This window comes from Pseudomonas sp. MYb118 (assembly GCF_040947875.1).
Classification (GTDB): domain Bacteria; phylum Pseudomonadota; class Gammaproteobacteria; order Pseudomonadales; family Pseudomonadaceae; genus Aquipseudomonas.
This window is the reverse complement of sequence record NZ_JBFRXN010000002.1, coordinates 1-57,671: the sequence shown is the minus strand read 5'-3', so window position 1 is coordinate 57,671 and position 57,671 is coordinate 1. Positions and strand designations below refer to the sequence as shown.

Annotated in this window: 46 protein-coding genes and 2 tRNA genes (1 of these 48 running past the window's edge); 34 read left to right on the top strand and 14 right to left on the bottom strand. The window is 62.0% G+C overall.

The annotated features are described in order from the left end of the window. From ABVN20_RS06025 to ABVN20_RS06000, 6 genes are all read left to right on the top strand, one after another. Positions 1–437: the 3' portion of an N-acetyltransferase family protein gene (locus tag ABVN20_RS06025; protein WP_368554615.1), read on the top strand. It extends 46 nt beyond the left edge of the window; the window shows 437 of its 483 coding nt (coding positions 47–483); the start codon falls outside the window, past its left edge; the stop codon is at positions 435–437. Positions 438–605: 168 nt separating this feature from the next. Beyond that, on the top strand, positions 606–1,598 hold the full coding sequence (locus tag ABVN20_RS06020; RefSeq protein ID WP_368554614.1) for a 2-dehydro-3-deoxygalactonokinase: 993 nt from the start codon (positions 606–608) through the stop codon (positions 1,596–1,598). A gap of 19 nt (positions 1,599–1,617) precedes the next feature. Beyond that, positions 1,618–2,238: a 2-dehydro-3-deoxy-6-phosphogalactonate aldolase gene (locus ABVN20_RS06015; RefSeq protein WP_368554613.1), complete on the top strand. Its 621-nt coding sequence runs from the start codon at positions 1,618–1,620 to the stop codon at positions 2,236–2,238. 47 nt (positions 2,239–2,285) lie between these two features. Further along, complete coding sequence (dgoD, locus tag ABVN20_RS06010) at positions 2,286–3,434, top strand: galactonate dehydratase (RefSeq protein WP_368554612.1); 1,149 nt, start codon at positions 2,286–2,288, stop codon at positions 3,432–3,434. Between the two features lie 172 nt (positions 3,435–3,606). Further along, positions 3,607–4,917 (top strand): MFS transporter, encoded by a 1,311-nt coding sequence (locus ABVN20_RS06005; RefSeq protein WP_368554611.1) that lies wholly within the window; start codon positions 3,607–3,609, stop codon positions 4,915–4,917. 60 nt (positions 4,918–4,977) lie between these two features. Beyond that, positions 4,978–5,781 (top strand): IclR family transcriptional regulator, encoded by an 804-nt coding sequence (locus tag ABVN20_RS06000; RefSeq protein ID WP_368554610.1) that lies wholly within the window; start codon positions 4,978–4,980, stop codon positions 5,779–5,781. Here ABVN20_RS06000 and ABVN20_RS05995 read toward each other — a convergent pair. Then, entirely contained in the window at positions 5,778–6,830 is a 1,053-nt protein-coding gene (locus tag ABVN20_RS05995) for an NAD(P)-dependent alcohol dehydrogenase (RefSeq protein ID WP_368554609.1), read from the bottom strand. The genes ABVN20_RS06000 and ABVN20_RS05995 overlap by 4 nt on opposite strands. 189 nt (positions 6,831–7,019) lie before the next feature. Here ABVN20_RS05995 and ABVN20_RS05990 point away from each other — a divergent pair, with 189 nt between their 5' ends. Both ABVN20_RS05990 and ABVN20_RS05985 read left to right on the top strand, forming a co-directional pair. Beyond that, positions 7,020–7,910 (top strand): AraC family transcriptional regulator N-terminal domain-containing protein, encoded by an 891-nt coding sequence (locus ABVN20_RS05990; RefSeq protein WP_368554608.1) that lies wholly within the window; start codon positions 7,020–7,022, stop codon positions 7,908–7,910. Positions 7,911–8,816: 906 nt separating this feature from the next. Next, a complete protein-coding gene (locus ABVN20_RS05985; protein ID WP_368553139.1) occupies positions 8,817–9,734 on the top strand; it encodes an IS110 family transposase in 918 nt (305 codons plus the stop codon). Positions 9,735–9,824: 90 nt separating this feature from the next. On the opposite strand, the gene ABVN20_RS05980 is transcribed toward ABVN20_RS05985, so the two are convergent. Next, a complete protein-coding gene (locus tag ABVN20_RS05980; protein WP_368554607.1) occupies positions 9,825–11,489 on the bottom strand; it encodes an electron transfer flavoprotein-ubiquinone oxidoreductase in 1,665 nt (554 codons plus the stop codon). A gap of 546 nt (positions 11,490–12,035) precedes the next feature. Here ABVN20_RS05980 and ABVN20_RS05975 point away from each other — a divergent pair. The 10 genes from ABVN20_RS05975 to ABVN20_RS05930 all read left to right on the top strand — a co-directional run bounded on the left by ABVN20_RS05975 (position 12,036) and on the right by ABVN20_RS05930 (position 21,662). Further along, positions 12,036–12,785 (top strand): electron transfer flavoprotein subunit beta/FixA family protein, encoded by a 750-nt coding sequence (locus ABVN20_RS05975; RefSeq protein WP_192306085.1) that lies wholly within the window; start codon positions 12,036–12,038, stop codon positions 12,783–12,785. Positions 12,786–12,787: 2 nt separating this feature from the next. Next, entirely contained in the window at positions 12,788–13,717 is a 930-nt protein-coding gene (locus ABVN20_RS05970; RefSeq protein WP_368554606.1) for an electron transfer flavoprotein subunit alpha/FixB family protein, read from the top strand. A gap of 185 nt (positions 13,718–13,902) precedes the next feature. Next, positions 13,903–14,730 carry a substrate-binding periplasmic protein gene (locus ABVN20_RS05965; protein ID WP_368554605.1) on the top strand — a complete coding sequence of 276 codons (828 nt, stop codon included), beginning with the start codon at positions 13,903–13,905 and terminating at the stop codon, positions 14,728–14,730. Positions 14,731–14,739: 9 nt separating this feature from the next. Beyond that, positions 14,740–15,096 (top strand): DUF4398 domain-containing protein, encoded by a 357-nt coding sequence (locus ABVN20_RS05960; protein WP_368554604.1) that lies wholly within the window; start codon positions 14,740–14,742, stop codon positions 15,094–15,096. Beyond that, positions 15,093–15,905 (top strand): OmpA family protein, encoded by an 813-nt coding sequence (locus tag ABVN20_RS05955; protein WP_368554603.1) that lies wholly within the window; start codon positions 15,093–15,095, stop codon positions 15,903–15,905. The genes ABVN20_RS05960 and ABVN20_RS05955 overlap by 4 nt, the downstream gene beginning before the upstream one ends. 211 nt (positions 15,906–16,116) lie before the next feature. Next, complete coding sequence (locus ABVN20_RS05950; protein ID WP_368554602.1) at positions 16,117–17,556, top strand: PLP-dependent aminotransferase family protein; 1,440 nt, start codon at positions 16,117–16,119, stop codon at positions 17,554–17,556. 91 nt (positions 17,557–17,647) lie between these two features. Further along, positions 17,648–18,151: a translation initiation factor 2 gene (locus ABVN20_RS05945; RefSeq protein WP_368554601.1), complete on the top strand. Its 504-nt coding sequence runs from the start codon at positions 17,648–17,650 to the stop codon at positions 18,149–18,151. Between the two features lie 163 nt (positions 18,152–18,314). Further along, on the top strand, positions 18,315–18,569 hold the full coding sequence (locus ABVN20_RS05940; RefSeq protein ID WP_368554600.1) for a YkgJ family cysteine cluster protein: 255 nt from the start codon (positions 18,315–18,317) through the stop codon (positions 18,567–18,569). Between the two features lie 40 nt (positions 18,570–18,609). Next, positions 18,610–19,215, top strand: a complete 606-nt coding sequence (locus tag ABVN20_RS05935) for an START domain-containing protein (RefSeq protein WP_368554599.1) — start codon at positions 18,610–18,612, stop codon at positions 19,213–19,215. 353 nt (positions 19,216–19,568) lie between these two features. After that, positions 19,569–21,662 (top strand): LTA synthase family protein, encoded by a 2,094-nt coding sequence (locus tag ABVN20_RS05930; RefSeq protein ID WP_368554598.1) that lies wholly within the window; start codon positions 19,569–19,571, stop codon positions 21,660–21,662. A 63-nt stretch (positions 21,663–21,725) separates the two neighbouring features. Here ABVN20_RS05930 and ABVN20_RS05925 read toward each other — a convergent pair whose 3' ends face one another. Next, on the bottom strand, positions 21,726–21,884 hold the full coding sequence (locus tag ABVN20_RS05925; protein ID WP_174602692.1) for a DUF3309 family protein: 159 nt from the start codon (positions 21,882–21,884) through the stop codon (positions 21,726–21,728). 278 nt (positions 21,885–22,162) lie between these two features. On the opposite strand from ABVN20_RS05925, the gene ABVN20_RS05920 reads away from it, so the two are divergent. From ABVN20_RS05920 to csrA, 3 genes are all read left to right on the top strand, one after another. Beyond that, positions 22,163–22,978 carry an SDR family oxidoreductase gene (locus ABVN20_RS05920; RefSeq protein WP_368554597.1) on the top strand — a complete coding sequence of 272 codons (816 nt, stop codon included), beginning with the start codon at positions 22,163–22,165 and terminating at the stop codon, positions 22,976–22,978. Between the two features lie 64 nt (positions 22,979–23,042). Further along, positions 23,043–23,375, top strand: a complete 333-nt coding sequence (locus tag ABVN20_RS05915) for a YnfA family protein (RefSeq protein WP_368554596.1) — start codon at positions 23,043–23,045, stop codon at positions 23,373–23,375. Between the two features lie 143 nt (positions 23,376–23,518). Further along, positions 23,519–23,704 carry a carbon storage regulator CsrA gene (gene csrA / locus ABVN20_RS05910; protein WP_368554595.1) on the top strand — a complete coding sequence of 62 codons (186 nt, stop codon included), beginning with the start codon at positions 23,519–23,521 and terminating at the stop codon, positions 23,702–23,704. 4 nt (positions 23,705–23,708) lie between these two features. Here csrA and ABVN20_RS05905 read toward each other — a convergent pair whose 3' ends face one another. The 4 genes from ABVN20_RS05905 to ABVN20_RS05890 form a co-directional block, all read right to left on the bottom strand. Beyond that, positions 23,709–23,936, bottom strand: coding sequence for a YheU family protein (locus tag ABVN20_RS05905; protein ID WP_003199186.1), 228 nt, complete (start codon positions 23,934–23,936; stop codon positions 23,709–23,711). A 190-nt stretch (positions 23,937–24,126) separates the two neighbouring features. Next, positions 24,127–25,317 (bottom strand): osmoprotectant NAGGN system M42 family peptidase, encoded by a 1,191-nt coding sequence (locus ABVN20_RS05900; RefSeq protein WP_368554594.1) that lies wholly within the window; start codon positions 25,315–25,317, stop codon positions 24,127–24,129. Positions 25,318–25,436: 119 nt separating this feature from the next. Next, positions 25,437–27,182, bottom strand: a complete 1,746-nt coding sequence (ngg, locus tag ABVN20_RS05895; protein ID WP_368554593.1) for an N-acetylglutaminylglutamine synthetase — start codon at positions 27,180–27,182, stop codon at positions 25,437–25,439. 3 nt (positions 27,183–27,185) lie between these two features. After that, positions 27,186–28,958 carry an N-acetylglutaminylglutamine amidotransferase gene (locus tag ABVN20_RS05890; RefSeq protein ID WP_368554592.1) on the bottom strand — a complete coding sequence of 591 codons (1,773 nt, stop codon included), beginning with the start codon at positions 28,956–28,958 and terminating at the stop codon, positions 27,186–27,188. A 238-nt stretch (positions 28,959–29,196) separates the two neighbouring features. Here ABVN20_RS05890 and ABVN20_RS05885 point away from each other — a divergent pair, with 238 nt between their 5' ends. Next, a complete protein-coding gene (locus ABVN20_RS05885; RefSeq protein ID WP_368554591.1) occupies positions 29,197–34,014 on the top strand; it encodes an NEL-type E3 ubiquitin ligase domain-containing protein in 4,818 nt (1,605 codons plus the stop codon). A 4-nt stretch (positions 34,015–34,018) separates the two neighbouring features. Here ABVN20_RS05885 and mnmC read toward each other — a convergent pair whose 3' ends face one another. Then, on the bottom strand, positions 34,019–36,001 hold the full coding sequence (gene mnmC / locus ABVN20_RS05880; protein ID WP_368554590.1) for a bifunctional tRNA (5-methylaminomethyl-2-thiouridine)(34)-methyltransferase MnmD/FAD-dependent 5-carboxymethylaminomethyl-2-thiouridine(34) oxidoreductase MnmC: 1,983 nt from the start codon (positions 35,999–36,001) through the stop codon (positions 34,019–34,021). Between the two features lie 615 nt (positions 36,002–36,616). Between mnmC and pap the strand changes: the two genes are divergently transcribed. Further along, positions 36,617–38,128: a polyphosphate:AMP phosphotransferase gene (pap, locus tag ABVN20_RS05875; protein ID WP_368554589.1), complete on the top strand. Its 1,512-nt coding sequence runs from the start codon at positions 36,617–36,619 to the stop codon at positions 38,126–38,128. Positions 38,129–38,230: 102 nt separating this feature from the next. Then, complete coding sequence (locus tag ABVN20_RS05870; protein WP_368554588.1) at positions 38,231–39,415, top strand: acetyl-CoA C-acyltransferase; 1,185 nt, start codon at positions 38,231–38,233, stop codon at positions 39,413–39,415. 113 nt (positions 39,416–39,528) lie between these two features. On the opposite strand, the gene ABVN20_RS05865 is transcribed toward ABVN20_RS05870, so the two are convergent. Continuing rightward, positions 39,529–39,723, bottom strand: a complete 195-nt coding sequence (locus tag ABVN20_RS05865) for a DUF6316 family protein (protein ID WP_368554587.1) — start codon at positions 39,721–39,723, stop codon at positions 39,529–39,531. Positions 39,724–39,928: 205 nt separating this feature from the next. Between ABVN20_RS05865 and ABVN20_RS05860 the strand changes: the two genes are divergently transcribed. Next, on the top strand, positions 39,929–40,888 hold the full coding sequence (locus tag ABVN20_RS05860) for a DMT family transporter (RefSeq protein WP_368554586.1): 960 nt from the start codon (positions 39,929–39,931) through the stop codon (positions 40,886–40,888). 129 nt (positions 40,889–41,017) lie between these two features. Here ABVN20_RS05860 and ABVN20_RS05855 read toward each other — a convergent pair whose 3' ends face one another. After that, positions 41,018–42,412: a class II fumarate hydratase gene (locus tag ABVN20_RS05855; protein WP_368554585.1), complete on the bottom strand. Its 1,395-nt coding sequence runs from the start codon at positions 42,410–42,412 to the stop codon at positions 41,018–41,020. Between the two features lie 192 nt (positions 42,413–42,604). On the opposite strand from ABVN20_RS05855, the gene ABVN20_RS05850 reads away from it, so the two are divergent. The 5 genes from ABVN20_RS05850 to ABVN20_RS05830 all read left to right on the top strand — a co-directional run bounded on the left by ABVN20_RS05850 (position 42,605) and on the right by ABVN20_RS05830 (position 46,932). Continuing rightward, positions 42,605–43,126, top strand: a complete 522-nt coding sequence (locus tag ABVN20_RS05850; protein ID WP_192306129.1) for a DUF2059 domain-containing protein — start codon at positions 42,605–42,607, stop codon at positions 43,124–43,126. Between the two features lie 13 nt (positions 43,127–43,139). Continuing rightward, the gene (locus tag ABVN20_RS05845; protein WP_368554584.1) at positions 43,140–43,439 is read left to right on the top strand and encodes a BolA family protein; all 300 of its coding nucleotides are present in this window, start codon (positions 43,140–43,142) and stop codon (positions 43,437–43,439) included. Positions 43,440–43,538: 99 nt separating this feature from the next. After that, positions 43,539–44,480: a rhodanese-related sulfurtransferase gene (locus ABVN20_RS05840; RefSeq protein ID WP_368554583.1), complete on the top strand. Its 942-nt coding sequence runs from the start codon at positions 43,539–43,541 to the stop codon at positions 44,478–44,480. 3 nt (positions 44,481–44,483) lie between these two features. Next, entirely contained in the window at positions 44,484–45,122 is a 639-nt protein-coding gene (locus tag ABVN20_RS05835; RefSeq protein WP_368554582.1) for a DsbA family protein, read from the top strand. Beyond that, entirely contained in the window at positions 45,115–46,932 is a 1,818-nt protein-coding gene (locus tag ABVN20_RS05830; protein ID WP_368554581.1) for an ABC transporter ATP-binding protein, read from the top strand. Before ABVN20_RS05835 ends, ABVN20_RS05830 begins: the two co-directional genes overlap by 8 nt. A 1-nt stretch (position 46,933) precedes the next feature. Here the strand turns inward: ABVN20_RS05830 and ABVN20_RS05825 are convergent, their stop codons facing one another. Beyond that, complete coding sequence (locus ABVN20_RS05825) at positions 46,934–51,070, bottom strand: hypothetical protein (protein WP_368554580.1); 4,137 nt, start codon at positions 51,068–51,070, stop codon at positions 46,934–46,936. 193 nt (positions 51,071–51,263) lie between these two features. Between ABVN20_RS05825 and ABVN20_RS05820 the strand changes: the two genes are divergently transcribed. Further along, complete coding sequence (locus ABVN20_RS05820; RefSeq protein ID WP_368554579.1) at positions 51,264–53,723, top strand: EAL domain-containing protein; 2,460 nt, start codon at positions 51,264–51,266, stop codon at positions 53,721–53,723. A gap of 46 nt (positions 53,724–53,769) precedes the next feature. Next, positions 53,770–54,564, top strand: a complete 795-nt coding sequence (locus ABVN20_RS05815; protein ID WP_368554578.1) for a TenA family transcriptional regulator — start codon at positions 53,770–53,772, stop codon at positions 54,562–54,564. A 158-nt stretch (positions 54,565–54,722) separates the two neighbouring features. On the opposite strand, the gene sugE is transcribed toward ABVN20_RS05815, so the two are convergent. The 3 genes from sugE to rdgC form a co-directional block, all read right to left on the bottom strand. After that, positions 54,723–55,037, bottom strand: a complete 315-nt coding sequence (sugE, locus tag ABVN20_RS05810; protein WP_368554577.1) for a quaternary ammonium compound efflux SMR transporter SugE — start codon at positions 55,035–55,037, stop codon at positions 54,723–54,725. Between the two features lie 118 nt (positions 55,038–55,155). Next, entirely contained in the window at positions 55,156–56,121 is a 966-nt protein-coding gene (locus tag ABVN20_RS05805) for a bile acid:sodium symporter family protein (protein ID WP_368554576.1), read from the bottom strand. A gap of 170 nt (positions 56,122–56,291) precedes the next feature. Further along, positions 56,292–57,212, bottom strand: a complete 921-nt coding sequence (gene rdgC, locus ABVN20_RS05800) for a recombination-associated protein RdgC (RefSeq protein ID WP_368554575.1) — start codon at positions 57,210–57,212, stop codon at positions 56,292–56,294. A 160-nt stretch (positions 57,213–57,372) separates the two neighbouring features. On the opposite strand from rdgC, the gene ABVN20_RS05795 reads away from it, so the two are divergent. Then, a tRNA-Val gene (locus tag ABVN20_RS05795) sits at positions 57,373–57,448 on the top strand. Between the two features lie 19 nt (positions 57,449–57,467). Then, a tRNA-Asp gene (locus tag ABVN20_RS05790) sits at positions 57,468–57,544 on the top strand. Positions 57,545–57,671 lie beyond the last annotated feature (127 nt).

Below are 57,671 nucleotides of genomic sequence, written 5' to 3'. Positions count from 1 at the left end.
TCCTCGGGTTCATCACCGAACTGGCCGACTACGAACGCGCCCGCCACGAAGTCATCGCCAGCGTCGCCGACATCGAGCGCAGCCTGTTCAGCGAAGGCGCCACGGCCCATGGCCTGATCTGCCTGCGCGACGGCGTACCGATCGGTTTCGCCGTGTTCTTCTTCAGCTATTCGACGTGGCTGGGCAGCAACTGCCTGTACCTCGAAGACCTGTACATCACGCCCGAACAACGCGGCGGCGGTGCCGGCAAGACCCTGCTGCGTCACCTGGCGAAAATCGCCTGCGCCAATGACTGCGGGCGCTTCGAGTGGAGCGTGCTGGAGTGGAACACCCCGGCCATCGACTTCTACAAGTCCCTCGGCGCGCAACCGCAGGAGGAGTGGGTCCGTTATCGGATGGATGGTGCGGTGTTGCGTGAGTTCGCCGAGGGCAAATAAGCGTCGAATGCGCACTGAAGATCGCAGCGTCTGGGGCTTGCCAGGCACTGTGATCTTTTTTTGCCTTTATCCCATAATATGGGATTGATATTTATATATTGAGATTATCCCGCGTGCGGGTTTATAGTCCGGCTCACTCACTGCCCAATAAACAAAACAGGTGAAGCGATGCTGGCGCAATTGATCGCGCTCGATTGGGGGACAACCTCATTACGTGCTTACAAACTTGCTGCGGATGGCCAGGTGCTGGAACAGCGCTCGCTGTCGTGCGGCATCATGCAGTTGCCCGTCACCCCGCGAACCATTGCCGGCGTGATGTGCACCGACGGTTTTGAACTGGCCTTCGATGAGGCCTGTGGCGACTGGCTGGATGCGCAACCCGATTTGCCGGTGATTGCCTGTGGCATGGTCGGCAGTGCCCAGGGGTGGCGCGAAGCGGCCTATCGCGACACCCCGGCCAACGTGGCCAACCTCGGCACTTCCCTGCAAACGGTGCGCAGTGTGCGCGGCGTCGATGTGCACATCGTGCCGGGGGTGATCCAGCGTTCGCGCCTGCCCAATGTGATGCGCGGCGAAGAAACCCAGGTTCTCGGCGTGCTGCAAACCCTGGTGCAAGGCAAGGGCGACGATCTGTTGATCGGCCTGCCGGGCAGCCATTCGAAATGGGTGGAAGTGGCCGATGGCTGCATCGTGCATTTCGACACTTTCATGACCGGTGAAGTCTTCGCCGTCCTCAGCGACCACAGCATCCTGGGGCGCACCCAGCAACGCGGTGCTGCCTTCGATGGCGCCGCGTTCGACCGTGGCGTGCAGGTGGCGCTGTCGACCGAGGGCGAAATCGGCCCGCTGTCGACCCTGTTCAGTGCCCGCAGCCTCGGGTTGACCGGCGAACTGAATGGCACCGCCCAGGCGGACTACCTGTCCGGCCTGCTGATCGGCCATGAGCTGAGCGCGCTGGCCGCCGTGCTGCGCCGCCGGCGCTACACCGTGCATCTGCCGTCGATCATCCTGATCGGCAACGACCAACTCTGCGCGCGTTACAGCCGGGCCCTCGATGCCTGCGGTTTCTCTCGCGTGACCCTGGCCGCACAGGCCACCGAGCGCGGCTTGTGGCAACTGGCGGTCGCTGCTGGTCTCGTTCCTCAACAACCCTCGCGTTAAACCTGACTGGAGGTCTGACATGCTCAAGCAAGCCCTGGCGCAAAACGGTCTGATTGCCATCCTGCGCGGCCTGCGCCCGCAAGAAGCGGCGGCCATTGGCGAAGTCCTGTACGCGGCCGGATTTCGCGTCATCGAAGTGCCGCTCAATTCCCCCGAGCCGTACGAAAGTATCCGCATCCTGCGCAGCACCTTGCCCGCCGATTGCCTGATCGGCGCGGGGACGGTGCTGACTCCGGAACAGGTCGAGCAAGTGAAGGCCGCCGGCGGCCAGGTGATCGTCATGCCGCACAGCGACGCCAAGGTGTTGCGGGCGGCGAAAGCGGCGGGGCTGTTCCTGTCGCCGGGTGTCGCCACGCCGACCGAAGCCTTTGCCGCACTGGCCGAAGGCGCCGATGTGCTGAAGATGTTCCCGGCCGAGCAAATGGGCCCGGCGGTGGTCAAGGCCTGGCTCGCCGTATTGCCGGCCGGCACCATCCTGGCGCCGGTGGGCGGCATCACCCCGGACAACATGCAAGTGTTCATCGACGCTGGCGTCAAAGGTTTCGGCCTCGGTTCCGGGCTGTTCAAACCCGGCATGACGCCAGAAAAAGTGGCGGCCAATGCCAAGGCCTACGTCACGGCCTGGAAGGCCCTTCGCTAAGCATTTCGGGCGCCGCGAGCGCTGCATCTAACAAGAGAGACAATCAGATGAAAATCACCAAACTGACCACCTTCATCGTTCCGCCGCGCTGGTGTTTCCTCAAGGTCGAAACCGACGAGGGCGTGACCGGCTGGGGCGAGCCCGTGGTCGAGGGCCGTGCCCACACCGTGGCGGCGGCCGTTGAGGAATTGTCCGACTACCTGATCGGCAAGGACCCACGCAACATCGAAGACATCTGGACCGTGCTCTACCGTGGCGGCTTCTACCGGGGCGGCGCCATCCACATGAGCGCGCTGGCCGGTATCGACCAGGCGTTGTGGGACATCAAGGGCAAGGCACTGGGCGTTTCGGTCAGCGATCTGCTCGGTGGCCAGGTGCGTGACAAGATTCGCGTGTACTCGTGGATCGGTGGCGACCGCCCGGCGGACACCGCGCGTGCGGCCAAGGAAGCGGTGGCCCGTGGCTTCACCGCGGTGAAGATGAACGGCACCGAAGAACTGCAGTTCCTCGATACCTTCGACAAAGTCGACCTGGCCCTGGCCAACGTTGCCGCGGTACGTGATGCGGTCGGCCCGAACGTCGGCATTGGCGTGGACTTCCACGGCCGGGTGCACAAGCCGATGGCCAAGGTGCTGATGAAGGAGCTGGACCCGTACAAGCTGATGTTCATCGAAGAGCCAGTGCTCAGCGAAAACTACGAAGCGCTCAAGGAACTGGCGCCACTGACCAGCACGCCGATTGCCCTGGGCGAGCGCCTGTTCTCGCGCTGGGACTTCAAGCGGGTGCTCAGCGAAGGTTATGTCGACATCATCCAGCCGGACGCGTCCCACGCCGGCGGGATCACCGAGACGCGCAAGATCGCCAACATGGCCGAAGCCTACGACGTGGCGCTGGCGCTGCATTGTCCGCTGGGCCCGATTGCCCTGGCGGCCTGCCTGCAACTGGACGCGGCCTGCTACAACGCGTTCATCCAGGAGCAGAGCCTGGGCATCCACTACAACGAGAGCAACGACCTGCTCGACTACGTGAAAGACCCACGGGTGTTCGACTACGACCAGGGCATGGTCAAGATCCCCAACGGCCCGGGCCTGGGCATCGAGATCAATGAGGAGTACGTGATCGAACGCGCAGCGGTCGGCCACCGCTGGCGCAACCCGATCTGGCGCCATGCCGATGGCAGTTTTGCCGAGTGGTGAGTTCCATCTGACTCATCCCAATTTTCCCTGTGGGAGCGAGCCTGCTCGCGATGGTTTGTCAGCCGGCATCGTTGTCGAATGACACACCGCTATCGCGAGCAAGCCCGCTCCCACAAGGGGACTGCCGCAGCGCTTCAGCTCGACCTCAATAAAGATAAAAAGAGGCACCCCCATGCAACCGCAAACCCTCACCGGACAGGCGTCACTGGTGACGCCCAGCCGCAAGCGTTTTTTCATCATGGTCCTGCTGTTCATCACCGTGGTGATCAACTACCTGGACCGCAGCAACCTGTCCATCGCCGCGCCGGCACTGACCAGTGACTTGGGCATCGACCCGATCCACGTCGGCCTGATCTTCTCCGCGTTCGGCTGGACCTACGCCGCCATGCAGATCCCCGGCGGCTGGCTGGTCGATCGTGTGCCGCCGCGCATTCTCTACACCGCGGCGCTGCTGCTGTGGTCGATCGCCACGGTGATGCTCGGCTTCGCCGCCAGCTTCATCGCGCTGTTCGTCCTGCGCATGGCGGTCGGTGCCCTGGAAGCCCCGGCGTATCCGATCAACAGCCGCGTGGTCACCACCTGGTTCCCCGAGCGCGAGCGCGCCACAGCCATCGGTTTCTACACCTCCGGGCAATTCGTCGGCCTGGCGTTCCTGACCCCGGTCCTGGCCTGGCTGCAGCATGAGTTCGGCTGGCACATGGTGTTCGTCACCACCGGCGCGGTGGGCATCCTGTGGGCGGCGATCTGGTACGCGGTGTATCGCGAACCGCGGGATTTCAAGGGCGCCAATCAGGCGGAAATCGACCTGATCCGCGAAGGCGGCGGGTTGGTGGACATTCAGAACGAACAAGCCAAGGTCAAGGCCAAGTTCAGCTGGAGCGACCTGGGCATCGTGCTGACCAAGCGCAAACTCTGGGGCATCTACCTCGGCCAGTTCTGCCTCAACTCGACGTTGTGGTTTTTCCTGACGTGGTTCCCGACCTACCTGGTGAAGTACCGCGGCATGGACTTCATCAAGTCCGGCTTGCTCGCCTCGTTGCCGTTTCTCGCGGCCTTCGTCGGCGTGTTGTGCTCGGGGTTCTTCTCCGACTTCCTGATCCGTCGCGGCTACACCGTGGGTTTTGCCCGCAAGTTGCCGATCATTGGCGGCCTGCTGATTTCGACTTCGATCATCGGCGCCAACTTCGTCGAGTCGACGCCGCTGGTGATCGCTTTCCTCGCGCTGGCCTTCTTCGGCAACGGCCTGGCGTCGATCACCTGGTCGCTGGTGTCGACCCTGGCACCGGCGCGTCTGCTGGGATTGACCGGTGGCGTGTTCAACTTCATCGGCAACCTGTCGGCGATTGCCACGCCGATCGTCATCGGTTTCCTCGCCAGCGGTGATTCCTTCGCGCCTGCCATTACCTATATCTCGGTTCTGGCGTTGGTCGGGGCGTTGTCCTACATCCTGCTGGTGGGCAAGGTCGAACGCATCAAGTTGTAGTCGCAGCCCTCGGGCGACCATAATGCCGCCCGTTCTCTCGCTCAACGCTAAAGGCTGGATATGCAGGAAGACGCTGCCAAAAACACCCGGGACGCTGCACCCACCGGTACCCAGACTCTGCTTCGTGGCCTGGGTGTGGTGCAGGCCGTGGCCAGTGGCGCCCGCGATCTCAAGGAAATCGCCCGGCTGATCGGCACGACGCGCAGCACCACGCATCGCCTGGCCAGTTGCCTGGTAGACGAGCGTTACCTGCGCGTGGTGCCGCAGATCGGCTACCTGTTGGGGCCGAAGTTGATCGAGCTGGGTTTCCAGGCGCGCGAGGAACTGCCGCTGGTGACCCTGGCCGGGCCTTACCTGGACGAGCTTTCGGCGCTGACCGGCGACACCGTGCACCTGGCGATTCGTGAAGGCGACGAGGTCCTGTATCTGCACAAGAATCCGGGGCGCAATGGTCCGGAAATGCGTTCGCGGGTCGGCCATCGCATGCCGTTGGCACGCACCGGCATCGGCAAGGCGCTGATGCTGGATGACGCCGAGGAAGAATGGCAGCGGCTGTACGAAGTCAGCTTGCCGGCAGGTGGGAAAAATCAGTTCTGGCCGCAACACCCGGAGCAATCCTGGGCGCAGTTCCGCCAGCGCATGGTCGAGTACGTCGCCGGTGGCTACGCCTTCGACCTGGAAGACAACGAACCGTCGATCCGCTGTGTCGCCGCACCGGTGCGCGATGCCAGCAAGCGCATCGTCGCCGGCATCAGCATTGCCAGTACCGTGCCGTACATGCCCCTGGAAAAAATGGCCGAGCTGATTCCCCTGATCAAAGGGGTCACAGCCCGGCTGTCGGCGGAGCTTGGCCTGAAGGTTTAAACCTTCAGGGTGGCCATGTCGATGACGAAGCGGTACTTCACGTCACCGGCGATCATGCGGGCGTAGGCCTCGTTGATCTGGCGGATGTCGAGCATTTCGATGTCGCAGCTGATGTTGTGTTCGGCGCAGAAATCCAGCACTTCCTGGGTTTCTGCGATGCCGCCGATCAGGGAGCCGGCCAGCACGCGGCGGCTCATCACCAGTTTTCCGGCGTGGACCGGCGGGTCCACCGGCTCGATCAGCCCCACCAGGATGTGCACACCGTCGAAACGCAGGGTGTCGAGGTACGGGTTGAGGTCGTGCTGCACCGGAATGGTGTCCAGCAGGAAGTCGAACCGGCCGGCGGCCGCTTGCATCTGCTGCGCATCGGTGGGCACGATCACGTGGTCGGCGCCCTGGCGGCGGGCTTCTTCAGCCTTGCTCGCCGAGCGGGTGAACAGCGTCACCTCGGCGCCCATGGCCTTGGCGAACTTGATGCCCATGTGCCCCAGGCCACCCATGCCGAGGATGCCGACCTTGTCGCCCGGCTTGACCCCGTAGTGCTTGAGCGGCGAGTAGGTGGTGATGCCGGCGCAGAGGATTGGCGCGGCGCTGGCCGGATCGAGTTTTTCCGGAATGCGCACGACGAAATGCTCGCTGACCACGATGCTGTCGGAGTAACCGCCCATGGTGTTGCTGCCATCGACCCGGTCCGGGGTGGCGTAGGTCATGGTCGGGCCTTCGAGGCAATATTGCTCGAGGTCGGCCTGGCAGGCGGAGCACTGACGGCAGGAGTCGACCATACAGCCGACGCCGACCAGGTCGCCGACCTTGTGCCGGGTGACATTCGCACCGACAGCGGTAACTTTGCCGACGATCTCGTGGCCGGGCATCAGCGGGTAAACGGCGATGCCCCACTCGTTGCGGGCCTGGTGGATGTCGGAATGGCAGACGCCGCAATACAGAATGTCGATGGCCACATCGTCAGCCCTTGGGCTGCGTCGTTCGAATTTCATCGGGGCGAGGGGAGTGGTGGCCGACTGGGCGGCGTAGCCGATGGCGGTGTACATGGTGAACCTCGCAAAAGCAGTGACAATTGAGGCGGCGCATTCTGGGCGCCGCGCCCATTGCCAGCCATGGCGATTCCTACGGGTGTCATGCCTATTCCTCCGGCATGTACCCCGGATGGGTCGCATTGGCCGTCAGACCTGCGATCATGTTTGCATCCCTTTTTCCGTGACTTTTTTTGAAGAATGCCGATGTTGTTGACCCGTCACCTTGATGCCAATGCCACCCTGGTTGGCTTGATCGAACCACTGGCCACACGCGAGGGGTTCGTGCCCACTGCGTTGCCGGGCGTGCAGGTGTTGCGCGCCAGTTGCGATGTGGCCCGTGGTCCGCAGATCTACGAACCGAGCCTGGTGATCATTGCCCAGGGCAGCAAACTGGCGTATCTGGGCCCGCGCACGATGGAGTACGGCGCCGGTCACTACCTGATCCAGGCGTTGCCGGTGCCTTTTGAGTGCGAGACCTTCTCCGCCCCTGACGGGCCGATGCTCGGCGTGTCCATCGCCATCGACCGGGTGGTGCTCGGTGAACTGGTGCTGGCCATGGGGCTGGCGCCCGGGCGGACCGTGGCGGCGCAGACGCCCGAATCCATGACCTCGGCGGTGCTCGACGATGGCATGCGCGGCTGTGTCGAGCGGCTGTTGCGCTGCCTGCACGATCCGCTGGAGTGCCGGATCATGGGACCGGCGCGCATGCGCGAGTTGCTGTACGTCGCCTTGCGCGGGCCGCAGGCCGATGTGCTACGCGCCCTGGTCGAACAACAGGGACAATTCGCCCGGATCGCCGCGTCGCTCAATCATCTGCACGGGCACTTCACCGAACCGTTGAACGTCGAGACCCTGGCCAACTGCGCGAACATGAGCGCCTCGACCTTCCATGCGCACTTCAAGCGCAGCACGCTATTGTCGCCGGTGCAGTACCTGAAACGCCTGCGCCTGCTCAAGGCCCAGGCATTACTGGTCACCGAAGGCCTGGGCGTGGCACAGGTCGCGCACCGCGTGGGATACCAAAGCACATCCCAATTCAGCCGCGAATACAAACGCTACTTCGAACGCAACCCCGGCGATGAGCGCGCAGCGTGAGAAGGAAATCGTATCCCCGAATTCCCGCATTCCCGGATTCCCTGTAGGAGCGAGCTTGCTCGCGATGGAGCCCAAGACAACGCTGGATATCAGACAGCCAGCGTCATCGTTAACGACCATCGCGAGCAGGCTCGCTCCCACAAAAGATCAAGATCAAAAGCCGAGCACGCCCCCCTGTAGGAGCGAGCTTGCTCGCGATGGTAGCCCAGACACCGCAGTCATTCAGACCGCCCGCGTCACCGTTAACGACCATCGCGAGCAAGCCCGCTCCCACAGAAAGCAAAACCACGATCCCACAGGCGCCACAGATTGCCCCGTCGGAAGGCCGAGTGGAGGTTCTGCGCAGTGGGCAACCCGGCAAGGATGCCGGGTTAGCCGCCCTCGGCCAAGGATGGCCGATGGCGGCGGGCCCACGGAGCAGGACCGGAGCGAGGGAACCCGGAGCGCCAGCGAAGGGCCGTACGTCAGGGGCCGGGCGTTTTGGTGACTTTGGCGCGACAAAGTAACCCGCCGTAAGGGCGGAACCTTAGGCGGCCGTGACCGCAGCAATGGATATGTACACCGTTAGGCCGCCATCGCGAGCAAGCTCGCTCCTACAGGGCCCCAAAGTCACCCGCCGTAAGGGCGGAACCTTAAGCCGCCGCACCCGCAGAAATGGATATGTACACCGTAAGACCGCCATCGCGAGCAAGCCCGCTTGTGTCTTGATCAGGGAATAAAATCAGAGGTGAGAGGGGTGGATGGCAAGCTGTGAGTCCGCGGTGCTTGAAGCACGTGGGGGAGCCGAGCTGCCATCCACCTTTCCACTCTGGCCCATAAGCCCGAACAGTTAGACGAGCGCCACTCGAATCACAAGCGTGGGCAAAGCCAGAGCACTCTCACTTCTGAGTGTAAGAGGGTTTTGTCATGATTTCCTGGGTTGGCATCAATATCTCCAAATCAAAGCTCGTTGTCTGGGTTCAACCACAGAACGACGGCTTTGATGTTCCAAACAGTTCTGAAGGCTTCGTTGAGCTGATCCAGCGCTTGAACCGTTACGAAGTTGGCCGGGTTCTGCTGGAAGCTACGGGCGGTTATGAGCGCCAGAGCATGGTCGCCTTGCAAAACGCGCACTTCAACGTGCTGAGGATCAATCCCCGGCGAGCCAGAGCCTTTGCTGTGGCAATGGGCAAAAATGCCAAGACCGATCCGATCGACGCCGCTGTCCTGGCCGCGTTCGCCGAAGCTCTGCATGCTCCCTGCGACCCAGTAATCTCGCCCCAGCGAGAGGCTCTACGCGAGCTGATTCAGCTACGCGAACACTTGGTTCAGCAACGAGACGACAACAAGCGTCGGCTTCAACAAGCCCAGTTGCCAGCAGTTGTCGGCATGATCGAAGAACACATTCGCTATTTGCAGGTACAGATCAGGCAACTCGGCAAAGCCATCAACCAAAGCATGCGCGACCTGGATGCAGAGAAAACCGAGCGGCTGATTGCTGTTAAAGGCATCGGCACAGTGGCTGCCGCCAGTTTGCTGGTTTACTTGCCCGAACTTGGTGAGCTGAATCGCCGGGAGATCGCGGCGTTGGCCGGCATCGCGCCGTACAACGATGACAGCGGCAATCACAGCGGGAAGCGCCAGATTTACGGGGGACGAGCTCGGGTCCGACGTGCGCTCTACATGTCCTGCTGGGTCGTAATCCGCCACCAGGCAGACTTCAAAACACGCTACGAGGCTTTACGCGAGCGAGGCAAGAGCGCAAAAGTCGCGCTCATCGCCTGCATGCGAATACTGCTGATCAGACTCAACGCCATGCTGCGAGACGGCACGGAGTGGCGGTGATGAGCGGTATGGGTAAGACAGTTGCTCCCACAGGATTGCGGGTAACAAAAAGACCCCCGTGCAGGGAGCCTTTTTGTTCGAGCGATCGGCTTACATGTTCGGGTAAGTCGGGCCGCCAGCACCTTCCGGTGTTACCCAGGTAATATTCTGTGCAGGATCCTTGATGTCGCAAGTCTTGCAATGAACACAGTTCTGGGCATTGATCTGGAAGCGCTTCTCACCATCTTCCTGAGTCACCACCTCATACACACCCGCCGGGCAATACCGCTGGGCCGGCTCGTCATACAGCGGCAGGTTCTTGGTCAGCGGAATGCTCGGGTCGGTCAGTTTCAAGTGGCAAGGCTGTTCTTCTTCGTGGTTGGTCCCCGAGATGAACACCGAGCTCAACTTGTCGAAGCTGAGTTTGCCGTCCGGTTTTGGATAGTCGATCTTCTTGCTGTCGGCCGCGAGCTTGAGGCACGCATAGTCCGGCTTGTTGTCGTGCAGGGTAAACGGCATTTTGCCGCCGAAGATGTTCTGGTCCAGCCAGTTGAAACCACCACCGACGATGGCGCCCCACTTGTGGATCGCCGCGCCGAAATTGCGGCTGGCGAACAGTTCGTCGTGCAGCCAGCTGTTCTTGAACGCCTCGACGTACGAAGTCAGTTCCTCGGTGCCGTCCTTGTCGGCGAACAGCGCGTCAGCCACCGATTCCGCCGCGAGCATGCCGGACTTCATCGCGGTGTGACTGCCCTTGATCTTGGCGAAGTTCAGGGTGCCGAGGTCGCAACCGATCAGCGCGCCGCCCTTGAACACCATCTTCGGCAACGAATTCAGGCCACCTTTGCAGATGGCGCGTGCGCCGTAGCTGATGCGCTTGCCGCCTTCCAGGTATTGCTTGAGCACTGGGTGATGCTTGAGGCGCTGGAACTCGTCGAACGGCGACAGGTAAGGGTTGCTGTAGGACAGGTCGACGATCAGGCCGACGAACACCTGGTTGTTTTCCAGGTGGTAGAGGAACGAGCCACCGGTGTTTTCGGTGCCCATGATGTCCATCGGCCAACCGGCGGTGTGGACCACCAGGCCAGGCTGGTGCTTGGCCGGGTCGATTTCCCAGATTTCCTTGAGGCCGATGCCGTAGTGCTGGGCGTCGGCTTCGGTGTCGAGGTCGAAGCGCTTGATCAGTTGCTTGCCGATGTGGCCGCGGCAGCCTTCGGCGAACAGCGTGTATTTGCCACGCAGTTCCATGCCTGGGGTGTACAGGCCTTCTTTCGGATGACCTTCGCGATCGACGCCGAGGTCACCGGTGATGATCCCGCGCACTACGCCGTTCTCGTCGAACAGCGCTTCCTGGGCAGCGAAGCCCGGGTAGATTTCCACGCCCAGGTTCTCGGCCTGCTGGGCCAGCCAGCGGCACAGGTTGCCCAGGGAAATGATGTAGTTGCCTTCGTTGTGCATGGTCTTGGGCACAAAGAAGTCAGGAATTTTCTGCGCGCTGTCGGCGTTCTTCAGGACATAAATGTCGTCGCGGGTGACCGGCGTGTTCAGCGGGGCGCCGAGTTCTTTCCAGTCCGGGAACAATTCGTTCAGGGCGCGTGGTTCGAACACGGCACCGGACAGGATATGAGCACCCACTTCAGAGCCTTTTTCGACCACGCAGACGCTGATTTCCTTACCGGCTTCAGCGGCCTTCTGCTTCAGACGGCAGGCAGCGGAAAGACCAGCGGGGCCGGCACCGACGATGACGACGTCGAATTCCATGTATTCGCGTTCCACAGGTTTTCTCCTACTCAGGGCTCAACGGTTTTTTTCTATTTGGAGTTTGGTGTCGCATCCATGAATCCCTGCACAAGCCAAGGAAGCGGACAATCGATGAGCCACCTTTCTCTCTGGGTGGCGCATTATATCTACACCACTCTTATCGTCCAATACAAACGTTTGTTTGAAATGGCTCAAAGCCAGAGAAATCAAAGTCACGCGGCTTATGAACGGCTATTTTGCCGTATTGACCGGAATAGGTGTTCCGGTCAAGATACGGTCGGTTTTGCGCTCGCCGTAGGCTGACTGGTGGTTTCAAGAGCACCTCTAAAGACAGGGCGATGGCGGTAGAAGGTGATGGGCTGCGTGGGTGAACCGCACAGTTTACACGTCATGAAATGCAATGACCGATCAGTCACCACTGACGAACGGTCATCGGCAACGTGAACGAGGGTCACTTGACACACAGGCCGGCGTTTTTGGAGGTGCCCTTGCGCCCGATGAGCATCAACCGCCAGGTTCGCCTAGGCGACTTTCTTTTCACCGGAGAGTAACGAGGAATCCATGAAGGTTCTTGTAGCTGTCAAACGCGTTGTGGATTACAACGTCAAGGTCCGCGTCAAGGCGGACAATTCCGGCGTCGACCTCGCCAACGTGAAGATGTCGATGAACCCTTTCTGCGAAATCGCAGTGGAAGAAGCCGTACGCCTGAAAGAGAAGGGCGTTGCGACTGAAATCGTCGTCGTCTCCGTCGGCCCGTCCACCGCTCAGGAGCAACTGCGCACCGCGCTGGCCCTGGGTGCCGACCGTGCCATCCTCGTCGAATCCGCTGAAGATCTGACTTCCCTGGCCGTTGCCAAGCTGCTGAAGGCCGTTGTCGACAAGGAGCAGCCGCAGCTGGTGATCCTGGGCAAACAAGCCATCGACAGCGACAACAACCAGACTGGCCAGATGCTGGCTGCACTGAGCGGCTACGGTCAGGGCACCTTCGCTTCGAAAGTCGAAGTGTCCGGCGACAGCGTTGCCGTGACCCGCGAAATCGACGGCGGCGCACAGACCGTTTCGCTGAAACTGCCAGCCATCGTCACCACCGACCTGCGTTTGAACGAGCCGCGCTACGCGTCCCTGCCAAACATCATGAAAGCCAAGAAGAAGCCTCTCGAGACGCTGACTCCGGACGCTTTGGGCGTTTCCACCGCGTCCACCAACAAGACCGTGAAAGTCGAAGCGCCTGCGGCACGCAGCGCGGGTATCAAGGTCAAGTCGGTGGCTGAACTGGTCGAGAAACTGAAAAACGAAGCGAAGGTGATCTGACCATGACTATCTTGGTAATCGCTGAACACGACAACAAGGCGCTGGCCCCGGCCACGCTGAACACCGTTGCTGCCGCTGCCAAAATCGGTGGCGACATCCACGTACTGGTCGCCGGCCAGGGCGCGGGTGCCGTGGCTGAAGCCGCTGCGAAAATCGCTGGCGTGAGCAAGGTCCTGAACGCTGACAACGCGGCCTACGCGCATCAGCTGCCGGAAAACGTAGCTCCGCTGGTTGCCGAACTGGGCAAGAGCTACAGCCACATCCTGGCTGCCGCGACCTCCAACGGTAAAAACATCCTGCCGCGCGTTGCTGCTGCGCTGGATGTCGACCAGATCTCCGAGATCATCTCGGTGGAAAGCGCCGACACCTTCAAGCGTCCGATCTACGCCGGTAACGCCATCGCGACCGTGCAATCGACCGCTGCGATCAAGGTGATCACCGTGCGTGCCACCGGTTTCGACCCGGTTGCCGCTGAAGGTGGTTCGGCTGCCGTTGAAGCCGTGGGTGCTGCGCACGACAAAGGCATCTCCAGCTTCGTTGGCGAAGAACTGGCCAAGTCCGATCGTCCGGAACTGACCGCTGCCAAGATCGTCGTTTCCGGCGGCCGTGGCATGCAGAACGGTGACAACTTCAAACACCTGTACGCCCTGGCCGACAAGCTGGGCGCTGCCGTCGGTGCTTCGCGCGCCGCGGTCGACGCAGGTTTCGTACCCAACGACATGCAGGTCGGCCAGACCGGCAAGATCGTTGCGCCACAGCTGTACGTTGCGGTCGGTATCTCCGGCGCGATCCAGCACCTGGCCGGCATGAAAGACTCCAAGGTGATCGTTGCGATCAACAAGGACGAAGAAGCGCCGATCTTCCAGGTGGCCGATTACGGCCTGGTGGCTGACCTGTTCGAAGCCATCCCAGAGTTCGAGAAGCTGGTCTAATCCAGCTGCTTGACCTATAAAGAGCCCGACCTTTTGGTCGGGCTTTTTTTTGCTTTCGATTTTTTCTGCCCTCCCTGTAGGAGCGAGCTTGCTCGCGATGGCGGTGGTTCAGTCGACTCCTACGTGTCTGACCCACCGCTAATCGCGAGCAAGCTCGCTCCTACAGGGGGAACTACGGGAGGTGTATGAATCTGCGTCTGATACTGAGTGCACTGGGGCTGGCGCTGTTGCCGGGCCTGTCCGTCGCCGCCGGCAAGTGCGAGCGCCTGGTGGTCACCGGCAGTCCGGATGCGCCGCCGTACCTGTGGCAGGACCCGCAAAACCCCAGGCACCTGATCGGCGCCAGTGCCGATCTGCTGCAGCAGGTGGCGGGGGAGCTGGGGATCAAGGTCGAATTGCTCTACGCCGGCAAACGCGCCCAGGCCCTGGAAGAAGTGCGCAGCGGGCGCATGGACATGCTGGCGGATGCGTCATTGACGGTCAGTGAGCTGGAAACCCTCGACTACATCCATCCATCGCTGCTGCAGAATGACTACCTCGTCTGGACGCGCAAAGACTCGCCGCTGGTCTACAACGACGTGCAGGACCTGCAGGGTCATCCCGGCGCCTTGTCGGAAAAGTCGCGGATAACCTCGGCATTCGGCCTGTTCGCGGAGCAGCAACTGACGCTCGTGCGTACGGCGAACCTGACCCAGGCGTTGCAGAAATTGCTGCTGGGGGAGGTGGAATATGTGCTCGCCGGACGTTACTCGGGCATGGCGGCCGCGCAGACATTGGGCATGGCCAACGATCTGGTGGCGCGTGCGCAACCGGTGGACAAACCCGGACTGTTCCTCGCCGTTTCCCACAATTCGGCCTGTAACGATCCGTGGTTGCGCGGACAGCTGGCCAAAAAGATGACAGAATTGCCCGCGTCCGGACTGACCGAGGCCGCGCTGCTGCGCAACATCGAGCGTTGGAAAACCCAGCTCTCGCAACCGCCGCAGCCCCCCGTCAGTGCCCCAACACAGTAGGGATTTTTAGTGAGTATTCGACCTCTTTTCGCTGCCCTGGCCGTTCTGGCCCTGGCGGGGTGTGCAGCCGATCCGGCACCCAATGAACAGTTCCGCCTGACCGAGCAGGCACTGGTACAAGCCAAGGCCGTGGGCGCCAGCGCCGACGAAGTGCCGGAAATGAAACTGGCCGAAGACAAGTTCAGTCGCGCCCAGGGCGATATGGCCGATCAGTCCTACAAACATGCGCGCATGCGTGCGGAACAGGCTGAACTGGATGCACGCCTGGCCGAAGCCAAAGTGCTGACCCTCAAGAGCGAGGAGCAGTTGAAGGTGCTCGATACCCGCATTACCCGACTGCGCAAGCAAGTGGGGGACGCCCAATGAACTTCAAGTCCAAGGTCGTCGGGGCCCTGATGATTGCCGGTTGCGTGAGCCTGGCTGGCTGCGCCGGCCAGCGTAGCGAGTCCGCCTTGCAGGACGCCGGCGCCGATTTCCAGAAGGTCAAGGAAGATGCCAACGTATTGCGCATCGCCCCCAAGGACGTGATTCGCGCCGGTGAGTCGCTGGCGCGCGCCGATCGGCTGTCCAGCTACTGGGGCAGTGGTTCGGACGTGGTGCATTACGCCTACCTGAGTCGCCGCTACAGCGAAATCGCCCGCGAGCACACCAACCTGGTGCTCAACGAGGAGCGCGCGGCAAAACTCGAACTGGAACGCCAGCGCCTGCAACTGGCCCTGCGCGAGTCCAAGTTGCTCAGCGTGCAGCAGCAGGGCAAGTGGCTCGAGGAACAGATTGTCGCGCTCGCCACCACCCAGACCGACCGTGGCCTGGTGATGACCCTGGGCGATATGCTGTTCGACACCGGTGAAGCGGAACTCAAAAGCTCTGCCAACCGCGTGGTGCTGAAAATCGTCCAGTTCCTGCAACTCAACCCCAAGCGCGTCGTGCGTATCGAGGGGTATACCGACAGTACCGGCGGCAAGCAGGAAAACCTCAAGCTGTCCCGTGACCGCGCACAGTCGGTGGCGGATGTGCTGATGGACCTGGGTATCGACGACAAACGCATTCAGGTCGAAGGTTATGGCGACGAATACCCGGTGGACGTGAACGCATCCGAACGCGGCCGTGCGCAGAACCGTCGGGTGGAAATCGTCTTCTCCGATGAAAAAGGCCAGCTCGGCGCCGCCCGCTGAGGACGGCGTCACTGGAAAACCCGGCCTGCCCGACAGCGCCGGGTTTTTTTGTGCCTGCGAACCGCCGCACGTTCTTCATGAAAACAGTACAGTTTTTGCTGACACTGCACTGTACTGTCGACTATTGTGGCAACTGTCCCAGTACACTTCTAAACTGTTCCGGTATTGTTTCACACAAGAATAAAATGCCCGTGAAATCGAGTGCTGCGTCATGACTAACCTCCTGCTCTATCAACGTATTGCTCAACAACTGGCAGAAGACATCCGCCGCGGTGTCTATCAACCCGGTGAGCGCGTGCCTTCGGTGCGCAAGATGAGCTCGCAGCTCAACGTCAGCCATGCCACCGTGTTGCAGGCCTACGCCAATCTCGAGGATCAGGGGCTGATCCGCGCCCGGCCGCAGTCGGGTTATTACGTGCACCAGACACCCGCCCTGACGGCGCCGACGCCGGACATCGCCAGGGTTGAGCGCCCAGGCCTGGTCACTCGCAGCAGCATCATCCAGCAGGTATTGGTCGAATCCCGCCGTGAAGGGGTCTTTCCTCTGGGCGCGGCGGTGCCGAGCGTCGACTATCTGCCGGTGCGTGCGCTGCATCAGCAACTGGCCAAGGTCACCCGATTTCATAGCCCGCGGGCATTCAGCTACATGTTCAGCCCCGGTTTCGAACCCCTGCGCCGCCAGGTGGCGATTCGCATGCGCGATGCCGGCGTGGTGGTCGATCCCTCCGAAGTGGTGATCACCCACGGCTGTGTCGATGCCCTGCAGATGTCCTTGCGAGTGCTGACCCGGCCGGGCGACCTGATCGCCGCCGAGTCGCCGACTTACTACGGCTTGTTGCAACTGGCCGACCTGCTGGGCCTGAAAGTCATCGAGATCCCCAGCGATCCCGCCACCGGCATGAGCCTGGAAGCGCTGCAACTGGCGGCCAACCAGTGGTCGATCAAGGCGCTGGTGCTGACCACGCGCCTGGGCAATCCGCTGGGTGGCACCATGCCCGAAGAACGGCAGAAGCAACTGCTGCGCCTGGCCTCGGATTTCGATATCCAGGTGGTCGAGGACGATATCTACGGCGAGCTGATGTTCGAGCAGGGCCGCACCAAGGCGCTCAAGGCCTACGACCGGCTGGACCGGGTGATCTACTGTTCGAGCTTTTCCAAAACGCTGTCGCCGGGTGTGCGCATTGGCTGGATGATCGCCGGCAAGTACCAGCAGGAAATCCAGCGCTTGCAGACGTTCAGCACCCATTCGGCCTGCAGCGTCACGCAGATGGGCATTGCCGCCTATCTGGAAAATGGCGGTTACGACCGGCATCTGCGGTTCATCCGTCAGGAATACCGCAAGAACCTCAGCGCCTTCCAGCTCGCGGTCCAGCAGTACTTCCCTGAAGGCACGCAGATGACCCGGCCTACGGGCGGTTTCATTCTATGGGTGAGCCTGCCGGGCAGGGTCAACACCCAGGAACTGCACGTGCGAGCCTTGCAACAAGGCATCAGTATCGCGCCGGGGCTGATCTTCAGTAACACCGAGCAATTCAATCACTGCATCCGGCTCAACTGTGGCACGCCATGGAACCGCGAGGCCGAACGGGCCTTGATGACCCTGGGCATGCTGGCCACGCAGTTGTGCCAGGAGACGGCCGCAGGTTTTTGATACAAGTCGCCCTTGAGCGAGCTTGTCTTGTCGGGCCCAACGAGCGAGCATATGGCACCTCGCCGATAGTGCCGTGAGCTCCGTTGGGTCCATGAAATCAATTTTTCCCTCTGTCTGTCTGTCGATCTGCCTGATGGTTAGCCTGCAGGTGGAAAGCGCTGTGGCGGCTGCCGTCCAGGAAAAACCCACGGCGAGCACGACCTCGAAGAAGGCGGCACCCGTCAAGAAGGCAGCACCGGTCAAAAAAGCGGCCCCGGCCAAGAAAGCCACGCCCGCCGGGAAGACCACGGCCAAGGTGAAAAAACGCCCGCCCATCGCCACCAAGTCCAAACCCGCCAGTGAAATCGTGAAAACCCCGCTGCCATCGGCGAACCTGGACCTGAGCCTGCCCCAGGACATGGTCGAGGAGCTTGAACCCGTCGGCGTCGTAACCGCGCCCAAACGCGCAGCCGTGCTGCCGCAGATGTTTGGCGAAAAGGCTTCCCCCTTTCAGCTCAACGGGCGCCTGATCAGCAACGAAATGCAACTGCAACTGCGTAACGAAGAGCGCCGGGAAGTGGACGGCGCTGCGCTGGAATTCGAATTCAAGCGCTGATTTCCCATCCTTTGTGACCCTTGGGCCAGACGTTTTGTCGGAGACTGGTCAGTCACGCTCGATTGCGCGTAAAAACCCGTGGCCAGTAATTTAAAACAACTGTTTTAGTGGTTATCCTGTGCCGGTCCATTAACACATCACCCGTCGTGAGGAGCCCGTCGTCATGAAATGCCGTGAAGGCTGTGGCGCCTGCTGCATTGCCCCTTCCATCAGTTCGCCGATTCCTGGTATGCCCAATGGCAAAGCCGCCGGAGAACGTTGCGCGCAGCTGTCTGTCGAAAACCTGTGCAATATTTTCGGTCAACCGGAACGTCCCGCCGTGTGTTCGGGCTTCAAGGCCGATGTCGAAGTCTGCGGCGGCAGCAGTGAAGAGGCGATCAGGCTGTTGGGCTGGTGGGAGCAAATGACGGCCGCGTGATGTGTTTACGAACGGGACTTCAACAATAAGGAATAAGACTATGGGTTCGCTGCATCGAATGGCTGTGCTGGGTGGGTTGACGCTGGTGCTGGCAGCCACTGCCGCACAGGCCGAAGACTGGAAGGTGGCCAAGAACGAGGACGGCATCAAGGTGTCCTTGAGCGAAGTGCCCGGCTCCGACTACAAGTCTTATCAGGGCGTCACCCTGATGAAGACCACCGTGGCCAAGTTGCGTGCCCTGCAGGATGACGTGGCTGGCGCCTGCACCTGGATTCACGAGTGCAAACTGCAAAAATTGCTCAAGCACGAAGGCGATCAGAGCTGGACCTACACCCAGTTCAATACCCCGTGGCCGGTGACCCCGCGTGATTCGGTGCTGCACGTCACCACCACCGAAGGCGCCGATGGCAGCCTGACGCGCAAACTCGAAGGCGTGCCCAAGTACATCCCCGAAGAAAAGGGCTTCGTGCGCGTGGCCAAGGTCGACGGCTTCTGGAAGTTCGTGCCCAAGGGCGATCAGGTCGAGGTGACCTATCAGGTGCACACCGAGCCAGGCGGCAGCGTGCCGTCGATGGTGGCCAACAAGTTCGTGGTGGATGCGCCGTTCAATACCTTGAAAGCGCTGAAGGCCAGGGCGGAGAAATAACAAACGCCCCATTCAGATCGTTCATTTTACTGTAGGAGCGAGCTTGCTCGCGATTCGGTGGGTCAGGGAGCAATTATGCAAGCTGATACACCGGATCGCGAGCAAGCTCGCTCCTACAGAAAGCAGGAAAGTGGCACTTTATTTTGTTTCTACATATGCGTTGAACGAAATTTTCACAAAGCCTCCAAGACAATTCGCCCGCGCCAACAGTGCCGTCAGTAATCAATGGCAATGCCACGACTGATCGTGCAACATCTGCCCACCGCGCAAACCCCGGGGCCAATCATTGGCCGACAGAGGGCAGGGCGCAGCTGTCTACATGCAACTTCAACTTCCAAGGGTCCTAAAACGACATGGCAATCCCGGACGCCCTGAATCAGCAGCGAGCTTCTAGTCGCCTGCTGCAACCGACCGTCAAATCGCACCTGGCCTACACACTGCTGTGCGCCCTGGTCATGATGATCATGTTCAGCCTGCTGCGCCTGGCGCTGCTGGTCTATAACAGCGAGATGATCCTCGACACCCCGGCGTCGACCTTTGTCGAAGCGTTCGCCAACGGCCTGCGTTTCGACCTGCGCCTGGTGGTGTACCTCAGCATTCCGCTGGTGCTGGCCCTGTTCAGCGCGCGGGCCATGGCCGCGCGCGGGTTCTTCCGCCTCTGGCTGACCGTCGCGTCGAGCATCGCGTTGTTCCTCGGCCTGATGGAAATGGACTTCTATCGTGAGTTCCACCAGCGTCTCAACGGCCTGGTGTTCCAGTATGTGAAGGAAGACCCGAAAACCGTGATGAGCATGCTCTGGTACGGTTTCCCGGTGGTTCGCTACCTGCTGGCCTGGGCCGTGGGCACCTTGATCCTGACCCTGGCATTCAAGGGCGCCGACCGCGCGACCCGTCCGCGCGGCCCGTTCAGCGGCGGCAGCATCGGTGCGCGTCAGGTCGCCCCGTGGTATGCCCGTATCGCCGTGTTCGTGGTGTGCCTGCTGATCTGCGTGGTCGCGGCTCGCGGCACCCTGCGACAGGGCCCGCCGCTGCGCTGGGGTGACGTCTACACCACCGACTCGAACTTCGCCAACCAGTTGGGCCTCAACGGCACGCTGTCGCTGATCGCTGCTGCCAAGAGCCGCTTCTCGGAAGATCGCGACAACATCTGGAAAGCAACCATCGAGCAACCGGTGGCCCAGCAAACCGTGCGCGACATGCTGCTGACGCCGAACGACAAGCTGGTCGATGCCGACACCGCCGCCGTTCGCCGTAACTATTCGCCGAATGCCGACAAGACCCTGCCGATCAAGAACGTCGTGGTCATCCTGATGGAAAGCTTCGCCGGTCACTCGGTGGGCGCATTGGGTCGTCCGGGCAACATCACGCCGTACTTCGACAAGCTGACCAAAGAAGGCCTGTTGTTCGACCGCTTCTTCTCCAACGGCACGCACACCCACCAGGGTATGTTCGCCACCATGGCCTGCTTCCCGAACCTGCCCGGTTTCGAGTACCTGATGCAGACCCCGGAAGGCAGCCACAAGCTGTCCGGCCTGCCGCAACTGCTCAGTGCCCGTGACTACGACGACGTGTATGTCTACAACGGTGATTTTGCCTGGGACAACCAGTCGGGCTTCTTCAGCAACCAGGGCATGACCAACTTCATCGGGCGTAACGACTTCGTCAACCCGGTGTTCTCCGACCCGACCTGGGGCGTGTCCGACCAGGACATGTTCAACCGCGGCCTGGAAGAGTTGAAGGCCCGTGACGGCAAGGACAAGAAGCCGTTCTATGCCTTGCTGCAAACCCTGTCCAACCACACGCCGTATGCCTTGCCGACGCCGTTGCCGGTCGAGCGCGTGACCGACCGTGGCAGCCTCAACGAGCATTTGACCGCCATGCGTTACTCCGACTGGGCGCTGGGTCAGTTCTTCGAGAAGGCACGCAAGGAACCGTACTTCAACGAAACGCTGTTCGTGATCGTCGGCGACCATGGTTTCGGCAACGAACAGCAGATCACCGAAATGGACCTGGGCCGCTTCAACGTACCGATGCTGCTGATCGGGCCGGGCGTGCAGGACAAGTTCGGCCAGGTTGACCACACCGTGGGTACGCAGATCGACATCGTGCCGACCATCATGGGTCGTATCGGTGGCGACGTGCTCCATCAGTGCTGGGGCCGTGACTTGCTGAACCTGCCGGAAGGCGACAAGGGCTTCGGTGTGATCAAGCCGTCGGGCAGTGACCAGACCGTTGCCTTGCTCACCGCAGACCGTGTGCTGGTACTGCCCAAGGAAATGTCGCCCAAGCTGTATCGCTACGAACTGGGCACCAATCCCAAAGGTGAGTTGATCCCGGCGTCGGACGACGAGGCGGCCCTGCGGCAGAAACTCGAGTCGTTCATCCAGACGGCGACCAAGAGCCTGATCGACAACACCGCCGGTGTGGTTCACGGCGTGCCGGAGTAAGTTTCTGGTGCAATAAAAAAGAGGCCCTTACATAAGGGCCTCTTTTTTTTGCCTGTTATTACTTCATATCTTGCCGAGCAATAGCAGGATCAGCAGCACCACCAACACCACGCCAATGATACCGGACGGGCCATAACCCCAACTTCTGGAGTGAGGGAAGACCGGCAGACCGCCTACCAGCAGAAGGATCAGAATAATGATTAAGATTGTGCCCATGTCTATTTCCTTGTGGGAAGTATTCTGGAGTTACCTGGCGTTAATCAGTCAGCTGGACTGCAATAAACCCAAGCTGCTTACAAAATCCGACTCTCGCGGTTGAAAGAAAATTCCAAGTTTTTTTAATGTTTTTCGAAGGCCCGCTTATTTCGTTTTAACCGGCAAGTTGTCGTGCCCGTGTCCGCAGTTTGTTCGGGCCATTCAGCAATCTGATGGAGCGTGGGTTAGCCGGGGTCCTTCGCTACACTCAGGCATCTTCCTCGGGAACAACAAGGCTGTTTGCTATGCAAAATCGCATGATGATCACTGGCGCGGGCTCGGGCCTGGGTCGCGAAATCGCGCTGCGCTGGGCGCGTGAAGGCTGGCGACTGGCCTTGTCGGATGTCAGCGAACCCGGCTTGCAGGAAACCCTGAAACTCGTTCGCGAAGCTGGCGGCGACGGCTTCATCCAGCGCTGCGACGTACGCGATTACAGCCAACTGACCGCCTTTGCCCAGGCCTGTGAAGTGAAGTTCGGTGGCATCGACATCATCGTCAATAACGCCGGTGTCGCCTCCGGCGGCTTCTTCAGCGAATTGTCCCTGGAAGACTGGGACTGGCAGATCGCGATCAACCTCATGGGTGTGGTCAAGGGCTGCAAGGCCTTCCTGCCGCTGCTGGAGCAGAGCAAGGGCAAGATCATCAACATCGCCTCGATGGCCGCCTTGATGCAGGGCCCGGCCATGAGCAACTACAACGTGGCCAAGGCCGGTGTCGTAGCGTTGTCCGAGAGCCTGCTGGTGGAACTGGCGCAGCAGGAAATCGGCGTGCACGTGGTGTGCCCGTCCTTCTTCCAGACCAACCTGCTGGACTCGTTCCGTGGCCCGACGCCGGCGATGAAAGCCCAGGTCGGCAAGTTGCTGGAAAGCTCGCCCATCTCGGCCGCGGACATCGCCGATTACATCCACCGGCAAGTGGCGGCCGGCGAATTCATGATTCTGCCCCATGAACAGGGCCGCATGGCCTGGGCCATCAAGCAGAAAAACCCGCAACTGCTCTACGATGAGATGACTGCCATGGCCGACAAAATGCGCGCCAAGGCCAGACAAACCAACGGTTGACCTTGCTCCATCACGGCGTCGTCGTTAGGGTGGCCGCCATCGGTCACCTTACGAGACACCTGGCATGCTCAATTACCTGTGGTTCTTTCTCGCCGCGCTGTTTGAAATCGCCGGCTGCTTTGCCTTCTGGATGTGGTTGCGTCAGGGCAAGAGCGCCTGGTGGGTGGTGCCGGCGCTGCTCAGCCTGACCCTCTTCGCGCTGCTGCTGACCCGCGTCGAAGCCGCCTACGCCGGGCGCGCCTACGCCGCCTACGGTGGCATCTACATCATCGCTTCGATTGGCTGGCTGGCGGTGGTCGAGCGGATTCGTCCGCTGGGCTCCGACTGGATCGGCGTCGCGCTGTGCGTGATCGGGGCGAGCGTCATCCTGTTTGGTCCGCGTTTTTCCGCGTCCTGACGCTTCGTCCGGGTTTGTCGGATGTTTCCTAGAGAGGCATTCGTCCGGCGCTGTAGGGCGAGACTGTTTTGCTCCCGCTGCATTGAAGGCCCGCCACGCAGCGGGCATCTTCAGGGTTCGATAACCCCTGGAGGACGAATGCCATGCTTGTACTCAGCCGCGTTGTGGGAGAAATGATCTCCATCGGTGACACCATTTCCGTGCGCATTATGGCCGTCAACGGCAACAACGTGCGCTTCGGCATCGAAGCGCCCAAAAGCATCCCGGTACACCGCGCCGAGGTTCACCAGCGTATCCAGGCCAAACTGGCGAAAGCCGAGGAGGCTTGAAGTCTCAGTCGAACAGGTGCTTGGGTACGTCGTGCTTGAGCATCAATTGGCACTGCTCGCTTTCCGGGTCGAAGACGATCAGCGCCTGACCCTTGGTCAACGCCTGGCGCACCCGCAACACGCGGGTTTCCAGCGGCGTGTCGTCGCCATTGTCGGTACCGTCGCGGGTCACGAAATCTTCGATCAGGCGGGTCAGGGTGTCGACTTCGAGTTGGTCGTGGGGGATCAGCATGGGCACCTCGGGTTGGCAGTGGTGCGATGCTACGGTGAATGGCCGGTGGCGGCTAGCTTCAGGTGATGGGGTGGATGTGCCGCCCCCATCGCGAGCAGGCTCGCTCCCACAGTGATCTGTGGTGTTCACAAAACCTGTGGGAGCGAGCCTGCTCGCGATGGCGGTAGATCAGGCAACCAAAAATTTCAGATCAACCCTCCGACCGCTGCCCCACCAGGCTATCCACCGACGGCACCCGCGTATCGCTTTCCATCTGGGTGTCATGTTCGATCTGATGACTGAAGCGGTCCAGCGAGCCCTTGGCCGGCTGGGCATCGCTGGCGAACACCGGTGGGCTGAGGATGTAGGCACCCAGCAGACGGCTCAAGGCCGCCAGGCTGTCGATGTGCGTACGCTCGTAGCCGTGGGTGGCGTCGCAGCCGAAGGCGAGCAGGGCGGTGCGGATGTCATGGCCGGCGGTGACGGCCGAGTGGGCGTCGCTGAAGTAGTAGCGGAACAGGTCGCGGCGCACCGGCAACTCGTTGTCGCTGGCCAGGCGCAGCAAATGGCGGGACAAATGGTAATCGTAAGGCCCACCGGAATCCTGCATCGCCACGCTGACCGCGTGCTCGCTGGAATGCTGGCCCGTTGCGACCGGCGCGATGTCGATGCCGACGAATTCGCTGACGTCCCACGGCAGTGCCGCCGCCGCGCCGCTGCCGGTTTCCTCGGTGATGGTGAACAGCGGATGGCAGTCGATCATCGGTTCTTCGCCGCTGTCGACGATGGCCTTGAGCGCGGCCAGCAACGCCGCCACACCCGCCTTGTCATCCAGGTGACGGGCGCTGATGTGGCCGCTTTCGGTGAACTCGGGCAGCGGGTCGAAGGCGACGAAATCACCGACGCTGATGCCCAGCGAATCACAATCGGCGCGGGTGGCGTAGTAGGCGTCCAGGCGCAGTTCGATGTGGTCCCAGCTGATCGGCATTTCGTCGATGGCGGTGTTGAACGCATGCCCGGACGCCATCAGCGGCAACACGCTGCCGCGGATCACGCCGTTGTCGGTGAACAGGCTGACGCGGCTGCCTTCGGCAAAGCGGCTCGACCAGCAACCCACCGGTGCCAGGGTCAGGCGCCCGTTGTCCTTCACCGCGCGCACGGCGGCGCCGATGGTGTCCAGGTGAGCGGAGACGGCGCGGTCGGGGCTGTTTTTCTTGCCCTTGACCGTAGCGCGGATGGTGCCACGGCGGGTCATTTCAAAAGGGATGCCCAGTTCCTCCAGACGCTCGGCGACGTAGCGCACGATGGTGTCGGTGAAGCCGGTCGGGCTCGGGATGGCGAGCATTTCCAGCAGGACTTTTTGCAGGTAGTTGAGATCCGGTTCGGGGATTTTGCTGGTCATGGAAACTCCTCATTCGGTGTCTGGGCTGACGCTATCGCGAGCAAGCTCGCTCCTACAGGAGCGGGCTTGTCGAATCGTCGCACCGCCGCGATGGCGCCAGCTCAGACAACACCTGTTTTTCAGACCACCGCCTGACTATGCGGAAACAGCAAATCGACAAACCGCTCAGCCACCGGCTGCGGTTCGTGATTGGCCAGGCCTGCACGTTCATTGGCTTCGATAAACACATACTCCGGCTGATCCGCCGCCGGCACCATCAGGTCGAGGCCGACCATGGGGATGTCCAGCGCCCGGGCTGCGCGCACGGCGGCGTCGATCAGCGTCGGGTGCAGGATTGCGGTGACGTCCTCGAGAATGCCGCCGGTGTGCAGGTTCGCCGTACGCCGGACGAACAGATGCTCGCCCGCCGGCAGGATGCTGCTGTACTCGTAACCCGCCGCTTGCAGGGTGCGTTCGGTTTCGTGGTCCAGCGGGATCTTGCTCTCGCCGCTGGTGGCGGCCTGGCGCCGTCGGCTCTGGGCTTCGATCAACGAGCGGATGCTATGCTGGCCATCACCGACCACCTCCGCCGGCCGGCGAATCGCCGCAGCCACCACTTCAAAACCGATCACCAGGATGCGCAGGTCCAGCCCTTCGTGGAAGCTTTCGAGCAACACGCGGGTGTCGAACTGACGCGCCGATTCGATGGCCTGCTGCACGTCTTCAATGCTGCACAAGTCCACCGCCACGCCCTGGCCCTGTTCGCCGTCCAGCGGCTTGACCACCACGCGCTGGTGTTCGTCGAGAAACGCCAGGTTGTCGTCGGCGTTCCCCGCCAGCTGCTGCGCGGGCAGGTTCAGCCCGGCGTTCTTCAGCACTTTGTGGGTCAGGCTCTTGTCCTGGCACAAGGTCATGCTGATGGCGCTGGTCAGGTCGCTCAGGGATTCGCGACAGCGCACGCGCCGACCGCCATGGACCAGAGTAAAGAGGCCGGCCTCGGCGTCATCGACCTGCACTTCGATACCGCGCCGATGGGCCTCGTCGACGATGATCCGGGCGTAGGGGTTGAACTCGGCTTCCGGTCCGGGACCGAGGAACAGCGGCTGGTTGATGCCGTTCTTGCGTTTGATGGCGAAGGTCGGAAGGTTGCGAAAGCCCAGTTTGGCGTAGAGATTTTTCGCCAGGCGATTGTCGTGCAACACCGACAGGTCCAGGTAACTCAAGCCCCGGCTCATGAAGTGCTCGATCAGATGCCGCACCAGTACCTCACCCACCCCGGGCCGTGAACAGTGCGGGTCGACGGCCAGGCACCAGAGGCTGCTGCCGTGCTCCGGATCGTTGTAGGCCTTGCGGTGGTTGAGGCCCATGACGCTGCCGATGACCGCGCCGCTGTCCTCGTCCTCCGCCAGCCAGTACACCGGCCCGCCCAGGTGATGCGGAGTCAGCAGGGTGGCGTCGATCGGCAACATGCCGCGCGCCAGGTACAACTGGTTGATGGCCTGCCAGTCCGCCTCGCTTTGTGCGCGGCGAATGCGGAAGCCGCGAAACACCCGGGTGGCCTGGCGATAATCGCTGAACCACAGGCGCAGGGTGTCCGACGGGTCGAGGAACAACTGCGCCGGTTCCAGCCCGAGGATCTGCTGCGGTGCGGCCACGTACAGGGCGATGTCGCGCTCGCCGGTCTGTTCGTTGAGCAGCTCCCGGGCCAGGCTCGCCGGGTCCGGGAAGGTGTGGCCGATCAGCAGCCGGCCCCAGCCGCAATGCACGGCGATGGGGCTGGCGGCCAGCTCGCTGCCGTCCTCGGCCAAGCGGGCCTGCAAGCGTTCGTAGGAAGGCGCCTGACCGCGCAACAGGCGTTGGCTGTACGCCGTGGCGTGAGGTTTCATCAGTCAGATTCCTTGTTCGCTGAGCCACAGGTTCAGGGCCGCCAGTTGCCATAGCTTGGAGCCGCGCAACGGGGTCAACTGGCCTTGCGGGTCGGTCAGCAGGCGGTCGAGCATGGCCGGGTTGAACAGGCCGCGATCCTGGCTCGGGTCCAGCAGCAGGTCGCGCACCCAGTTCAGGGTGTTGCCCTGCAAATGCTTGAGCCCCGGCACCGGGAAGTAACCTTTCTTGCGGTCGATGACTTCGCTGGGAATCACCAGGCGCGCCGCTTCCTTGAGCACATGCTTGCCGCCGTCGGGCAGCTTGAACTGGCCCGGCACCCGCGCCGACAGTTCCACCAGGCGGTAGTCGAGGAACGGCGTGCGCGCCTCCAGGCCCCAGGCCATGGTCATGTTGTCGACACGTTTGACCGGGTCATCCACCAGCATCACGGTGCTGTCCAGGCGTAGGGCCTTGTCCACCGCCGCGTCGGCGCCCGGTTGTGCGAAATGTTCTTTGACGAAGTCGCCGGCAGCGTCATGCGCGGTCAGCCATTTCGGCTGCACGGTGGCGCTGTAGTCCTCGTAGCTGCGGTCGAAGAATGCTTCGCGATAGGCCGCATAAGGATCGGCCGCACCGTCCACCTGCGGGTACCAGTGATAACCGGCGAACAGCTCGTCCGCGCCCTGGCCGCTCTGCACCACTTTGCAATGCTTGGCCACTTCACGGGACAGCAGGTAGAAGGCGATGCAGTCATGGCTGACCATCGGTTCGCTCATGGCGCGGAACGCCGCGGGCAGTTGCTCGATGATCTCTTTTTCGTCGATGCGCAGTTGATGGTGGCGGGTGCCGAAATGCTCGGCGATCAGGTCGGAATACTGGAATTCGTCGCCACGTTCGCCACCGGCATCCTGGAAACCGATGGAGAAGGTCGACAGGTTCTCCACGCCGACTTCGCGCAACAACCCCACCAGCATGCTCGAATCGACACCGCCGGACAGCAGCACGCCGACATCCACCGCCGCTCGCTGGCGGATGGCCACGGCTTCGCGGGTGCTGTCGAGCACGCGGTCGCGCCAGTCTTCCAGGGTCAGGTTCAGCTCGTCGGCGCGTGGGCCGTAGGGCAGGGTCCACCAGGTTTTCTGCTCGGTGCGACCGTCGGCCTCGACGCGCATCCAGGTGGCCGGTGGCAGCTTTTCAACGCCCGCCAGCAAGGTGCGTGGCGCCGGGACCACCGCATGGAAGTTCAGGTAGTGATTGAGCGCCACCGGGTCGAGCATCGGGTTGATGTCGCCACCCTTGAGCAGCGCTGGTAACGCCGAGGCAAAGCGCAGGCGTTGGCCGGTGCGCGACAGGTACAGCGGTTTCACGCCTAGACGGTCACGGGCGATGAACAGGCGCTTGGCATCACGTTCCCAGATGGCGAAGGCGAACATGCCGTTGAGCTTGGGCAGCAGCGCCTCGCCCCAGGCGTGGTAGCCCTTGAGCAGCACTTCGGTGTCGCCGCCGGAGTAGAACGCGTAACCGAGGCTTTCAAGCTCCGCGCGTAGTTCCGGGAAGTTATAGATCGCGCCGTTGAAGGCCAGGGACAGGCCCAGTTGGTTGTCGATCATCGGCTGTGCCGAGCCGTCCGACAGGTCCATGATTTTCAGGCGACGATGGCCCAGGGCAATCGGGCCCTGGCTGTGAAAGCCCCACGCGTCGGGGCCGCGAGGGGCCAGGTGATGGGTGATTCGTTCAACGGCTGCAAGGTCCGCAGGTTGATGATCAAAGCGTAACTCGCCAGCTAATCCACACATAAAATCCTTACCGGTTTTTCCGTTGGGGAGGGTCAAGCGCTACCCGCGCAAACGGCGGGTACTCAGAAACTGACCTGTGTGGAATTCAGGAGTTTTAGACCGATAAGTAATAAGCAGTGGTTGCCGAACCGACGGTGCTGGCGGATTCGCAAGGAAAAAGGGCGGTAATTAATGCTGCCGGATAGCGTGGCAAGGGGCCTTAGGCTGGGCCCTCACACACGCAATAAGGACATTGCTTATGTTGCCCGACGCAAAAACGATTGCCGCCTCGACCTTTACCGATGCTCACCGCCTGGCGGCGCTGGTGGAACACACTGGTGACCTGGACAAGGTACAGGTGCTGCAAAAGTCCCTTCCGCACTGGCTGGTCAATGCCGACCTTGCTGTGGTTCAGGCCCTGAGTGCTGCGCTCAAGCAGTCGTACCTGACCCATGCCAGGGCATCGCAGGTCCTGGCCAGGCTCAAACCATTGGATGAGTTCTGCAGGCACGCGCTGACCACGACGCTCAAGAACCGGTGGAAGCTCGATGTCGATGTCGAGCGAGACACGCTGCAGGTGGTCAAAAAGGAGTTTTCCGGCAGCGGCTTGTTGCCGCTGGGTTACGACGGCCAGGTCACCACCAGCGCCTGTAGCCTGCTGCATGCAGCCATGCTCAATTTCACCAGCGAGGAGGCCGACCCGGCGGGTTTTCTCGCGGAGTCCACCGTCCGAATCGCCGGCAAGGATCGGTCAGGCCCGGACATCAGTCCCGCCAAATTTGCTGCGCTGTGTCGCGAACTGGACCTGGGCGAGCATTACCAGCGCCACATCAAACAGGTACTGGCGGTCCCTGATCCGGCCACCCGCGCGGCACCGATCGGTCCGATTCCCGGTTCGGTGGACGTGCGTCGCTTGAAGTTACTGGACATGCAGGTGGCCGCGCACATGGCCGTGCTGAAAAAAGACATCAGCGATACGGCCTACAGGATGTTGCTCAAGGCCATCGAACAGGATCTGCCTGCGTCCAAGGCCAAAGGCCTGCAATACGAAGGCGCGCCAGTGCTCTGGCAAGGCCTTGTGATTCATGACGTCAATCTGCACGGCGTGCTGGTGTTCAGCAAGGCGTTCATCGACACCGATCCCAAGGCCCGTTGTGTGGTTTACATGCCCAACAACCCGCGCAGGCCGTTGTATGAATATGCCTCACTGGAGGATCTGAAGACTTACCTGACGCTTCACTTGAAGAGTGACAGCTTTCGCAAGCGGTTCGCCCGGCAATATCTGGCGGGCCACGATGCCGTGGATTTCTTCAGCCGATTCGACAAGGACAAGGTGTTGGGCAAGTTGATCGCCCTGCGCGGCGACTCCTGCCCAGGGGATTTCCTGTACAGCGACTTCGTCACCAAGGCCGAGGAAGACGCGCGAATCCTTGCGGTGCCCACTCGGGTGGTCGACGAGCAGCAACGGGAGAAAATTCTCCAGGCCCTGCTGGGTATAGGCATGGTGCTGCTCAACGCGGCGGCGCTATTCGTTCCCGTATTGGGGGAGGTGATGCTGGCCGCGGCAGTCGTCGAAATGGCCAGCGAAGTGTACGAAGGCGTGGAAGACTGGACGCAAGGCGAGCGCAGCGAAGCGCTGGAGCATCTGCTCAACGTGGTCGAAGGTGTCGTGCAGATGGCGGCGTTCGCGGCGGGGGGCAAGGTTGTCGGCAAGGTATTAGGTAAAGGTGTAAAGGAACAGGCGAACTGGTTCGAGAACTTCGAGGCGGTAAATGCGGCCGATGGCAAGGCCAAATTGTGGAAGCCCGATCTCACGCCCTACCGACAGTCCACCGCGCTGCCGTCAGACCTGCGCCCCGATTCCCAAGGCGTATATGCCGACGGTGACGCCCATTCGATTGTCATGGATGGCGCCACCTACCGAGTCTCGCGCAATACAGGCGGCAGTGCCTGGCAGATCGAGCATCCCACCCGTACCAATGCCTTCAAGCCCGCGCTTGAACAAACCCTCGATGGTGGCTGGCGTCATGCCTACGAACATGCCCATGAATGGCCCGAGGCCGGGTACGCGCTGGGACGAACCAACCCGCGTCTGGCCGAGCACAGCAGCGATCTGACAGCGTTAGCGGAGATCACCGGGATGACGCCCGGTCGACTGCATCAGCTGCACGAAAGCCGACTGAAACTGCCGCAGCGCGTGAACGACTGTGCCGAACGCTTCAAAATCGACAGTAGGATCACCGGGCTGATCACGGCCATGGAACGAGGTGAAACCACCAACACCCCATATGCACAGGAGCAGTTGCAGGTGTTGCCCATGCTGCCCGGCTGGCCGGAGAAACGCTTCATCGAAGTCCTGGATGAACGCGACGTGGTCACCGCGCGTTTCCCGAGAAGCGCGCCGACCAACGATGAAATCAATTGCGTCCACGTGACCCAGGCGCAGCGTGATGCGGGGCAGGTACTGGATACCGTGATCAAGGGACTTTACCCCAAAGAAGTGGAAGCCCTGACCGGCACATCCAGCGCTGAGGCAAAACCTGAGTTGCTCGCAAAAAAGATTGCCAGTTACCTCAAGGACAATCGTCAGCCGCTGTTCGGTCGACTGTACGAGGACTACGACGGCATCACCAGTGGTGACCTTGCCTTGTTGCGCGAGCATACCCCCGACCTGCCGAGCCGCGTGGCGCAGGAAGTGTTGGACGGTGCGTCGGGCAGGGACCGACATTTCCTCGCCGATCGCAAGATACTGGGCTCGGACCTCGCCCGGGAGGTGCGTGGGGCACAATCTGCCATCCGCCAGGACCGCGCACTTGCTGGGCTACATCGCCCATACCTGGCCAATGCCGACAGCGAAAAACTGACCCTGGGGCTGATGGATCGTGTGCAGGGTTGGGACGATGACTTTCGTCTGGAGGTGCGCCAGGGATCGCAGACCGGCAATCTGCTGAACAGCGTCGGTGAAGCGGATGCACGGTCCAGAGGGGTCATCGTCAAGACCGCCAGCGGATATCAAGTCACCCAGAGCAACGGCAACGTGTCTTCCACGGCCGCCAGCGATACGTTGACCCAAGCCATTCTCGATGCATTGCCGGCCGGCCAGCGTTCCCGGATGGGCCTCACCGGCAACGATAGTGTGGACGTCGCGACGCTTCGATCACGGCTGGGCAAGGCCGGCAGCGGCGACTCGCAACATACGGCGCGGCTGTTGCGAGGCGAGGGCGATAAAACGGCCAGGCGCCTGTTTTCCTGCGTGCAGGCAGCGCCACCTGCGCAGAGTCGGCACCCCCGGAGCCTGGTGCGTAAAGTCCGCAAAATCTATCCGTTGTACACCGACACCCAGGCCTCGGCCTTTCTCGACAAAGCAGGCGAAACGCCAATGGTGCAGATGAGCCGAATGCGCGAACTCCAGCAGCAACTGGAGGCATTTCGCAAGACGCTGTACGCCTGGCGCGACGACATCGCGCAAATGGCCAAGCTGCCAGGAAAGCTCAACGACCTCCGTATCAGTCGACGCCAGGTGGCCCATGCCTTGGAAAACTGTTGGCGCCGGGTTGCACCACCGCGCTGGCCCGCCAACCAGCCCTACACCACACTGGCGTTGGAATCTAATCCGGTGGGCCCGTTACCGGCGCTCGCCGAGCAGGATGTCGCCCATGTCCGCACCCTGAAAATCAAAAACATGGAGGCCAGCGATGACGTGGCGTATTTCCTCAAATCGTTCAAGAAACTGACCCGGCTGGAGCTGGACGGCAACAAGATCACCCGCTTGCCGGAAGCGCTGTCGCTGATGCCCGACCTGCAGCATTTGAGCCTGAACGACAACCAATTGATGTTGACCGAACATACGCTGCGCAAACTGGCAAACATGCGGGGCCTGCACACGCTGTCGCTAGCAGGCAATCGGTTGGGGGCGACCCTGGATGTGCGCAAGATGCTCGATCTGCAAGGCCTTTTTCTCGGCCACACCCATACCACCGAATTGCCGTTGGGGCTTGAGCGCCTGCCGTATCTGGACATGGTGGACCTGCGCGGCAACGAAATTCGCAAGTTGCCCGACTGGCTGTTCGATACGTCGCGACGATTGGCCCGTACCATCAATTTGCGCCATAACCCGTTGTCCAGTGAGAGCTCGGCAAAGCTCAAGGCTTACCGCGACAAGACCGGCGAAGGTATGGGGTTTCACGAAAACGATGTGGCGGTGATCAACGAGCAAATGGCCCGGGACCTGTGGATGCCCAGGTCCACCGAGCACACCTTTGTCCGCCGCAACCACACGTGGCTGGCGCTGAAGAACCAACCGGCGTCCGATGGTTTTTTCCGCTTGCTGGCGGAAGTCGGCAGCACCGCTGACAGTCGCTACGTGCGTGAAGACATGATGCGCCGGGTATGGAATGTGTTCGAAGCGACCGGCCGTGATGCGGCCTTGCGCGACCAGTTACTGGCGATGGCGGTGAAGTCCAACTGCGCTGACTCGGCGGCAACCATTTTCAGTAACCTTGAAGTGGCCGTGGAAATCGACCAGGTGGTGCACCAGTCCGCCAATGCCCATGATCGAGCTGCGCGCCTGATCAAACTGGGCCGAGCACTGTTCAGCCTTGATTATCTGGACGGGATTGCCCGGGAGAAGGTCAAGGCTGATCCGACCCTCGATCCGGTCGAGGTGGGGCTGGCTTATCGCACCGGGCTGGCGCAGCGACTTGATCTGATCGGCCAGCCCCGGCACATGCGTTACGCCTCGCTGGGCGGGGTGAAGTCTGCTGATCTGGACGCGGCCTACACTCGGGTGATCAACGGGCAGCTGTCATCGCAATTGCAGGAGTATCTGGATGGGCGCGGGTTCTGGAGTGACTTCATGCGCGAGCACCATGGCAAGCAGTTCGCCGACCTTGTCGAGCCTTTCCACGCACGCATGCAAACCGCCTTCGACGACCAGGACAAGCTGGGTGCAGGTTACCGCGCGCAGGCTGACGGCATCATGGAGGAGATGCAGCAGGCTGAACGCGACCTGATGAAACGCCTGACACAGGCGGCCATCACTGCCGAAGAAGCGAAAACCTGCTTCGCCCTCGATTGACGCCTCAAGCCTTGCCGCGAATCAACCGGCGCAAGGCGAAGCGGTTAGGGTGACAGGCCTCGGCCACGGCGCGGGGCAGGGGCAGCGGCTCATTCTCGATCCACGCGGCGAGCAATTCGCCGGACAGCGGTGCGGTGACCAGGCCTCGGGAGCCGTGGCCGCTGTTGACGTACAGACCCTCCAACCACGGGCAGGGCACGTCCGGCACTTGCCGGGCGTCCTTGCCCAGGGCGCTGTAGACCTCGGCGAAGGCGTCGGCGTCGGCCAGCGGCCCGACGATCGGCAGGTAATCGGGGCTGGTACAGCGGAATGCGGCGCGACCCTGCAGCGCCTCCGGTTGCAGGGTGTCGGCGTGCAGGCGGGTCACCAGATCGGGCGAGATCTCTTCGAGCATCTTCAGATTGCCGGCGTGTTCTGCGGCGGTCGGTTCCAGGTCCAGGCTGTTGAAGTCAAAACTGGCGCCCAGGGTGTGTTCGCCCTGGCGTACCGGGGCGACGTAACCTTCGGCGCAGACCACGGTGCTCAGGGCCTGGCTCTCAGCGGTCTGCGGCAGTCGGGTGATCTGGCCACGGATGCGTTTGAGAGGCAGGTGGCTGCTGTAGGGGAATCGTTGCACTTCGGCAGCGCCGGCCAGTACCACCACGGGCGCTTCGGCCAACAGTTGCTCACCGTCGAAGGCTTGCCACTGCCCTCGCTCGCGACGCAGTTGCAGCACGTCGTGATGGGCCAGCACTTGAATCTGCGGATGGGCCGCTTGCCATTGGCACAAGGCCGGTGGATGCGCCCAGCCGCCCTCGGGGAAAAACAGCCCGCCGCTGGGCAGGCCGATGCCGGCGCGGGCCTCGGCCTGGTCTTTATCCAGGGTGTGCAGCAAGTCGTGGGGAAACGCCTGCGCGAGTTGCGCCTGGCGTTCGGCTTCCTTGGCGTTGAACGCCAGTTGCAGCACGCCGCAACCATCCCAGTCGAGGCCGCGGTGCAGGTGTTCGAGCACCCGCCGGGTGTAGCCGAAACCGCTGAGAATCAACTGGGACAGCGCCGTGCCGTGGGCCGACAGCTTGAGGTAGAGCACGCCCTGGGGATTGCCCGAAGCTTCCCGGGCCAGGGCATCGCGGCGCTCCAGCACAGTGACCCGCCAGCCCCGTGACGCCAGGCTCGCGGCCGTCGAACAGCCGGCCATGCCACCGCCGATCACCAGGGCGCGACGTTCGCCGGCAACCGGTTGGGGGCGGGCAAACCAGGGCTTGGCCACGGCGGGCGCCGGCACTTCCTGCGGCCAGCCGAGGAAAGCGCCACGCAGGATTTCCCACTTGTGGCCGATGCCGGGGGTGCGCTTCATCTTGAAGCCCGCCGCGTTCAGCAGGCGACGAACCCAGCCGGTGCTGGTGAAGGTGCTGATGGTCGAGTCGGGCGCGGCCAGCCGGGCCAGTTCGACGAACAGTTCGGCGGTCCACATGTCCGGGTTTTTCGCCGGGGCGAAACCGTCGAGGAACCAGGCGTCGACCTGGGCGTCCAGTTGCGCCAGCTGATCCAGCGCATCGCCGATCAACAGGGTCAGGGTCACGCGCCCTTCGGCCAGCACCAGGCGCTGGAAGCCCGGATGAATCGCCACGTACTGCGCGAGCAACTGATCGGCGAACGGCTTGAGTTCCGGCCACAACGCCAGCGCCCGGTGCAGGTCGGCGGCGCTCAGCGGGTATTTCTCGACGCTGACAAAGTGCAGGCGCGCCCCGGCCACCGCCTGTTGTTCGAACAGTTGCCAGGCACAGAGGAAATTCAGACCGGTGCCAAAACCGGTCTCGCCAATCACCAGCCGCCCACCGTCCGGCAACGCGGCAAAACGCTCGCGCAGGGCGTTCTGTTCGAGGAACACGTAGCGGGTTTCATCCAGCCCCGACAGGTCGGAGAAATACACATCATCGAACACCCGCGAACGCGGGAGCCCTTGGTCATCCCAGTCGAGCTGGGCGTGGGGCAGAACAGGTTTCATGGCAGGCTCGGTCACGGCTAGGGGGCCATTCTAGCTGATCGAAGAGGTTGATCCATGATCCAGGGCAACCCGATTCCCTGCACACCACCTCACCCCTGTGGGAGCGAGCCTGCTCGCGATGGTCGTCAACGCTAACACTGCCTGCCTGACACCCTGCGGTGTCCTGGCGCTCATCGCGAGCAGGCTCGCTCCCACAGGATTTTCACCGCCCTCTGTAGGAGCGAGCTTGCTCGCGATGGTCGTGAACGATAACGCTGGCTGCCTGACACCCCGCGGTGTCCTGGCGTCCATCGCGAGCATGCTCGCTCCCACAGCATTTTCACCGCCCCCTGTAGGAGCGAGCTTGCTCGCGATGGAGGTCAACGCTAACACTGGCTGCCTGATACCCCGCGGTGTCCTGGCGTTCATCGCGAGCAAGCTCGCTCCTACAGGATTTTCACTGCCCTTTGTGGGAGCGGGCTTGCCCGCGATGGTCGTGAACGATGACGCTGGCTGCCTGACACTCCGCGGTGTTTTGGCATTTATCGCGAGCAAGCTCGCTCCTACAGTTGACCGAGGTCCTGATAGCTACGGGTTTTTCCGCTAGGCTTGTGCAATCTTCAATGGGAGCGGTCCATGTTCGAATCTGCCGAAATCGGTCACGTCATCGACAAAGAAACCTACGACGCCGAAGTGCCGGTGCTGCGCGAAGCCCTGCTCGAGGCGCAGTTCGAACTTCAGCAGCAGAAGCGCTTCCCGGTGATCATCCTGATCAACGGCATCGAAGGCGCCGGCAAGGGCGAGACGGTGAAGTTGCTCAACGAATGGATGGACCCGCGCCTGATCGAGGTGCGCACCTTCGACCAGCAGACCGATGAAGAACTGGCGCGCCCACCGGCCTGGCGCTACTGGCGGATGCTGCCGGCCAAGGGGCGCATGGGCATCTTTTTCGGTAACTGGTACAGCCAGATGTTGCAGGGCCGGGTCCATGGCGAGTTCAAGGACCCGCGACTCGACCAGGCGATCAACGGCGCCGAGCGCCTGGAGAAAATGCTCTGCGACGAAGGCGCGCTGATCTTCAAGTTCTGGTTCCACCTGTCCAAGAAGCAGATGAAGGCGCGGCTCAAGTCGCTGGCGGACGATCCGCTGCACAGCTGGCGCATCAGCCCGCTGGACTGGCAGCAATCGGAGACCTACGACAAGTTCGTCAAATACGGCGAACGCATTCTGCGCCGCACCAGTCGCGACTACGCACCCTGGCACGTGATCGCCGGCATGGACCCGCGCTACCGCAGCCTGGCGGTGGGCAAGATCCTGCTCAAGGGCCTGCAAAGCGCCCTGCAACGCCCCGACATTCACCCGGACAAAGTCAGCGCCGCCCCCTTCGCCAGCAGCGTCGACCAGGTGAGCCTGCTCGACAGCCTCGACCTGACCCGCCGCTTGGAAAAGGACGATTACGAAGAGCAGTTGATCACCGAACAGGCGCGACTCTCCGGCCTGATGCGTGACAAGCGCATGCGTCGCCACGCGCTGGTGGCGGTGTTCGAAGGCAACGATGCGGCAGGCAAGGGCGGTGCGATCCGCCGGGTGGCGGCGGCGCTCGATCCGCGTCAGTACAGCATCGTGCCCATCGCCGCGCCCAATGAAGAGGAACGCCAGCATCCGTACCTGTGGCGCTTCTGGCGGCAGATCCCGGCGCGCAACAAATTCACCGTGTTCGACCGCTCCTGGTATGGCCGGGTGCTGGTGGAACGCATCGAAGGGTTTTGCAGCCCGGCCGACTGGCTGCGCGCCTACGGCGAAATCAACGACTTCGAAGAGCAGCTCGCCGATGCCGGCGTGGTGGTGGTCAAGTTCTGGCTGGCCATCGACAAGGACACGCAAATGGAGCGTTTCGAGGAGCGCGAGCACACCCCGTTCAAGCGCTTCAAGATCACCGAGGACGACTGGCGCAATCGCGAGAAGTGGGACGACTACCGCGCAGCCGTGGGCGATATGGTCGATCGTACCAGCACCGAGATTTCCAACTGGACCCTGGTGGAAGCCAACGACAAGCGCTGGGCTCGGGTCAAGGTGTTGCGCACCCTCAACGAAGCCCTGGAAGCGGCGTTCGAAAGGTCTGACAGACACGGGAAAAAAGACAAGTAACCCGATGGTCACGCATACGCCGGGTGAATGATTGTCGCGGGCGAAGAGGGGCTGGACTTATGCTCGGTCCACTCTCAACCGACAACAACAATGAGGTATGCCATGCGTGAAGTGGTGATCGTCGACAGCGTACGGACCGGCCTGGCCAAGTCCTTTCGCGGCAAGTTCAACCAGACCCGTCCGGACGACATGGCGGCCCATTGCGTCAATGCCCTGCTGACGCGCAACGGCATCGACCCGGCCAGTGTCGAGGATTGCATCGTCGGCGCCGGCTCCAACGAAGGCGCCCAAGGCTACAACATCGGGCGCAACGTCGCCGTGCTGTCGCGCCTGGGCACCGGCACCGCCGGCATGACCCTCAACCGCTTCTGCTCCTCGGGGTTGCAGGCGATCGCCATCGCCGCCAACCAGATCGCCTCGGGCTGCAGCGACATCATCGTTGCCGGTGGCGTCGAGTCCATCAGCCTGACGATGAAAAGCGTCAACACCGACAACCTGATCAACCCGCTGCTCAAGGAGCAGGTGCCGGGCATCTACTTCCCCATGGGCCAGACCGCCGAAGTGGTCGCCCGTCGCTACAGCGTCAGCCGCGAAGCCCAGGATCTGTATGCCCTGCAAAGCCAGCAGCGCACCGCCCAGGCGCAGGCCGCCGGCCTGTTCGATGACGAAATCGTGCCAATGGCGGTGAAGTACCGCGTGGAGGACAAGAACACCGGTGCAGTGCAGATCCTCGACGGCGTGGTCGATCGTGACGACTGCAATCGCCCGGACACCACTCTGGAAAGCCTGGCCGGCTTGAAACCGGTGTTCGCCGAAGACGGTTCGGTCACGGCGGGCAACTCCTCGCAGTTGTCCGACGGTGCCTCGATGACCCTAGTGATGAGCCTGGAAAAGGCTCTGGCGCTGGGTTTGAAGCCCAAGGCGTTCTTCCGCGGTTTCACCGTGGCCGGTTGCGAACCCGACGAAATGGGCATCGGCCCGGTGTTCTCGGTGCCCAAACTGCTCAAGGCCAAGGGCTTGCAGATCGCCGACATCGACCTGTGGGAACTCAACGAAGCGTTCGCCTCGCAATGCCTGTACAGCCGCGACCGGCTGGGCATCGACAACGAGAAGTACAACGTCAACGGCGGCTCGATCTCCATCGGCCACCCGTTCGGCATGACCGGCTCGCGTCAGGTCGGGCACCTGGTGCGCGAGTTGCAGCGGCGCAACCTGCGTTACGGCATCGTCACCATGTGCGTGGGGGGCGGGATGGGGGCCAGTGGGTTATTCGAGGCGGTGCGTTGAGATTGTGGTGATTGTTAGATAGCTATCGCGAGCAAGCTCGCTCCTACATGGGATCTGTGTCGTTCACATATCCCCTGTAGGAGCGAGCTTGCTCGCGATAGGGGCGCCCCGGTCTAAGACCGGGCACCTGAACCCTGCATCCGCCCAATATAAGCCTCGATCTCCTGCACAGCCTTCTCCATGCTGTCGAACGGCCCTTCAAGGGTGTTTTCCCGGGTGCTGAAGTACAACTCCCCGTTGACCCGACTGACCCGGTCGCTGCGAAAGTGCATGGCAGGGGCGTTGTCCTGGGCGCGCATGCCGTACATGGCGGTCTCCTGATGAAGGTGGTTTGGCTCACTCAAGCTTATGCATGAACGGCTTGCGGCGCCTGGCGAGTCGATCAACGGCTATCGCCAATAAATCGTTGCGACCCGCACAGTTTTATTTGCGCCGGGGCGCCAACTGTCTCTGTGTGCCACGTGCCGCTGCGCCTAGAATGACCATTCCTGCCATCTGGCTCCTGAGGTACGCATGCACATTTCATCCGGTCGCTGGGTTTACGGTCTGTTCCTGGCCCTGTTGACCGCGCTGTTGTGGGGAATCCTGCCGATCAAGCTCAAACAGGTCCTGCAAGTGATGGACCCGGTGACCGTCACCTGGTTTCGCCTGATGGTCTCCGGCAGTTGCCTGTTCATTTACCTGGCGGCCACCCGGCGCCTGCCCAGTCGCAAGGTGCTCGGCCCGCGTGGCGGCTGGCTGGTGCTGATGGCGGTGTGTGGCCTGGTGGGTAACTACGTGCTGTACCTGATGGGCCTCAACCTGCTGAGCCCCGGCACCGCGCAACTGGTGGTGCAGATGGGGCCGATCATGCTGCTGATCGCCAGCGTGTTTGTGTTCAAGGAACGTTTCAGCCTCGGCCAGGGCATTGGCCTGATGGTGTTGCTGCTGGGCTTCGGCTTGTTTTTCAACCAGCGCCTGACTGAATTGCTGACCTCGCTGAGCGACTACACCGCTGGTGTGCTCCTGGTGCTGCTGGCGTCCACGGTCTGGACGTTCTACGCCTTGGGCCAGAAGCAGTTGCTCACGGTGTGGAATTCGTTGCAGGTGATGATGGTGATCTACCTGTTCTGCGGGCTGCTGCTGACGCCGTGGGTGCATCCGCTGGAAGCGCTGCAACTCAATCCGCTGCAAGGCTGGTTGCTGCTGGCCTGCTGCATGAACACGCTGATTGCCTACGGCGCCTTTGCCGAAGCGCTGGCCCATTGGGAAGCCTCGCGGGTGAGTGCGACGCTGGCGATCACGCCGCTGGTGACATTTGGTGCGGTGGCCATTGCGGCCTGGGTCTGGCCTGAGTTCGTGCATGCCGAGACGATCAACGGCCTGGCGTATGGCGGGGCGGTGCTGGTGGTGCTGGGTTCGGCGCTGGTGGCGTTGGGGCCGTCGTTGATTGCCGGGCTGCGGGCGCGGCGGGCGAGGGTGGCGGCTGGTTAGACCGCGTTATCGTTCATCGCGAGCAGGCTCGCTCCCACAGTATTTTCAGTGCATTCACCATGTGTATGAACACCACTGAACCCTGTGGGAGCGAGCCTGCTCGCGATGGTGTAACAGGCGCCGAGAAACTCAGCCCTTGGCCCCAGCCTCCAGCATATTCTCCGGCCGCACCCAGGCATCGAACTCTTCATCGGTCAGATACCCCAGCTGCAACGCCGCTTCGCGCAGGGTCAGCCCTTCGGCATAGGCCTTCTTGGCGATTTCTGCCGACTTGTCATAGCCGATATGCGGGTTGAGCGCCGTCACCAGCATCAAGCCCCGCTCCAGGTGTTCGGCCATTTTCTCGGCATCCGGCTCAAGGCCCGCGATGCAATGCTGCTGGAAGTTGCTGCAACCATCGCCCAGCAGTCGGATCGACTGCAGCAGGTTATGGATGATCACCGGTTTGAACACGTTCAGTTGCAGGTGACCCTGGCTCGCCGCGAAACCGATGGCGACGTCGTTGCCCAGCACCTGGCACGCCAGCATCGACAGCGCTTCGCACTGGGTCGGGTTGACCTTGCCGGGCATGATCGAGCTGCCCGGTTCGTTGGCCGGCAGTTTCACCTCGGCAAAACCGGCACGCGGGCCCGAGCCCAGCAGGCGCAGGTCGTTGGCGATTTTCATCAGGGTCACGGCGAGGGTCTTCAGCGCGCCGGACAAGGTGGTCAGTGGCTCGTGACCCGCCAGCGCGGCGAACTTGTTCGGTGCGGTGACGAACGGCAGGCCGGACAGCGCCGCGAGTTCGGCGGCGACGGCTTCGGCGAACCCGTGCGGCGAGTTCAGGCCGGTGCCGACCGCGGTGCCGCCCTGGGCCAGTTCACACACCGCCGGCAGCGCGCTGCGGATCGCCCGCTCGGCGTAGTCCAGTTGCGCGATGAACCCCGAGAGTTCCTGGCCAAAGGTGATGGGCGTGGCATCCATCATGTGGGTACGCCCGGTCTTGACCAGCTTCATGTGGCGCGCGGACAACTCCGCCAGCCCGCCCGACAGTTCGCTGATCGCCGGCAGCAACTGGTGTTGCACGGCCTGGGCGGCCGCGATGTGCATGGCGGTGGGGAAGCAGTCGTTGGAGCTCTGCGAGCGGTTGACGTGATCGTTGGGGTGCACCGGCGACTTGCCGCCACGGGGGTTGCCGGCCAGTTCGTTGGCGCGCCCGGCGATCACTTCGTTGACGTTCATGTTGCTCTGGGTGCCACTGCCGGTCTGCCAGACCACCAGCGGAAACTGGTCGTCGTGGTTGCCATCGAGCACTTCGTCGGCAGCCTGTTCGATCAGGCGGGCGATGTCGGCGGGCAGGTCGCCGTTGCGGTCGTTGACCCGCGCCGCGGCTTTCTTGATCAGCGCCAGTGCGTGCAGCACCGCCAGCGGCATGCGTTCGTCGCCGATGGCGAAGTTGATCAGCGAGCGTTGCGTCTGAGCGCCCCAGTAGGCTTCATCCGGGACTTCAACCTGGCCAAGGCTGTCGGTTTCGATACGGCTCATCGTGCACACTCCTGTAGGTCCAATTGCGCAATTTAGGCCGTGCATGCCGGCCGTGGTTCCATCGGTCTGGTTTTCGACCATTCAACCCCTCTAAATCAAGCGCGGCAAGGGTTGGGGTTGAGTGACACACTTTTTTAGGCGCAGAATGGTCGCCCTTGGGGTTATACCTCGCCTGCTAGAAAAGGAAACTCGATGACTCGTCTTCGTGCCATCTGTACCGCGGTTGCACTGGTTTGCGCCAGCGGCCCTGTCTTTGCCGATACCGCCAGCCACAACGCCAGTGCCGAGGCTTTCCTGACCCTGGCACATGCCGATAAGTTGGGCACTCCGGTGTACATGCAAGTGCAGCAGATGTTCGCTCAGCGCTTCGCCCAGACCAAGGCGCCCGAGTCGAAGAAAGCCTTGCTGGAAACCTACCAGGCCAAGGCCAACGCCGCGCTGGACCAGGCCATTGGCTGGAATAAGCTCAAGCCCGACATGGTCAAGCTCTATACCACCAACTTCAGCGAGTCCGAGCTGAAGGATCTGGTCGCGTTCTACCAGTCGCCACTGGGCAAGAAAGTCCTGGAAAAAATGCCGCAACTGACCCAGCAATCGGCCCAGATGACCCAGGCCAAGCTGGAAAGCGCGGTGCCGGTGGTCAACAAGCTGCTGGCAGACATGACCGCCGAGCTTGAGCCGAAGGCTGCCGCTCCTGCCAAGAAAAAGCCTTGAGCGGAGCCCCGGTATGACCATGCAACAACGCATTGAATCGACGCTGGCGCTGCTCCAGCCTGAGCACCTGCAAGTGCTGGATGAAAGCCACATGCACAGCCGTGGGACACAAACCCACTACAAGGCGGTGGTGGTCAGCCAGCAGTTCGAAGGGCTCAACCGCGTCAAGCGCCACCAGAAGGTCTACGGCACGCTCGGCGAGCTGATGGGCGAGTTCCATGCGTTGGCGCTGCACACCTACACCCCGCAGGAATGGGCAGAGATCGGCGCGGCCCCGGCTTCGCCGACCTGTGCCGGCGGCAGCAAGCATTAACCACAGGTTTTTTGCTAGAATCCGCAACGCGCCCACCAGGGCGCGTTTTTTTTGAATCCGGTTCACCCCTTACGAGGGTAGCCACCTGGAGAATCACCCATGACACAACCGATTGTCGTGGCGGCACTGTATAAGTTCGTCACCCTGGAAAACTACGTCGACCTGCGCGAGCCGCTGCTGCAGGCCATGGTCGACAACGGCATCAAGGGCACCCTGCTGATCGCCGAAGAAGGCATCAACGGCACCGTTTCCGGGAGCCGCGAAGGCATTGATGGCCTGCTGGCCTGGCTCAAGAATGATCCGCGCATGGTCGATATCGACCACAAGGAATCGTACTGCGACGAGCAGCCGTTCTATCGCACCAAGGTCAAGCTGAAAAAAGAAATCGTCACTTTGGGTGTCGAAGGCGTGGACCCGAACAAGAAGGTCGGCACCTACGTCGAGCCGCAGGACTGGAACGCGCTGATCAGCGACCCCGAAGTTCTGCTGATTGATACCCGCAACGACTACGAAGTGTCGATCGGCACCTTCGAAGGCGCTATCGACCCGAAGACCACCAGTTTTCGCGAATTTCCCGACTACATCAAAGCCAACTTCGACCCGGCCGTGCACAAGAAGGTCGCGATGTTCTGCACCGGTGGCATCCGCTGCGAGAAGGCTTCGAGCTACATGCTCAGCGAGGGTTTCGACGAGGTCTATCACCTCAAGGGCGGCATCCTGAAGTACCTCGAAGAAGTGCCGCAGGAAGAAACCAAGTGGCAGGGCGACTGCTTCGTGTTCGACAACCGCGTGACCGTGCGTCATGACCTCAGCGAAGGTGACTACGATCAATGCCACGCCTGCCGGACTCCGGTTAGTGTCGAAGACCGCGCATCCGAGCATTATGTGGCCGGTATCAGTTGCCCGCATTGCTGGGATACCCTGAGCGAGAAGACCCGTCGCAGCGCGATCGACCGGCAGAAGCAGATCGAACTGGCCAAGGCCCGCAACCTGCCGCACCCGATCGGCTACAACTACAAGCAAACCCCTTCCGAGGCTTGATCCATGTCTGCACGCCGCCTGCTGTATGTAATGGACCCGATGTGTTCCTGGTGCTGGGGTTTCGCGCCAGTGGCCAATGCGTTGGTGGAGCAGGCGCAGGCAGCGGGTGTGGATGTGCACCTGGTGGTCGGCGGTTTGCGCACCGGCAGCGGTTCGGCGCTGGAGCCGAGCACCCGGCGCTACATCCTTGAGCATTGGCAGGCGGTGACCGAGGCCACCGGCCAACCGTTCAAGACCGAGGGCGCGCTGCCCGAAGGTTTTGTCTACGACACCGAGCCTGCCTGCCGCGCGCTGGTCACCGCGCGCAGCCTGGCACCGGATTGCGCGTGGAAACTGCTGGGCCTGATCCAGAACGCGTTTTATGTGCAAGGTCGCGACGTCACCCACGCCAGCGTACTGGTGGAGCTGGCCGAGCAGGCCGGCGTGCCGCGCATCGAGTTCGCGGCGGCCTTCGACCGCGCCGACATGCACACCGCAACGGCGGCGGATTTCACCTGGGTGCAGGACCTCGGCATCGCCGGGTTCCCCACCTTGCTGGCCGAGCGTGATGGCCAGTTGGCCCTGCTGACCAACGGCTATCAGCCGTTGAACGTGCTGTCACCGTTGCTCGGGCGCTGGCTGGAGCGTGCTGCCTGTGCCTGACCTGCAGGACGAATCACCTGTTCGCAAGCGTGCCGATCGACTGAGCTGGGCGGAAATCCGCCGCCTGGCCCTGCAACATAAAAAAGCCCTGTGGATCGCCAATGGCGTCGCCGTCCTGGCGACCCTGTGCAGCGTGCCGATTCCCCTGTTGTTGCCGTTGCTGGTGGATGAAGTGCTGCTGGGCCACGGCGATTCGGCGCTGAAGGTGATGAACCACGTGCTGCCGGGCCCTTGGCAGAAAGCGGCGGGGTACATCGGCCTGATGCTGCTGGTGACCTTGTTGCTGCGTTGTTCGGCGCTGCTGTTCAACGTGGTGCAGGCCAAGTTGTTCGCGGCGCTGGCCAAGGACATCGTCTACCGCATTCGCACGCGCCTGATCGAGCGGCTCAAGCGCATCTCCCTCGGTGAATACGAAAGCCTGGGCAGTGGCACGGTGACCACGCACCTGGTGACCGACCTCGACACCCTGGACAAATTCGTCGGCGAAACCCTCAGCCGTTTCCTGGTGGCCATGCTGACGCTGGTCGGCACCGCGAGCATCCTGATCTGGATGCACTGGAAGCTGGCGCTGTTGATCATGCTGTTCAACCCGCTGGTGATCTACGCCACGGTGCTGTTGGGCAAGCGGGTCAAACACCTGAAGAAACTCGAGAACGACAGCACCTCGCGTTTCACCCAGGCGCTGACCGAAACCCTTGATGCCATCCAGGAAGTGCGCGCCGGCAACCGCCAGGGCTTCTTCCTCGGGCGCCTCGGCCAGCGGGCGCGCGAGGTGCGCGACTACGCCGTGAACTCGCAGTGGAAAACCGACGCCTCGAACCGCGCCAGTGGCCTGTTGTTCCAGTTCGGCATCGACATTTTCCGCGCCGCGGCCATGCTCACCGTGCTGTTTTCCGACCTGTCCATCGGCCAGATGCTCGCGGTGTTCAGCTACCTGTGGTTCATGATCGGGCCAGTGGAGCAACTGCTCAACCTGCAATACGCCTATTACGCGGCCGGCGGTGCGCTGTCGCGGATCAACGAATTGCTGGCCAGGGCCGATGAACCGGAGTATCCGGGCGGCGTCGATCCGTTCAACGGTCGCGATACCGTGGGCATTGAAGTGCAGGGCCTGAGCTTCGGTTATGGCGACGAACTGGTGCTGAACCAGATGAACCTGTCGATCGCCCCTGGGGAAAAGGTCGCGATCGTCGGTGCCAGCGGCGGCGGCAAGAGCACCCTGGTGCAGTTGCTGCTGGGCTTGTACACGCCGCTGGCCGGGACGATCCGTTTCGGCGGTTCGACCCAGCAGGAGATCGGCCTGGAAACCGTGCGGGAAAACGTTGCGGTGGTCCTGCAACACCCGGCGCTGTTCAACGACACCGTGCGCGCCAACCTGACCATGGGCCGCGAACGCAGTGACGAAGCTTGCTGGCAGGCCCTGGAAATTGCCCAGTTGCACGCCACCATCCGCGAACTGCCCAATGGCCTGGACAGCGTCGTCGGGCGTTCCGGCGTGCGTTTGTCCGGCGGTCAACGCCAGCGCCTGGCGATCGCGCGCATGGTCTTGGCCGAGCCCAAGGTGGTGATCCTCGACGAGGCCACCTCGGCGCTGGATGCCGCCACCGAATACAACCTGCACCAGGCGCTGGCGCGCTTTCTCAGCCAGCGCACCACGCTGATCATCGCCCACCGTCTGTCGGCAGTGAAGCAAGCCGACCGGGTGCTGGTGTTCGACGGCGGGCGGATTGCCGAAGATGGCGACCATCAGCAACTGATTGCCGATGGCGGTTTGTACGCCAAGCTTTACGGGCATTTGCAGCAGTTGTAAGTCATTTCCACAGCACTTGCAGGGCGTCGCTGGCGCCGTCGTAACCGAACTCCTTGATCACCACCGCGCAACTGCTGCACGGTGGCATGGTCGTGGCCACATCGACCGTGGCCAGCAAATTGTTCTGCGGATACTTCTCCCTGAGGGTGCGGATCAGCTTGGCTTCGCTGTCCAGGGAGGTCGGCCGGCGGGTCATCTCCGGTTTGTAGCGCTCGATGTCCTTGATGGTGTGCGGAATGGCCAGCAGCTTGCCGTCGCTGGAAACATCCAACGAGGTGCGGGCGAACGCCTGGCCGTGGTCGACATTGAAGTACCTCGTGCCGTTGACGATGACCCCGTCGGCGGGAAACGGCGGCTTGAACAGCGGCAGCTCTGCGGTCAGGCCCAAAGCCCCGGAAACGCTGACATAGACCTCGCGCTTGCCGTCGGCCGTGACGACGTCGGCAAACGCAATGTTCCTCGGATTGTGCGCTTGCAGTTCGGGCGGCAGCAGTTTTTGAAAGGCCTGCATGGCCTTGTTGATTTTCAGATCACTGCCTTGCTCGATGGCGATGGTCTTCTCGGTAAACAGGGTGTCGAAGATTTCTGCGGTTCTCTGGCGCAAGGTGTCCGAGGCATGACGGCTGCGCGACCAGGACGTCGCGCCGCTCGCCAGTTGGGTGACGATCATGCGGGTGGAGTGGTCGAACAGCACGGCTTCGCCAGGGCTGGTATCGACCTTGAGCCACTTGAGGCCTTCGGGCGGGTGCGCATGGCCACCAATCGGAATGGCGATCTCGTCCATGGTTTTCATCGCCCGTTCCACGGCGCTGGCGCCATGTATCCTGGCCATGTTATTGGCGTTCAGGGAGCCGGTGTAAACGGTCTTCAACTCGTCTGCCAGGCCGGCGGGCAGGCTGTGTGCCGTGTGCAGGGTCAGCGGGTCGGTGAAGGTCTGCCCCGGCAGGCGTTCGGCGACGTAGAAGTCCCCTGGCCCCAGGCGGGTAAAGACATAGTGCTTCGAATCATCGAGGGCGGGGACGATGATTGCGCCCGTCTCGAACGTATCGAACCGGTTCCTGTAGGGGATTTGCACCTTGAGCCTGGTGTAGATGCCTTTCTGGAACAGCACGCTGGCCTCGAGTTTCTTGTAGTTACCCAGGGCTTTGAACAACAGCGGCCGGGTGGGGAAGGCCGGGGTGTAGACCATGTCGCCAAACCATTCGGCGAAACCCTTGTCGGGGTCATGGCTGCCCAGGCTCGGCGTCACCGCTGCGGTGCCGGTGACATAACGGGTTTTGCAGACGGCATCCGCGGCCTCCATGCGTGGCCGCCGACAGGGCATGGCCTGGAAAGGGCTGGGGTCGTCGATCAGGTCGGCACGGCGCAGTTGCCCGGCGTCCAGGCGATAGGGGAAGTCGTCGATCAGCAGCGTGACGCTGCCATCGACCTCGAACAGCTCACGGACGGCAGCCTGTGTCGGGACTTGCGCCAGGGCGTGGGTTTCTCTCGCTGGCAACATCGTCAAGGTCGAACGGCCGGGTACCAGGTGGCGGCGATTGTCGGGTTGGTGCGGGCCGTAGGGCAGGGATGTCAGCGGATCGACAAGGTGCCGGCGTTTCCCGCTCGATGTGCCGCTGTTGCGCACCACCACGTCGTTGATGCCGTCGAGGGTGACCAGTTCATCACTGTCCGTCAGCGCTCTCCAGCGGCCGGGATCCATGACCTGATGCACGTTGTGGGTCAGGCGAAAGCTGCCGGTTTGCCCGATCACTACCCGCGCGCCTCTGCTGGCCAGGCTGCCGACGGTGTGCAGCGTTTTGCCGATGCCGCTCAGTGTCGATTTCAGCAGTGACGGCAGGCCGTCCAGCGGGTTGAGGTTTTGCAGCGTCGCGCCGAGCAACTGGCGGGTCAGGGTCGAATAAGAGGGCAGGCTGGCCTTGGCGACCATGCGTGACGCACCAGTGGCGAGCCTGGCCAGGCGCACCGAGCCAGAGATGAATTTGCCGATGGGGAACAGAAATGACGCCAGGTCCAGCAGCAGCCCGGCTGCACCCAGGGCCTGGGTCTGGGCATCCCTGGACGACAGGTCGTCAAGGCTGCCCCAGAACGGCACGAACCCTTTGACTATCGCCATCAGCGCTTCCCGACGTTGCTCACGCTCGGCCCTGTGGATGTCGAACGCCGTCATGCCGCGGGCCTGGAGGTGCAAGTCCTGTTCATCGACGAATAGATGATTCGATGCCACGAAGTCGCCTATCGCTTTGAGTTTCCCGTGCAGCGCGATGACACCGCTCAGAACCTGGATCGCCGGAACCTGCCCCCTGTCATCGAGGAAACCGATGAAATATTCGCGTTCGACCGGCACCGTGCCACGCCAATGAGCAGACCAGTCCAGGCGCAGGGATGTGCTGAGGTCGCGTTCGGGCGCATAGGTCTGGTTGGGAATGGCGGCGTGCAGGGGGAATTCGGTATAGACGCCGTTGATCGTCGAAAACCGCAAGCCGCTGCGGCGGCGAATGTAGCCGGCGCTGGGAATCAGCTCGAAGTAGCTGATGGCTTGCTCGTGGTTCACCTGGAGCACAAAGCCCTTCCTGGCCCGGATGTCGACGGTCTGTCCGTCCTTCCGGCTTTTCTGCCGCAAGCCCAGCAGCCGCACATCACCGAGTTCCAGCGCCTGGCGTTCAACCTGGGGCAGCGAGGCGAGCAGGCTGGTGATCAGGACCTGGTAGGCCGAGCGCAGGGATGCAACATGGTGCACGAAGTCGGCCTGGAACAGGTCGTTGATGTTCGGCAGCTCCTGACCCGAGATCCTGGCCAGGTCGTCGCCGAAAACCGTTCGGTATTCGCCAGTCGGGTCCTTGCGCTCAAGGTGGCACAGGCGCTGGTCGTCGAGCCTGAAGGTCATGGCGGTCGGCGTCTTGCCATCGGCCTGGGTCACGCCCCATCTTTTTTCCTTCTCGAACTGGCCGTCGGGGTACAGGTCGAGAAACGCCAGGCCTGGCAGTTTCAGCAGCGGAGCATCCCGGGCTCCCCGATTGAGTGCCGGGTCCAGGGAGAACAACCGGACGCCGTCCGATTCGAACGTGCGCGCCCCAAACTGCTCGTCCTTGATCCGTTTGGCCATTTTCAGTCGGTCCGGGGGCGCTGCGTCGATGGCCTGCACGGCGTTGCCCAGGCTGTCGCTGTGGTACTCCAGCATCGCCAGCGCCTGTTCGACTTCTTGCGCGTTGTAATCGGCGGCAGGCTTGGAGGCGACGACACCCATGCACGCCGCCCATTGTAGGGCCGGGCTGATTCTCAGGCGGGCAATGCTGGCGAGCTCTGCCGCCGAGGCCGAGGCGCTGCGTTGTAGCGGCAGGTCGATGAGCTGTTGAAAGGACAGCGGTGTGGAGCGCTCCAGGCCCAGCTCATCGGCCAGCAGTACGCCGTGCATGAAATTCACCCACACCAGCGAACTCTTGTAGCGCAGGTCCGACGGGATATCGCCTACGGCAAAGTCCCTGGACAGCCAGTTCTTCAGCAGGTGCGCGAGGACGATCGAGCCTTTGGTCGTGGTGGCCCACCGTTTGTGCAGCAGGTGTCGTTCGAAATCCCCGAGCAGCGTTGGGTAGCTTTTGCCCCAGTGTGCCGGGTCTTGCCAGTCGAAGCCGGCGAGCTCCTGTGTCTCGCCGGGCGACGAGGCGTGCAGATGCAGGTGGATGGCTTTGCACACCAGTTGATGGCGCACGGACGCCGGGGTCTGTTCGCCGGCACGCGCACCGTACCATTTGAGCTTGCCCAGCAAGCGGTCCGCCAGGTCCTGCGCCGGTTCCGATGCGATTATCCGTTGCAGGTAAACCGTTGGGGTGGCGCGTACTTGTTCTTCCGACGCGGCATCGAGTACGTCGGTAAACAGATGATGGGTCAGCGAAGGCTCGCCGTTCAGGAAGCTTTTCACGGTTTCGGTCATTCGCGCATTGGCGTTCTTGGTCATGTAGCTGTCGATGGACATCGAGTGCGTGCCCGCCCGCAGCAGCGCCTTGTACCGTCGGCGGTCGCGGGCGGACGGCCTGGGCCGCAAGGCATTGATGTCCGGGCCGCTATCCAGGCCCACTGCCTGGCGGGCGCGCGTTTCTTCGTGACTCAGGTCGGATGCAGCAAAAGTGGTCGCCGGCATGTCTCACTCCTTGGCAACGCTTTCCCCGTGAATGGGAGAAAGCCGGGAGTGCAGTACAACGATTCGCCCAGGCGTGCGGGTGGTACATATATACGACTGATCCGTCGCTTGCCGGAATCGCAAACGCCCCCTAGTCTTGCGTAAGCGATTTCGTCCGGAAGACGAGCAAGCGGTGCTAAAAACAAGGGACCTCATGAATCAAACGCGGACTCTCGGAACGCCACGGTTGCTGGGCATCGTTTGGCCCTTTATTGCCGTTGTGCTGTTCCAAGCCCTGTTGGGTGGCGTCAGCCTTTATGTGCTGTCTGCGGTGCGCGGCTATGTGGCGGGTGAAAGTCTCTGGTCCAAGGGCCAGAAAGACGCCATCTATTACCTGAACCTCTACGCCGACAGCCGCGACGAGACAATTTTCCAGAAGTACCAGAGCGCGATCGCCGTGCCCCAGGGCGGGCACGAGTTGCGCGTGGCGCTGGATCGTCAGCCCCCGGACATCCCGGCGGCGCGGGTGGCGATCCTCAAGGGCGGCAACCACCCGGATGACGTGTCCAGCCTGATCTGGCTGTACCTCAACTTCCGCCATTTCAGTTACCTGGAAAAAGCCATCGACCTGTGGACGGTGGGGGACGGCTATCTGGTCAAGCTCGATGAGGTGGCCAGGGAGATGCATCAGCACATCACGGTCAGCCAGCCCACCGACGACGATATCCGCCGCTGGAAAGCGCAGATTTTCGCCATCAACGATGAAGTGACTCCGGCGGCCAAGGCCTTCAGCGATGCCCTGGGGGAGGGCTCGCGGGTCATTCTTCGCCTGTTGCTGGTGACCAACCTGGCCACCGCCCTGGGCCTGATCGTCCTGGCCCTGATGCGCACCCACAAGCTGCTCAAGCAGCGCCACGCCTTCGCCGACGCCCTGCAACTGGAGAAGGACCGGGCGCAGATCACCCTGCAATCAATCGGTGACGGCGTGATCACCACCGATGTGACGGGCGCCATTACCTACATGAACCCGGCGGCCGAAGCGCTGACTCACTGGAAAGCCGAGCAGGCGACCGGCCTGCCCCTGGCAGCGCTGTTCAATGTGCTGGACGAGAACGCCCAGGCCGAAGGCTTTACCCTGATCGAACGCATCCAGAGCGGCCAGCTCACCGGCGGCAGCGAACATTCCAAGCTGATCCAGCGCCTGGACGGCAGTACGGTGTCGGTCACCCTGGTGGGCGCACCGATCAGCAATGCCGGCAAAGTCAGCGGCACCGTGCTGGTGTTGCACGACATGACCCAGGAGCGGCAGTACATCGCCAACCTTTCCTGGCAGGCGACCCATGACGCCTTGACCGGCCTGGCCAATCGCCGTGAATTCGAATACCGCCTGGAACAGGTGCTGCATAGCCTGACGCGGCAGCCGGGGCGCCATGCGCTGATGTTCCTCGACCTCGATCAGTTCAAGCTGGTCAACGACACCTGCGGCCATGCGGCGGGGGACGAGTTGCTGCGCCATATCTGCGCGTTGCTGCAATCGGGTTTGCGCGAAGGCGATACACTGGCCCGGCTGGGCGGCGACGAGTTCGGCATCCTGCTGGAAAATTGCGCGCCGGAAGCGGCGGAGAAGATTGCCGAAAGCCTGCGCCAGACTGTGCAGAACCTGCATTTCGTGTGGAAGGGCCGACCGTTCGTCACCACCGTCAGTGTCGGGCTGGTGCATGTCAATCATCACCCGACCACCCTCGAAACCTCCCTGCGTGCCGCCGACATGGCGTGCTACATGGCCAAGGAAAAAGGCCGCAACCGGGTTCAGGTGTATCACGCCGACGACTCGGAGCTGTCTCTGCGGTTCGGTGAGATGGCCTGGGTGCAACGTCTGCACATGGCGCTGGAGGAAGACCGCTTCTGCCTGTACGCCCAGGAAATCGCCGCGCTGGGGCAGGCCGAGCAGGGCAGCGGCCACATTGAAATCCTCTTGCGCCTGCACGATGAGGCGGGGCGCATGATTCTGCCGGACAGTTTCATTCCGGCGGCAGAGCGCTATGGCCTGATGACCTCGCTGGACCGCTGGGTCGTGCACAACGTGTTCAAGATCATCGCCCAGTGCATCGCCGAGCGACATGAGGGGCCGCTGGCCATGTGTGCGATCAATCTGTCAGGCAGCACCATCGGTGATGAGGCGTTCCTGGACTTCCTGCGAGAGCAGTTCAGGACCTGGTCGATCCCGCCTGAAATGATTTGTTTTGAAATCACTGAAACCAGCGCAATATCCAATCTGGGTAGCGCGATCAGATTTATCAACGAGCTCAAAGGGTTAGGTTGCCATTTTTCCCTTGATGACTTTTGTGCCGGAATGTCCTCATTCGCGTACTTGAAACATTTGCCTGTAGACTTCCTGAAGATCGACGGGAGTTTCGTAAAGGATATGCTGGACGACCCGATTAACCGCGCCATGGTCGAGGTGATCAATCACATCGGCCATGTCATGGGTAAGCGTACGATTGCCGAGTTTGTTGAAACGCCCCAGATCGAGCAGGCATTGCTGGAGATTGGGGTGGATTACGCTCAAGGGTATGTCATTGAGCGCCCGCATCTGTTTACCTGCGATAGTCTGCAAAGTCGTCCCGCCAGGCCCCAACCCTTGCTGTTCAAGGCGCCTGGCACGTTCCGTTGAAATCTCTCGCTGATCTTGAACAATCACAATCAAAAGGAACCCGACAGTGATCGACTCATTCAACCGAACCGGACCCCTCATGGAAGCTGCAAGTTATCCCGCCTGGGCGCAGAAACTGATCCAGGATTGCAGCGAGAGTAAACGCCGGGTAGTCGAGCACGAATTGTACAAGCGCATGCGCGATAACAAGCTCAGCGCCAGGACCATGCGCCACTACCTGATCGGTGGTTGGCCGGTGGTCGAACAATTCGCGCTCTACATGGCCCAGAACCTGACCAAGACCCGCTTTGCCCGCCACCCGGGCGAAGACATGGCGCGGCGCTGGCTGATGCGCAACATTCGTGTCGAACTCAACCACGCCGACTACTGGGTGCACTGGAGCCGCGCGCACGGTGTTTCCCTCGAAGACTTGCAGGCGCAACAGGTGGCCCCCGAGCTGCACGCCCTGAGCCACTGGTGCTGGCACACCAGCTCGGCGGACTCGCTGATCGTCGCCATTGCCGCGACCAACTACGCCATCGAAGGCGCGACCGGTGAATGGTCGGCGCTGGTCTGTTCCACGGGCGTCTATGCGGCGGCCTTCCCCGAGGAAGACCGCAAGCGGGCCATGAAGTGGCTGAAGATGCATGCCCAGTACGACGATGCCCACCCGTGGGAAGCCCTGGAAATCATCTGCACGCTGGCCGGCATGAACCCGAGCAAGTCCCTGCAGGCCGAACTGCGCCAGGCGGTGTGCAAGAGCTATGACTACATGTTCCTGTTCCTGGAACGCTGCATGCAGCTTGAGCATGCGGAAAAGACCACGGTAGCCCGCGAGCGCATGGCGCTGGCCGAAAGCTGACCTGTAGGTGTGTAGGAGCGAGCTTGCTCGCGATGAGGATGTGTCAGTCACATAGTCGTATCTGACCCACCGCAATCGCGGGCAAGCCCGCTCCTACAGACATAAAAAAAAGCCCGCCCCTCTATGGATAGAGGGGCGGGCTTTTTTTGTGGGCTCACTCAGGTACTGAGCTTCAACCCGATCAACCCGGCAATGATCAGCGCCACGCTGGCCAGGCGGAACAGCGCCATCGACTCACCGAACAGAATGATCCCGGCGATGACCGTGCCGACTGCACCGACACCGGTCCAGATCGCATAGGCGGTGCCCAGTGGCAATTCCTTCATGGCCAGGCCCAGCAGGCCAAGGCTGATGGCCATGGCCGCGATGGTCAGGGCGGTGGGCAGGGGGCGGCTGAAGCCGTCGGTGTATTTCAGGCCCACCGCCCAGCCCACTTCGAACAGGCCGGCGAAAAACAGAATGATCCAGGACATGACAGACCTCCATCTTTGACGGGGTCGTCCCCAGGCTAATGACTCGATCGAGCCGCGAGGTCGTCCCCGCGATGCGCAGTATAGTGCCCATCATTGGTGCATGGATCAAGTTGGTGCGTCAGTCAGTAACCCGTTGCGCCGCGCCGTCTTCGTCGTGCTCGTCGCTCATGCGGCGGAAATACGTCGAGAGCAGCGCCCCGGAAATATTGTGCCAGACGCTGAACAACGCGCTCGGCACCGCCGCCAGAGGCGAGAAGTGCGCACTGGCCAGTGCGGCGCCCAGGCCGGAGTTCTGCATGCCGACTTCCAGGGCCAGGGACTTGCGCTGGGCCAGCGGCAGCTTGAACAGGCGTCCGGTGAAGTAACCCAGCAGGTAGCCGAAGCTGTTGTGCAGCATGACCACGGCCATGATCAGCAGGCCCGACTCGGCGATTTTTGCCTGGCTGGCGGCAACGACGGCGGCGACGATGATCACGATGCTCACCACCGACACCAGCGGCAGCACATCCACCGCGTGGCGGACCCGGTCACCGAGCAGGCGCTGGGCAACCACACCGAGCACGATCGGCAGCAGCACCACTTGCAGGATCGACCAGAACAGCTCCATGAACGACACCGGCAACCAGGCCGAGGCCAGCAGCCAGATCAGCGCCGGGGTCAGCACGGGAGCGAGCAGGGTGGTGACGGCGGCGATGGCCACCGACAGTGCCAGGTCACCGCGAGCCAGCCAGGTCATCACGTTCGACGAGGTGCCGCTCGGGCAGCAGCCGACCAGGATCACGCCGACGGCGATCTCCGGCGGCAGGTGAAACACCTGGCAGAGCAACCACGCCACACCGGGCATGATCACGAAATGCGCGACCACGCCCAGGGCCACGCGCCACGGGTGGCGAGCGACGGCGGCGAAGTCTTCGAGTTTGAGGGTCAGGCCCATGCCGAACATCACCAGCCCCAGCAACGGCACGATGGCGCCCTTGAGGTTGAGGAACCACGCCGGTTGCAGAAATGCCACGACGGCGAAAATCAGTACCCAGTAAGCGAAGGTGTTGCCGACAAAGCGACTCAATGCAGCCAGTGCACGCATGGCCTGATCCTTATTATCTATTTAGTGACACTGATCGTTCCCACGCTCTGCGTGGGAATGCAGCCAGGGACGCTCTGCGTCCCTACAAAGCCGAACGCGGAGCGTCCGTGGAGGCATTCCCACGCGGAGCGTGGGAACGATCATTTCGGGGAGAAAATCACCAGATCCCGTTAGATCCCCTGCGGCATCTCTTCACCGCCCAACGCCTCGACCAGCGCCGGCAGGAAGTCGCCGAAGGTCAGCATCATCAGGGTGAAGCTGGCGTCCAGCTGGCCGAGGGCTTCGTCGCCGCCGTCCTGTTCCGCCTGGTCCTGCAGCAGGTCTTCGAACTTCAGGCGCTTGACCACCATCTTGTCGTCGAGGACGAAAGACAGTTTGTCCTGCCAGGCCAGCGACAGCTGGGTGACCACTTTGCCGGTGCTCAGGTGCAGCTGGATTTCTTCGCTGGTCAGGTCCTGGCGCTTGCAGCGCACGATGCCGCCGTCTTCGTGGGTGTCGCGCAGTTCGCATTCGTCCAGCACGAAGAAGTCGGGAGCGGCCTCCTGGGTGGTGACCCATTCGGTCATGATCGCGGTCGGTGCGGTCTTCACGGTCAGCGGGCGCACCGGCAGGGTGCCGATCACTTCACGCAGGGTCGACAGCAGGTCTTCGGCGCGTTTCGGGCTGGCCGAGTTGACCAGGATCAGGCCCTGTTTCGGCGCGATGGCGGCGAAGGTCGACGAGCGACGGATAAAGGCACGCGGCAGAAACGCCTGGATGATTTCATCCTTGATCTGGTCGCGTTCCTTTTTGTAGACCTTGCGCATTTGCGCCGCTTCGATCTCTTCGACCTTTTCCTTTACCGCGTCACGCACGACGCTGCCCGGCAGGATGCGTTCTTCCTTGCGCGCGGACACCAGCAGGAAATCGCCGCTGACATGCACCAGTGGCGCATCTTCACCCTTGCCGAACGGCGCGGTGAAACCGTAGGTGGTCAACTCCTGGCTTGCACAGGGCCGCGCCAGTTTGGTGGCCAGTGCAGTTTCCAACGCCTCGGCATCAACAGGCAGATCTTGGGTCAGGCGATAGATAAGCAGGTTTTTGAACCACATGGGGCGAATCTCTCCTTTATACAAAGTGGGGCATTATTCTCTTCGTGGCGCCATAGGCCAACCCTTCTCTAAGCCTTTGGAAGGCCTGAAAAAATTATTTAAGAAAGTGCTTGCCAGAGGTGGGAGTGCTCCGTAGAATGCGCGCCACACCGAAAGTGAAGGGTGATTAGCTCAGCCGGGAGAGCGTCTGCCTTACAAGCAGAATGTCGGCGGTTCGATCCCGTCATCACCCACCATTCGCTTCCAGTGTTACGCGCAGCGGTAGTTCAGTCGGTTAGAATACCGGCCTGTCACGCCGGGGCTCGCGGGTTCGAGTCCCGTCCGCTGCGCCATATTCGGTTACCTGGAACACTGAACGCCAGGTCACCACAGAAAAGCCCGCTCACGCGGGCTTTTTTCTGTCTGTTGTTTGTGCAGGTCGCATGGTTTCACCGGTTTTCAGGTTTTTTTGATTTTTTT

Coding starts and splice junctions, on each gene's coding strand:
- ABVN20_RS05930 (WP_368554598.1), top strand. CDS start 19,569: ATGGCAATCCCGGACGCCCTGAATCAGCAGCGAGCTTCTAGTCGCCTG.
- ABVN20_RS05970 (WP_368554606.1), top strand. CDS start 12,788: ATGACTATCTTGGTAATCGCTGAACACGACAACAAGGCGCTGGCCCCG.
- ABVN20_RS05855 (WP_368554585.1), bottom strand. CDS start 42,412: ATGAGCCGTATCGAAACCGACAGCCTTGGCCAGGTTGAAGTCCCGGAT.
- ABVN20_RS05985 (WP_368553139.1), top strand. CDS start 8,817: ATGATTTCCTGGGTTGGCATCAATATCTCCAAATCAAAGCTCGTTGTC.
- ABVN20_RS05860 (WP_368554586.1), top strand. CDS start 39,929: ATGCACATTTCATCCGGTCGCTGGGTTTACGGTCTGTTCCTGGCCCTG.
- ABVN20_RS05990 (WP_368554608.1), top strand. CDS start 7,020: ATGTTGTTGACCCGTCACCTTGATGCCAATGCCACCCTGGTTGGCTTG.
- ABVN20_RS05920 (WP_368554597.1), top strand. CDS start 22,163: ATGCAAAATCGCATGATGATCACTGGCGCGGGCTCGGGCCTGGGTCGC.
- ABVN20_RS05905 (WP_003199186.1), bottom strand. CDS start 23,936: ATGCTGATCCCCCACGACCAACTCGAAGTCGACACCCTGACCCGCCTG.
- ABVN20_RS05805 (WP_368554576.1), bottom strand. CDS start 56,121: ATGCGTGCACTGGCTGCATTGAGTCGCTTTGTCGGCAACACCTTCGCT.
- ABVN20_RS05890 (WP_368554592.1), bottom strand. CDS start 28,958: ATGTGTGGATTAGCTGGCGAGTTACGCTTTGATCATCAACCTGCGGAC.
- dgoD (WP_368554612.1), top strand. CDS start 2,286: ATGAAAATCACCAAACTGACCACCTTCATCGTTCCGCCGCGCTGGTGT.
- ABVN20_RS05940 (WP_368554600.1), top strand. CDS start 18,315: ATGAAATGCCGTGAAGGCTGTGGCGCCTGCTGCATTGCCCCTTCCATC.
- ABVN20_RS05950 (WP_368554602.1), top strand. CDS start 16,117: ATGACTAACCTCCTGCTCTATCAACGTATTGCTCAACAACTGGCAGAA.
- ABVN20_RS05865 (WP_368554587.1), bottom strand. CDS start 39,723: ATGTACGGCATGCGCGCCCAGGACAACGCCCCTGCCATGCACTTTCGC.
- ABVN20_RS05885 (WP_368554591.1), top strand. CDS start 29,197: ATGTTGCCCGACGCAAAAACGATTGCCGCCTCGACCTTTACCGATGCT.
- ABVN20_RS05965 (WP_368554605.1), top strand. CDS start 13,903: ATGAATCTGCGTCTGATACTGAGTGCACTGGGGCTGGCGCTGTTGCCG.
- ABVN20_RS06000 (WP_368554610.1), top strand. CDS start 4,978: ATGCAGGAAGACGCTGCCAAAAACACCCGGGACGCTGCACCCACCGGT.
- mnmC (WP_368554590.1), bottom strand. CDS start 36,001: ATGAAACCTGTTCTGCCCCACGCCCAGCTCGACTGGGATGACCAAGGG.
- rdgC (WP_368554575.1), bottom strand. CDS start 57,212: ATGTGGTTCAAAAACCTGCTTATCTATCGCCTGACCCAAGATCTGCCT.
- ABVN20_RS05825 (WP_368554580.1), bottom strand. CDS start 51,070: ATGCCGGCGACCACTTTTGCTGCATCCGACCTGAGTCACGAAGAAACG.
- ABVN20_RS05835 (WP_368554582.1), top strand. CDS start 44,484: ATGTCTGCACGCCGCCTGCTGTATGTAATGGACCCGATGTGTTCCTGG.
- ABVN20_RS06015 (WP_368554613.1), top strand. CDS start 1,618: ATGCTCAAGCAAGCCCTGGCGCAAAACGGTCTGATTGCCATCCTGCGC.
- ABVN20_RS05850 (WP_192306129.1), top strand. CDS start 42,605: ATGACTCGTCTTCGTGCCATCTGTACCGCGGTTGCACTGGTTTGCGCC.
- ABVN20_RS05975 (WP_192306085.1), top strand. CDS start 12,036: ATGAAGGTTCTTGTAGCTGTCAAACGCGTTGTGGATTACAACGTCAAG.
- ABVN20_RS05995 (WP_368554609.1), bottom strand. CDS start 6,830: ATGTACACCGCCATCGGCTACGCCGCCCAGTCGGCCACCACTCCCCTC.
- csrA (WP_368554595.1), top strand. CDS start 23,519: ATGCTTGTACTCAGCCGCGTTGTGGGAGAAATGATCTCCATCGGTGAC.
- ABVN20_RS05870 (WP_368554588.1), top strand. CDS start 38,231: ATGCGTGAAGTGGTGATCGTCGACAGCGTACGGACCGGCCTGGCCAAG.
- ABVN20_RS05840 (WP_368554583.1), top strand. CDS start 43,539: ATGACACAACCGATTGTCGTGGCGGCACTGTATAAGTTCGTCACCCTG.
- ABVN20_RS05845 (WP_368554584.1), top strand. CDS start 43,140: ATGACCATGCAACAACGCATTGAATCGACGCTGGCGCTGCTCCAGCCT.
- ABVN20_RS05945 (WP_368554601.1), top strand. CDS start 17,648: ATGAAATCAATTTTTCCCTCTGTCTGTCTGTCGATCTGCCTGATGGTT.
- ABVN20_RS05915 (WP_368554596.1), top strand. CDS start 23,043: ATGCTCAATTACCTGTGGTTCTTTCTCGCCGCGCTGTTTGAAATCGCC.
- ABVN20_RS05820 (WP_368554579.1), top strand. CDS start 51,264: ATGAATCAAACGCGGACTCTCGGAACGCCACGGTTGCTGGGCATCGTT.
- ngg (WP_368554593.1), bottom strand. CDS start 27,182: ATGAAACCTCACGCCACGGCGTACAGCCAACGCCTGTTGCGCGGTCAG.
- ABVN20_RS06005 (WP_368554611.1), top strand. CDS start 3,607: ATGCAACCGCAAACCCTCACCGGACAGGCGTCACTGGTGACGCCCAGC.
- ABVN20_RS05955 (WP_368554603.1), top strand. CDS start 15,093: ATGAACTTCAAGTCCAAGGTCGTCGGGGCCCTGATGATTGCCGGTTGC.
- ABVN20_RS05935 (WP_368554599.1), top strand. CDS start 18,610: ATGGGTTCGCTGCATCGAATGGCTGTGCTGGGTGGGTTGACGCTGGTG.
- ABVN20_RS06020 (WP_368554614.1), top strand. CDS start 606: ATGCTGGCGCAATTGATCGCGCTCGATTGGGGGACAACCTCATTACGT.
- pap (WP_368554589.1), top strand. CDS start 36,617: ATGTTCGAATCTGCCGAAATCGGTCACGTCATCGACAAAGAAACCTAC.
- sugE (WP_368554577.1), bottom strand. CDS start 55,037: ATGTCCTGGATCATTCTGTTTTTCGCCGGCCTGTTCGAAGTGGGCTGG.
- ABVN20_RS05900 (WP_368554594.1), bottom strand. CDS start 25,317: ATGACCAGCAAAATCCCCGAACCGGATCTCAACTACCTGCAAAAAGTC.